Source organism: Synechococcus sp. CS-1333 (genome assembly GCF_025128015.1).
Classification (GTDB): domain Bacteria; phylum Cyanobacteriota; class Cyanobacteriia; order PCC-6307; family Cyanobiaceae; genus MW101C3.
This window is the reverse complement of sequence record NZ_JAHLYO010000017.1, coordinates 1-56,876: the sequence shown is the minus strand read 5'-3', so window position 1 is coordinate 56,876 and position 56,876 is coordinate 1. Positions and strand designations below refer to the sequence as shown.

General features: G+C 68.2%; 50 protein-coding genes (1 of these 50 running past the window's edge). 35 read left to right on the top strand and 15 right to left on the bottom strand.

Annotated elements, in window-relative coordinates; translation table 11 throughout:
• Positions 1–1,514, top strand: partial view of an AarF/ABC1/UbiB kinase family protein gene (locus tag KQ303_RS08055; protein ID WP_259729891.1) — the 3' portion only. The gene continues 166 nt to the left of window position 1, outside the view; the window shows 1,514 of its 1,680 coding nt (coding positions 167–1,680); its start codon lies beyond the left edge, outside the window; the stop codon is at positions 1,512–1,514.
• A 499-nt stretch (positions 1,515–2,013) separates the two neighbouring features.
• On the opposite strand, the gene eno is transcribed toward KQ303_RS08055, so the two are convergent.
• Positions 2,014–3,309: a phosphopyruvate hydratase gene (eno, locus tag KQ303_RS08050; RefSeq protein ID WP_094512066.1), complete on the bottom strand. Its 1,296-nt coding sequence runs from the start codon at positions 3,307–3,309 to the stop codon at positions 2,014–2,016.
• 147 nt (positions 3,310–3,456) lie between these two features.
• Here eno and gloA point away from each other — a divergent pair, with 147 nt between their 5' ends.
• The 8 genes from gloA to rplL all read left to right on the top strand — a co-directional run bounded on the left by gloA (position 3,457) and on the right by rplL (position 10,771).
• Positions 3,457–3,867 carry a lactoylglutathione lyase gene (gene gloA / locus KQ303_RS08045; protein WP_094512063.1) on the top strand — a complete coding sequence of 137 codons (411 nt, stop codon included), beginning with the start codon at positions 3,457–3,459 and terminating at the stop codon, positions 3,865–3,867.
• Positions 3,854–6,892: an ATP-dependent Clp protease ATP-binding subunit gene (locus KQ303_RS08040; RefSeq protein WP_259729890.1), complete on the top strand. Its 3,039-nt coding sequence runs from the start codon at positions 3,854–3,856 to the stop codon at positions 6,890–6,892. Before gloA ends, KQ303_RS08040 begins: the two co-directional genes overlap by 14 nt.
• Positions 6,893–6,939: 47 nt before the next feature.
• Positions 6,940–7,188 carry a preprotein translocase subunit SecE gene (gene secE, locus KQ303_RS08035; protein WP_198948268.1) on the top strand — a complete coding sequence of 83 codons (249 nt, stop codon included), beginning with the start codon at positions 6,940–6,942 and terminating at the stop codon, positions 7,186–7,188.
• A 135-nt stretch (positions 7,189–7,323) separates the two neighbouring features.
• The gene (gene nusG / locus KQ303_RS08030) at positions 7,324–7,950 is read left to right on the top strand and encodes a transcription termination/antitermination protein NusG (protein WP_369803010.1); all 627 of its coding nucleotides are present in this window, start codon (positions 7,324–7,326) and stop codon (positions 7,948–7,950) included.
• 185 nt (positions 7,951–8,135) lie between these two features.
• Complete coding sequence (rplK, locus tag KQ303_RS08025) at positions 8,136–8,561, top strand: 50S ribosomal protein L11 (protein WP_094512052.1); 426 nt, start codon at positions 8,136–8,138, stop codon at positions 8,559–8,561.
• 147 nt (positions 8,562–8,708) lie between these two features.
• Positions 8,709–9,416 carry a 50S ribosomal protein L1 gene (gene rplA, locus KQ303_RS08020; RefSeq protein ID WP_259729889.1) on the top strand — a complete coding sequence of 236 codons (708 nt, stop codon included), beginning with the start codon at positions 8,709–8,711 and terminating at the stop codon, positions 9,414–9,416.
• A 376-nt stretch (positions 9,417–9,792) separates the two neighbouring features.
• Positions 9,793–10,320 carry a 50S ribosomal protein L10 gene (gene rplJ, locus KQ303_RS08015; RefSeq protein WP_094512046.1) on the top strand — a complete coding sequence of 176 codons (528 nt, stop codon included), beginning with the start codon at positions 9,793–9,795 and terminating at the stop codon, positions 10,318–10,320.
• A gap of 67 nt (positions 10,321–10,387) precedes the next feature.
• Entirely contained in the window at positions 10,388–10,771 is a 384-nt protein-coding gene (gene rplL / locus KQ303_RS08010; protein WP_094512042.1) for a 50S ribosomal protein L7/L12, read from the top strand.
• 467 nt (positions 10,772–11,238) lie between these two features.
• On the opposite strand, the gene KQ303_RS08005 is transcribed toward rplL, so the two are convergent.
• Positions 11,239–11,937 carry a DUF3747 domain-containing protein gene (locus KQ303_RS08005; RefSeq protein WP_094512039.1) on the bottom strand — a complete coding sequence of 233 codons (699 nt, stop codon included), beginning with the start codon at positions 11,935–11,937 and terminating at the stop codon, positions 11,239–11,241.
• A gap of 62 nt (positions 11,938–11,999) precedes the next feature.
• Here KQ303_RS08005 and KQ303_RS08000 point away from each other — a divergent pair, with 62 nt between their 5' ends.
• From KQ303_RS08000 to KQ303_RS07975, 6 genes are all read left to right on the top strand, one after another.
• Positions 12,000–12,785: a ribonuclease H gene (locus KQ303_RS08000; protein WP_259729888.1), complete on the top strand. Its 786-nt coding sequence runs from the start codon at positions 12,000–12,002 to the stop codon at positions 12,783–12,785.
• An 11-nt stretch (positions 12,786–12,796) separates the two neighbouring features.
• Positions 12,797–13,975, top strand: coding sequence for a quinone-dependent dihydroorotate dehydrogenase (locus KQ303_RS07995; RefSeq protein WP_233132907.1), 1,179 nt, complete (start codon positions 12,797–12,799; stop codon positions 13,973–13,975).
• Positions 13,976–14,075: 100 nt separating this feature from the next.
• Positions 14,076–15,023 carry a hypothetical protein gene (locus tag KQ303_RS07990; RefSeq protein ID WP_259729887.1) on the top strand — a complete coding sequence of 316 codons (948 nt, stop codon included), beginning with the start codon at positions 14,076–14,078 and terminating at the stop codon, positions 15,021–15,023.
• Positions 15,020–15,730 carry a PilN domain-containing protein gene (locus KQ303_RS07985; RefSeq protein ID WP_259729886.1) on the top strand — a complete coding sequence of 237 codons (711 nt, stop codon included), beginning with the start codon at positions 15,020–15,022 and terminating at the stop codon, positions 15,728–15,730. Before KQ303_RS07990 ends, KQ303_RS07985 begins: the two co-directional genes overlap by 4 nt.
• Positions 15,727–16,479, top strand: coding sequence for a hypothetical protein (locus tag KQ303_RS07980; protein WP_259729885.1), 753 nt, complete (start codon positions 15,727–15,729; stop codon positions 16,477–16,479). Before KQ303_RS07985 ends, KQ303_RS07980 begins: the two co-directional genes overlap by 4 nt.
• Positions 16,480–16,636: 157 nt before the next feature.
• The gene (locus KQ303_RS07975) at positions 16,637–18,895 is read left to right on the top strand and encodes a type II secretion system protein GspD (protein ID WP_259729884.1); all 2,259 of its coding nucleotides are present in this window, start codon (positions 16,637–16,639) and stop codon (positions 18,893–18,895) included.
• An 18-nt stretch (positions 18,896–18,913) separates the two neighbouring features.
• Here the strand turns inward: KQ303_RS07975 and KQ303_RS07970 are convergent, their stop codons facing one another.
• The 4 genes from KQ303_RS07970 to KQ303_RS07955 form a co-directional block, all read right to left on the bottom strand.
• On the bottom strand, positions 18,914–19,750 hold the full coding sequence (locus tag KQ303_RS07970) for a pentapeptide repeat-containing protein (protein ID WP_259729883.1): 837 nt from the start codon (positions 19,748–19,750) through the stop codon (positions 18,914–18,916).
• A gap of 61 nt (positions 19,751–19,811) precedes the next feature.
• A complete protein-coding gene (locus KQ303_RS07965) occupies positions 19,812–21,629 on the bottom strand; it encodes a DUF3488 and transglutaminase-like domain-containing protein (RefSeq protein WP_259729882.1) in 1,818 nt (605 codons plus the stop codon).
• Complete coding sequence (locus KQ303_RS07960) at positions 21,626–22,603, bottom strand: hypothetical protein (protein ID WP_259729881.1); 978 nt, start codon at positions 22,601–22,603, stop codon at positions 21,626–21,628. Before KQ303_RS07960 ends, KQ303_RS07965 begins: the two co-directional genes overlap by 4 nt.
• Positions 22,590–23,528 (bottom strand): MoxR family ATPase, encoded by a 939-nt coding sequence (locus KQ303_RS07955; RefSeq protein ID WP_259729880.1) that lies wholly within the window; start codon positions 23,526–23,528, stop codon positions 22,590–22,592. Before KQ303_RS07955 ends, KQ303_RS07960 begins: the two co-directional genes overlap by 14 nt.
• Positions 23,529–23,580: 52 nt before the next feature.
• Between KQ303_RS07955 and KQ303_RS07950 the strand changes: the two genes are divergently transcribed.
• Positions 23,581–24,732: a histidinol-phosphate transaminase gene (locus tag KQ303_RS07950; protein ID WP_259729879.1), complete on the top strand. Its 1,152-nt coding sequence runs from the start codon at positions 23,581–23,583 to the stop codon at positions 24,730–24,732.
• Here the strand turns inward: KQ303_RS07950 and KQ303_RS07945 are convergent.
• Positions 24,701–25,798 (bottom strand): UDP-N-acetylglucosamine--N-acetylmuramyl-(pentapeptide) pyrophosphoryl-undecaprenol N-acetylglucosamine transferase, encoded by a 1,098-nt coding sequence (locus KQ303_RS07945; protein ID WP_259729878.1) that lies wholly within the window; start codon positions 25,796–25,798, stop codon positions 24,701–24,703. The genes KQ303_RS07950 and KQ303_RS07945 overlap by 32 nt on opposite strands.
• Positions 25,799–25,968: 170 nt before the next feature.
• Here KQ303_RS07945 and KQ303_RS07940 point away from each other — a divergent pair, with 170 nt between their 5' ends.
• Together KQ303_RS07940 and KQ303_RS07935 are read left to right on the top strand one after the other, a co-directional pair.
• On the top strand, positions 25,969–26,697 hold the full coding sequence (locus tag KQ303_RS07940) for a hypothetical protein (protein WP_259729877.1): 729 nt from the start codon (positions 25,969–25,971) through the stop codon (positions 26,695–26,697).
• Between the two features lie 103 nt (positions 26,698–26,800).
• Positions 26,801–27,244, top strand: coding sequence for a hypothetical protein (locus tag KQ303_RS07935; RefSeq protein WP_259729876.1), 444 nt, complete (start codon positions 26,801–26,803; stop codon positions 27,242–27,244).
• A 63-nt stretch (positions 27,245–27,307) separates the two neighbouring features.
• Here the strand turns inward: KQ303_RS07935 and KQ303_RS07930 are convergent, their stop codons facing one another.
• Complete coding sequence (locus KQ303_RS07930) at positions 27,308–28,513, bottom strand: phosphoglycerate kinase (RefSeq protein WP_255141363.1); 1,206 nt, start codon at positions 28,511–28,513, stop codon at positions 27,308–27,310.
• A gap of 142 nt (positions 28,514–28,655) precedes the next feature.
• Between KQ303_RS07930 and KQ303_RS07925 the strand changes: the two genes are divergently transcribed.
• The 3 genes from KQ303_RS07925 to KQ303_RS07915 are packed head-to-tail and all read left to right on the top strand — an operon-like array spanning position 28,656 to position 31,014.
• On the top strand, positions 28,656–29,036 hold the full coding sequence (locus KQ303_RS07925) for a universal stress protein (protein ID WP_094512006.1): 381 nt from the start codon (positions 28,656–28,658) through the stop codon (positions 29,034–29,036).
• On the top strand, positions 29,036–30,010 hold the full coding sequence (gene ylqF, locus KQ303_RS07920) for a ribosome biogenesis GTPase YlqF (RefSeq protein WP_399233225.1): 975 nt from the start codon (positions 29,036–29,038) through the stop codon (positions 30,008–30,010). Before KQ303_RS07925 ends, ylqF begins: the two co-directional genes overlap by 1 nt.
• Positions 30,007–31,014, top strand: a complete 1,008-nt coding sequence (locus tag KQ303_RS07915; RefSeq protein WP_255100166.1) for an RluA family pseudouridine synthase — start codon at positions 30,007–30,009, stop codon at positions 31,012–31,014. The genes ylqF and KQ303_RS07915 overlap by 4 nt, the downstream gene beginning before the upstream one ends.
• Here the strand turns inward: KQ303_RS07915 and KQ303_RS07910 are convergent.
• Positions 31,011–32,351, bottom strand: a complete 1,341-nt coding sequence (locus tag KQ303_RS07910) for a ClC family H(+)/Cl(-) exchange transporter (RefSeq protein WP_259729875.1) — start codon at positions 32,349–32,351, stop codon at positions 31,011–31,013. The genes KQ303_RS07915 and KQ303_RS07910 overlap by 4 nt on opposite strands.
• 1 nt (position 32,352) lies before the next feature.
• Positions 32,353–33,975 (bottom strand): ABC transporter ATP-binding protein, encoded by a 1,623-nt coding sequence (locus tag KQ303_RS07905; protein WP_259729874.1) that lies wholly within the window; start codon positions 33,973–33,975, stop codon positions 32,353–32,355.
• Positions 33,976–34,084: 109 nt separating this feature from the next.
• Here KQ303_RS07905 and KQ303_RS07900 point away from each other — a divergent pair, with 109 nt between their 5' ends.
• From KQ303_RS07900 to grrM, 9 genes are all read left to right on the top strand, one after another.
• A complete protein-coding gene (locus KQ303_RS07900; RefSeq protein ID WP_259729873.1) occupies positions 34,085–36,469 on the top strand; it encodes a bifunctional (p)ppGpp synthetase/guanosine-3',5'-bis(diphosphate) 3'-pyrophosphohydrolase in 2,385 nt (794 codons plus the stop codon).
• A gap of 258 nt (positions 36,470–36,727) precedes the next feature.
• Positions 36,728–38,218: a YdiU family protein gene (locus KQ303_RS07895; protein ID WP_259729872.1), complete on the top strand. Its 1,491-nt coding sequence runs from the start codon at positions 36,728–36,730 to the stop codon at positions 38,216–38,218.
• Positions 38,219–38,308: 90 nt separating this feature from the next.
• Complete coding sequence (locus KQ303_RS07890) at positions 38,309–38,497, top strand: hypothetical protein (RefSeq protein WP_094511969.1); 189 nt, start codon at positions 38,309–38,311, stop codon at positions 38,495–38,497.
• Between the two features lie 53 nt (positions 38,498–38,550).
• Positions 38,551–39,927 (top strand): tRNA uridine-5-carboxymethylaminomethyl(34) synthesis GTPase MnmE, encoded by a 1,377-nt coding sequence (gene mnmE, locus KQ303_RS07885; protein ID WP_259729871.1) that lies wholly within the window; start codon positions 38,551–38,553, stop codon positions 39,925–39,927.
• Between the two features lie 43 nt (positions 39,928–39,970).
• Positions 39,971–40,996, top strand: a complete 1,026-nt coding sequence (locus tag KQ303_RS07880; RefSeq protein WP_259729870.1) for a TerB family tellurite resistance protein — start codon at positions 39,971–39,973, stop codon at positions 40,994–40,996.
• A 58-nt stretch (positions 40,997–41,054) separates the two neighbouring features.
• Positions 41,055–41,930 (top strand): carboxylating nicotinate-nucleotide diphosphorylase, encoded by an 876-nt coding sequence (nadC, locus tag KQ303_RS07875; protein ID WP_259729869.1) that lies wholly within the window; start codon positions 41,055–41,057, stop codon positions 41,928–41,930.
• Positions 41,931–42,056: 126 nt separating this feature from the next.
• Positions 42,057–43,004, top strand: coding sequence for an extracellular substrate binding-like orphan protein GrrP (grrP, locus tag KQ303_RS07870; protein ID WP_259729868.1), 948 nt, complete (start codon positions 42,057–42,059; stop codon positions 43,002–43,004).
• A gap of 57 nt (positions 43,005–43,061) precedes the next feature.
• Positions 43,062–43,508 (top strand): GrrA/OscA1 family cyclophane-containing rSAM-modified RiPP, encoded by a 447-nt coding sequence (gene grrA / locus KQ303_RS07865; protein WP_259729867.1) that lies wholly within the window; start codon positions 43,062–43,064, stop codon positions 43,506–43,508.
• A 4-nt stretch (positions 43,509–43,512) separates the two neighbouring features.
• Complete coding sequence (grrM, locus tag KQ303_RS07860; protein ID WP_259729866.1) at positions 43,513–44,661, top strand: cyclophane-forming radical SAM/SPASM peptide maturase GrrM/OscB; 1,149 nt, start codon at positions 43,513–43,515, stop codon at positions 44,659–44,661.
• A gap of 37 nt (positions 44,662–44,698) precedes the next feature.
• On the opposite strand, the gene KQ303_RS07855 is transcribed toward grrM, so the two are convergent.
• Together KQ303_RS07855 and KQ303_RS07850 are read right to left on the bottom strand one after the other, a co-directional pair.
• Positions 44,699–45,748: a hypothetical protein gene (locus tag KQ303_RS07855; RefSeq protein WP_259729865.1), complete on the bottom strand. Its 1,050-nt coding sequence runs from the start codon at positions 45,746–45,748 to the stop codon at positions 44,699–44,701.
• 25 nt (positions 45,749–45,773) lie between these two features.
• Entirely contained in the window at positions 45,774–46,523 is a 750-nt protein-coding gene (locus KQ303_RS07850; RefSeq protein ID WP_259729864.1) for a methyltransferase domain-containing protein, read from the bottom strand.
• Positions 46,524–46,748: 225 nt separating this feature from the next.
• Here KQ303_RS07850 and argS point away from each other — a divergent pair, with 225 nt between their 5' ends.
• Positions 46,749–48,605, top strand: a complete 1,857-nt coding sequence (argS, locus tag KQ303_RS07845; RefSeq protein WP_259729863.1) for an arginine--tRNA ligase — start codon at positions 46,749–46,751, stop codon at positions 48,603–48,605.
• Between the two features lie 4 nt (positions 48,606–48,609).
• Here argS and speG read toward each other — a convergent pair whose 3' ends face one another.
• Both speG and KQ303_RS07835 read right to left on the bottom strand, forming a co-directional pair.
• Positions 48,610–49,134, bottom strand: coding sequence for a spermidine N1-acetyltransferase (gene speG / locus KQ303_RS07840; RefSeq protein ID WP_259729862.1), 525 nt, complete (start codon positions 49,132–49,134; stop codon positions 48,610–48,612).
• 45 nt (positions 49,135–49,179) lie between these two features.
• A complete protein-coding gene (locus tag KQ303_RS07835) occupies positions 49,180–50,940 on the bottom strand; it encodes a 4Fe-4S binding protein (RefSeq protein ID WP_259729861.1) in 1,761 nt (586 codons plus the stop codon).
• A gap of 491 nt (positions 50,941–51,431) precedes the next feature.
• Here KQ303_RS07835 and KQ303_RS07830 point away from each other — a divergent pair, with 491 nt between their 5' ends.
• Positions 51,432–52,592, top strand: a complete 1,161-nt coding sequence (locus KQ303_RS07830; RefSeq protein ID WP_259729860.1) for a histidinol-phosphate transaminase — start codon at positions 51,432–51,434, stop codon at positions 52,590–52,592.
• Positions 52,593–52,602: 10 nt separating this feature from the next.
• Here the strand turns inward: KQ303_RS07830 and KQ303_RS07825 are convergent, their stop codons facing one another.
• Positions 52,603–53,106 carry a cupin domain-containing protein gene (locus KQ303_RS07825; RefSeq protein ID WP_259729859.1) on the bottom strand — a complete coding sequence of 168 codons (504 nt, stop codon included), beginning with the start codon at positions 53,104–53,106 and terminating at the stop codon, positions 52,603–52,605.
• Between the two features lie 102 nt (positions 53,107–53,208).
• Between KQ303_RS07825 and KQ303_RS07820 the strand changes: the two genes are divergently transcribed.
• From KQ303_RS07820 to KQ303_RS07810, 3 genes are all read left to right on the top strand, one after another.
• On the top strand, positions 53,209–53,901 hold the full coding sequence (locus tag KQ303_RS07820) for a response regulator transcription factor (RefSeq protein ID WP_259729858.1): 693 nt from the start codon (positions 53,209–53,211) through the stop codon (positions 53,899–53,901).
• 123 nt (positions 53,902–54,024) lie between these two features.
• Positions 54,025–56,460, top strand: a complete 2,436-nt coding sequence (locus tag KQ303_RS07815) for a glycoside hydrolase family 9 protein (protein ID WP_259729857.1) — start codon at positions 54,025–54,027, stop codon at positions 56,458–56,460.
• Positions 56,461–56,591: 131 nt separating this feature from the next.
• On the top strand, positions 56,592–56,876 hold a 285-nt coding region (locus tag KQ303_RS07810; protein WP_259729856.1), incomplete at its 3' end, for a GDP-mannose 4,6-dehydratase.

Genomic DNA, 56,876 nt, shown 5'->3' with positions numbered 1-56,876 from the left:
CCCGCTGGCTCACCAACGAGCTGCTCAGCCTGGGATCGGCCTTCATCAAACTGGGCCAGCTGCTCTCCGCCCGCCCCGATGTGCTGCCCGCCGGCTGGGTGGAGGAGTTGGCGCATCTGCAAGACCGGGTGCCCGCTTTCCCCTTCGCCACTGTGCAGCGGCTGCTGGAGGAGGAACTGGGCGAGCGCTGCAACGAGATCATCGATCTGGCGGAGCTGCCGCTCGGCTCCGCCAGCCTGGCCCAGGTGCACCGCGCCAGTCTGCGCAGCGGTCGCCAGGTGGTGTTCAAGATCCAGCGGCCTGGGCTGGAGCGGCTGTTCCGGCTCGATCTGGAGGTGATGCAGCAGGTGGCGGCGGTGCTGCAGCGCCATCCCCGCTGGGGCCAGGGCCGTGACTGGGTCTCGATCGCTCAGGAATGCCGGCGTGTATTACTGCGTGAACTCGACTTTCGCCTCGAGGCCGAACATGCCGCCCGCTTCCGCCAGCAGTTTCTGGATGATCCCGGCATCCGTATTCCGGCGGTGATCTGGGAACTGAGCACCCGCCGGGTGCTCAGCCTCGATTATCTCCCCGGCATCAAGATCAACGACCGCGCCGCGTTGGTGGAGGCGGGCATCGACCCTGCGGCGGTGGCGGAAAAGGGAGCGGCCAGTTATCTCCAGCAGCTGGTGCGTTTCGGCTTTTTCCACGCCGATCCCCATCCCGGCAACCTGGCGGTGGCCAGCGATGGCGCCCTCATCTACTACGACTTCGGCATGATGGGCCAGCTCTCCTCGCGCCTGCGCGGGCGGCTGGGCCGCATGGTGCGGGCCGCTGCCGCCCGCGACGCCGGCGCCCTCGTGGAAGAGATGCAGGGGGCGGGTGTGATCGCCGCCGGCATCGACGCCGGCCCGGTGCGGCGCCTGGTGAGGGTGATGCTCACCGAGGCGCTGACGCCGCCTTTCTCCGCCAATGTGCTGGAGAAGCTCTCCGGCGACCTCTACGACCTGGTGTACGGCCAGCCGTTCCGCCTGCCGGCGGAGCTGATCTTCGTGATGCGCGCCCTCTCCACCTTCGAGGGGGTCGGCCGAAGCCTCGACCCCACCTTTAGCTTGGTGGCCATTGCCCGCCCTTACCTCCTCCCCCTGATGACCTCCGGCGGCACTGGACCCAACGATTTCCTCGGCGAACTGGGTCGCCAGGCCGGCGAGCTCAGCAGCCGCGCGCTGGGTCTGCCCCGCCGCCTGGAAGACAGCCTTTCGCGTCTGGAGCAGGGAGATCTCCAGGTGCAGATGCGTGCCGGCGAAACCGACCGCATCCTGCGCCGCCTCGCCACCGCCCAGCAGGCGGCAGGTCAGTCGTTCTTGCTCGGAGGCCTGGCGGTGTCTGCGGCCCTGCTGGCCGCCAGCGCCAGGCCGGCCCTGGTGGCGGTGCCGTTGGTGGCGGCGTTGCCTGTCACGCTCAGCTGGCTGAAGCTGCAGGGCCGCCTGCGTCGCGATGGACGCCTGGAAAAGCTTCCCGGCGCAGGCGGGTAGATGAACGGCGCACCCGGTGATGAAGGTATCGGTGAAGATGCCTCAATCGGCACCCTGCTTTCTTGATCGTTCGGAAGGATTTGGGGCTCAGCGACAGAGCCGCTGCTCCTCTGTACGAAAGGTGGATCTACGTTCCAGTTGAGGTTGAGCCTGTTTGCCGCACTTCGTGTTTGCCGCACTTGGTGGACAGGTTCATCTTTTGAGAAGGCCGGTTTCAAGCGGGCATGCAGGAGTCGGAAGGCTGTGCGTAGTCAGGCTCTTGCTTTCTGTCATGAAGTGATTAATTGTGCCTGGTGCAGGGCTCGTTGACACTCAACATGAACATCGTGTTCACGTCTTGTGTCTTAGGCAAGGCATTGCAATCTCGATGTGTGGACCCTGTCGCTCCAGCCGTTCTGTCGAATCCGATGAAGCGGAAGTCGTGACACAGCCAGGGCGAGGCCGAACATCCGGCTTGATCGTCAAGACGATTGAGACGCCGCTCCCTCTCTGTTCGCGCTCAGCCCCGGCCGCGCGGGCCCCGGTCTTCAGCGCCGGCGTAGATCGCCTGGCTGCCCAGTTCGTCTTCGATGCGCAGCAGGCGGTTGTATTTCGCCACGCGCTCGCTGCGGCTGAGTGAACCGGTCTTGATCTGGCCGGCACGGGTGGCCACCGCCAGGTCGGCGATGGTGGTGTCTTCGGTTTCGCCGCTGCGGTGGCTGATCACGCTTGTGTAACCCGCCCGACCCGCCAGGTCGATCGCCTGCAGGGTTTCGGTGAGCGAACCGATCTGGTTCACCTTGATCAGGATCGAATTGGCGATGCCCTGCTCGATGCCCCGTTGCAGGCGGGTGGTGTTGGTCACGAACAGGTCGTCGCCCACCAGCTGCACGCGCCCTCCCAGTCGCTGGGTGAGCAGGGCCCAGCCCTCCCAGTCGTCTTCGGCGAGGCCATCCTCGATCGACACGATCGGATAGCGGCTCACCAGTTTTTCGAGCTGATCCACCATCTCGGTGGCGCTGTAGCTGCCGCCGCCGAAGGCATAGAGCCCGTTCTTGTAGAACTCCGTGCTGGCCACATCCAGGGCCAGGGAAATCTGCTCACCCGGCTTGTAGCCGGCCTTCTCGATCGCCTGCACCAGCAGGGCGCCGGCGGCGTCGTTGCTTTCCAGATCCGGCGCGAAGCCACCTTCGTCGCCCACCGCCGTGGACAGCCCCTGGGCGCTCAGCAGGCCCTTGAGCGTGTGGAACACCTCAGCACCCATGCGCAGCGCCTCGCGGAAGCTGGGGGCACCGTGCGGCACCAGCATGAATTCCTGGAAATCCATGTTGTTGGCGGCGTGGGCACCGCCGTTGATCACGTTCATCAGCGGCACCGGCAGCAGCGTGGCCATCGGGCCACCCAGATAGCGGTAAAGCGGCAGGCCCACACCGTTGGCCGCCGCCCGTGCCACCGCCAGGCTCACGGCCAGCACCGCATTGGCCCCCAGGGCCGATTTGTTGTCGCTGCCATCGAGTTCGGCCATGGCGCCATCCACCGTGACCTGCTCCAGGGCGCTCAACCCACAGAGCGCCGGTGCGATCTTCTCTTCGATGTTGGTGACGGCCTGCAGCACGCCCTTGCCGAAGTAGCGGCTGCCGCCATCACGCAGTTCATGGGCTTCATGGGCACCGGTGCTGGCCCCGCTGGGCACGATCGCGTGGCCCTCGGCGCCGCCTTCGAGCCGCACCTCCGCTTCCACGGTGGGGGTGCCGCGGGAATCGAGCACCTCACGGGCAACGATGGAGTCGATCACGAGGTCGAGGGTGTCGATCACGATGGCCTCGGGGCAAACGGGTACGCGTGCGGATCTTATGGGGCACCCCCTCCCCCCGCGGCGTGCTGGTTGGCACAGCACTGGCTCCTGGCTAGGTTCACCGCGCGGTGGCACACGGCCAGAATGGGGCGATCCCGCTCCCCGTTGATGCGTCTGCTGCACACCATGCTCCGGGTGGGCGATCTGGAGCGCTCCCTCGCCTTCTATACCGAGGTGCTGGGCATGCGACTCCTGCGCCGGCGTGAGTACCCCGCCGGCCGCTTCACCCTGGCCTTCGTGGGCTACGGCGACGAGAGCGACACCACGGCGCTCGAGCTCACCCACAACTGGGACACCAGCAGCTACGAGATCGGCACCGGCTACGGCCACATCGCCATCGGTGTCGAAGACATTTACGGCACCTGCGCCGCCATCGCCGGCAAAGGGGGCCGCGTTGTGCGCGAGCCGGGGCCGATGCAGCACGGCAGCACCGTGATCGCCTTCGTGGAAGACCCTGACGGCTACAAGGTGGAGCTGATCCAGCGGCCCGCTGCTGCGGGGGCGGATGCAGCCGCCTGAGCGTTACCCCGACACCACCGCTGCCGCCGCCGCTGCCTCGCCGCCGGCCAGCCTCACGGCCGACCCCGACCGCTTCAGCGAGGCGGCCTGGGAGCTGCTGCTGGCCGGCCAGGATCAGGCCCGCCGCTGGCGCCATGGCCAGCTGGATGTGGAACACCTGCTGCAGGTGCTCTTCCAGGACCCGCGCTATGCCCCCTGGATCGATCCGCTGCCGCTGGATGCCGATCGCCTGCTCGATCGCATCGAGGCTTTCTGCGCCGACCAGCCGGGTGCCGCCGGGGAGGAGCTGTTCGTCGGCGACGCCCTCGAGGATCTGCTGGAGGCGGCCGATCGACGCCGTGCCGGCTGGGGCTCTCGCCTGATCGACGTGCCCCATCTTCTGCTGGCCCTGCTGGACGAGCCCCGCATCGGCGGCAGCCTGCTGGCCGCTGAGGGCCTGAGCGAGGAACGCCTGCTGCGCCTGTTGCGGCCTGAGGCTGGCAGTGGAGCCCGCCGCCTGGCCGTCCCATCCGCAGGCGTGGCGGTCGCTGATGCCGCGTCTGCCCGCGCCGCAGCGGCTGAGGCGGAGCGGGAAGACGACGGGGAGCGGGAGGCTGACGACTGGATCGACACCGCCCCCCCGCTGCCCTCCCCCTACCAGGGCGCTAGCCGCACTGGGACCCAGGCTGCCGGTGTGGCCGCTCGCACCGCTGCCCCCGCCGCTCCGCCGGCCACGCGCCCCATGGGCTCTGGCTCCGTCCGGGCGATCCCTGCGGCTGTCCCGGCCACCGGCCCCGCCCCCGGTGCAGCTCCCGAGGCCGACGGCGGTTCCGATGGTCTGCGGCTGGAGGTCGAGCCCTCTGCTCTCGAGCAGTACGGCCGCGACCTCACTGCCGCCGCCCGCGCCGGCCTGCTGGATCCGGTGATCGGCCGCGACACCGAAATCCGCCGCCTGATCCAGGTGCTCTCGCGTCGCGGCAAGAACAACCCGGTGCTGATCGGTGAGCCGGGCGTGGGCAAGACCGCCATCGCCGAGCTGCTGGCCCAGCGGATCGTGGCCGGCGAGGTGCCCGATTCGCTCAAGGGGATCCGCCTGGTCGGTCTCGATCTCGGTGCCCTGATTGCCGGCGCCAAGTTCCGCGGGCAGTTCGAGGAACGGCTGCGCAGCGTGCTGGCGGAAGTGAGCGACCCCGATGCGGGCGTGGTGCTGTTCATTGACGAGCTGCACACCGTGGTGAGCACCGACCGCTCCAGCGCCGACGCCGGCAGCATCCTCAAACCAGCCCTCGCCCGCGGCGACCTGCGCTGCATCGGCGCCACCACTCCCGAGGACTACCGCCGCACGGTGGAGAAGGATCCGGCCCTCAACCGCCGCTTCCAGCAGGTGGTGATCCGGGAGCCCAACCTGGAAGTGAGCCTGCAGATCCTGCGCGGCCTGAAGGAGCGCTACGAGCTGCACCACGGCGTCACCATCACCGACGGCGCCCTGGTGGCGGCCACCCGTCTCGCCGATCGTTACATCGCCGATCGCTGCCTCCCGGACAAGGCGATCGACCTGATCGACGAGGCCGCTGCTCAGCTGCGCATGGAGGTCACCTCCAAGCCCCAGGTGGTGGAGCTGGCCGAGGCTGAGCTGCGCCGCGTGGAGCTGGCCCTGCTGGCAGCCGAGGCCGCCCCGCTGGCCGAACGACTGCAGCGCCAGGAGGAGCGTCGCCTCGCCCTGGCCCGGTTGCAGGAGCTGCAGCACCGCTGGCAGGCGGAGCGGGAGCGGCTGGCCGAGCTGCGCGAGTTGCTCCAGCAGGACGAAGACCTGCGCCACGCCATCGCCGAAGCCGAGCGCGACGGTGATCTGGAGGAGGCGGCCCGTCTGCAGTACGACCAGCTCCACGGCGTGCAGCAGCGGCGCAACGCCCTCGAGGACGAGCTGCAGAGCGCCCAGCAGGGCGGGCTGGCTCTGCTGCGGGAGCAGGTGGAGGAGGGCGACATCGCCGATGTGGTGGCCCGCTGGACCGGCATCCCCATGCAGCGGCTGCTGGCCGGCGAACGCCAGAAGCTGCTGGAGCTGGAGGCACGGCTGGGGGAACGGGTGATCGGCCAGCCCGAGGCCGTCGCGGCCGTGGCGGCGGCGATCCGCCGTGCCCGGGCCGGCATGCAGGATCCGCGTCGGCCGGTGGGCTCCTTCCTGTTCCTCGGCCCCACCGGTGTCGGCAAGACGGAACTGGCCAAGGCGCTGGCGGCAGCGCTCTTCGATGAGGAGGAGGCACTGGTGCGCCTCGATATGAGCGAGTTCATGGAGCGCAATGCCGTGGCTCGCCTGCTGGGGGCTCCGCCCGGCTATGTGGGCTACGAGGAGGGCGGCCAGCTCACCGAGGCGGTGCGGCGCCGGCCCTACGCCGTGTTGTTGCTGGATGAAGTGGAGAAGGCCCACCCTGAGGTGTTCAACCTGCTGCTGCAGGTGCTCGACGACGGGCGGCTCACCGATTCCCAGGGCCGCACCGTCGACTTCCGCAACACGGTGGTGGTGATGACCAGCAACCTGGCCAGCCGCGCCATCCTGGAGCGGGCCCGTGCCGGTGCCGCCGCTGGTGCCCCTGAGGCCTCGCCGCCGGATGTCCTGGCACTGGATGCCGCACTCGATGCGGCTGTGGAGCGGGCGCTGGCCTCCCAGTTCCGGCCCGAATTCCTCAACCGCATCGATGAGGTGATCCGCTTCCGCCCGCTGGCCGCCACCGACCTGGAGCGCATCGTGCGCCTGCAACTGGCCGATCTGGCCGCCCTGCTGGCGGAGCAGCGCCTGCAGCTGCAGGTGGAAGACGGGGTGGTGGCCTGCCTGGCGCTCCAGGGCTATGAGCCGGAGTACGGCGCGCGGCCGCTGCGGCGCCTGTTGCGGCGCAGCGTGGAGAATCCGCTGGCCACTGAGCTGCTGGCCGACCACTTCAGCGGCGCCTGGGGCGTGCGGGTGAGTCTGGCGGATGCGGCCGAGGGCGACCCGGCGGCCCGCTTTCGCTTCACGCCGCTGGCCGGGGCCGGCAGTGACGTCCGGTAGGGTGTCTGTTTGCCGGTTCGTGCGATCGCACCGGTGCGCAGGCCACCGTGGAATCCCCAACCCGCTCCACCACCACCGAAACCTTGCCTGAGGCAGAGCCCACGCCGCCGGCAGGGGCGGCAGCCACGGGCTTTTTCCCCTCGCTGCTGGAAGAGCTGCGCAAGGTGGTCTGGCCCAGCCGCCAGCAACTGTTCAGCGAATCGGTGGCGGTGATCCTGATGGTGGGCCTGTCGGCTGCCTCGATCGCCGCGATCGATCGCCTCTTCGGCTGGCTGTCCTCCCAGATCTTCCGCTGATCCTCCCGCCCCGCATTCCCCACGCCGCCTCGTCGTCCTTTCCTCAACCTCGTGTCAGAAGCCGAACTCGCCCCTGCTGATCTCGCTGCCGTCGATCTCACCGACGCTGACGCCCTGAGCGCTGCGGCGGTCGACCTGGCAGCCGTCGACCCGGTAGCTGTCGATCCGGCAGCCGCCGCTGAAGCCGAGGCCAAGCCGCAGGTGGCCCGCTGGTACGCAGTGCAGGTGGCCTCCAGCTGCGAGAAGAAGGTCAAGGCCACCCTGGAGCAGCGGGCGATCACCCTGGGCGTCAGTAACCGCATCCTCGAGATCGAGATCCCGCAGACGCCTGCCATCAAGCTCAAGAAAGACGGCAGCCGTCAGTCCACCGAGGAGAAGGTGTTCCCCGGTTACGTGCTGGTGCGCATGGTGCTCGACGAAGACACGATGATGGCGGTGCGGAGCACCCCGAACGTGATCAACTTCGTGGGGGCCGAAGAGCGCCGCGCCACCGGCCGTGCCCGTGGCCATATCAAGCCCCGGCCCCTCACCCGGCCCGAGGTGGAGCGCATCTTCAAGCGCGCCGCTGAGAAGAAGCCACTGGTGAAGGTCGACATCACCGAGGGGGATCAGATCCTCGTGACCGCTGGTCCGTTCAAGGATTTCCAGGGCGAGGTGATCGAAGTGTCGGGAGAGCGCAGCAAGCTCAAGGCTCTGCTCTCGATCTTCGGCCGGGAAACCCCGGTGGAGCTCGAGTTCTCCCAGATCAGCAAGCAGAGCTGATCACCAGCGGCCGCCTCCCTGCGGAGGGTGGCCCTGGGTGTGTTCACCGCCTGCGGCGGACACACCACACCGCCGCTCCCCGCGAACGGCGATCCGCACACCTCCCCTCGGGGAGATCCTGTCCAGCCCACCGGGGCGTACGCCCCCATCTCCCGCGAGGGAGTTTCCGTTCCCCAGACCAGCCGATGGCCAAGAAAGTCGTAGCCGTGATCAAGCTGGCCCTCAATGCCGGCAAAGCCAACCCTGCTCCGCCCGTGGGCCCCGCCCTCGGTCAGCACGGCGTCAACATCATGGCGTTCTGCAAGGAGTACAACGCCCGCACCCAGGACAAAGCCGGGTATGTGATCCCGGTGGAGATCTCGGTCTTTGAAGACCGCAGCTTCACCTTCATCACCAAGACCCCGCCGGCGTCGGTGCTGATCTCCAAGGCTGCCGGGATTCCCAAAGGTGCCGCCACTTCCGCCAAGGGAGATGCCGGTGCCATCAGCCGCGCCCAGCTCGAGGAGATCGCCAAGACCAAGCTCCCCGACCTCAACACCAGCAGTGTCGAGGCGGCCATGCGCATCATCGAAGGCACCGCCCGCAACATGGGCGTCGCCGTCCGCGACTGAAGGCCCCCGGCCTGATTTCGCCACTGGACGAGGCCCCTGCGCCGGATCCAGTTCCCTGCTCCTTTCCTTTTCACCCCACCCGGGGGAGACCCAGGGCCCGGGCCTCATGCGCCCGCTGGCTCCGTCGCCCGCACCCCAACTCCCACCATGCCGAACCCTTCCAAGCGTTACACCGCCCTGGCCGAAGCGGTCAAAGACCAGGCCTACGAGCCTCTCGAGGCCATCGAGCTCGTCAAGGCCAACGCCACAGCGAAATTCGACGAAACGATCGAGGCCCACGCCCGCCTCGGCATCGACCCCAAGTACACCGACCAGCAGCTCCGCACCACGGTCGCCCTGCCGAACGGCACGGGTCAGAGCATCCGCATTGCCGTGATCGCCCGTGGTGAGAAGGTCGCCGAAGCCAAGGCTGCCGGCGCCGACCTCGCCGGTGATGAGGATCTGGTCGAGTCGATCGCCGGCGGCCAGATCGACTTCGACCTGCTGATCGCCACCCCGGACATGATGCCCAAGGTGGCCAAGCTGGGCCGTGTGCTCGGTCCGCGCGGCTTGATGCCGAACCCCAAGGCCGGCACCGTGGCCACCGACCTCGCCGCCGCCATCAATGAATTCAAGGCCGGCAAACTGGAATTCCGCGCTGACCGCACCGGCATCGTGCACGTGCGCTTCGGCAAGGCCAGCTTCAGCACCGAGAAGCTGCTGGAGAACCTCAAGGCACTGCAGGAAGTGATCGACCGCCAGAAACCCAGCGGTGCCAAGGGTCGCTACTGGAAGAGCCTCTATCTCACCTCCACCATGGGGCCGTCGGTGCAGGTGGATGTCACCGTGCTGCAGGACATCAAGCGCGACAACTGAGCTCCGACTGCTGAGCGCCGAGGGCCCGGAAGCGGGCAGGTCGCCGGTGTAAGGTGATCAACTGGCTTGTCCAGAGGGCACGCGCCCAACCCAAGACAGCAGGTGAGCGATCGAGCTTCCCGGAAACCTTCCGGGAGTCCGTTTGTTCATAAGTCCTGCCGAGGTGCTCGCGGAAGGTTTGGCACTCCGGTTCCCGGTGGTGCGAATCGTCAGGCGGCCTCGTCGCGCCCCCGTTTGAAACGGGAGCGGGTCCGTCACTCCAAACGCCCCAGCGGTGCTGGCCTTTGCGGGCCGCCACCTTCAAGGAGCGGCACTTCGAGTGAGGGGCTTCAGGGGCCGCGGGCCCGGCTTGTTCCCACCGATTCGTTCCACTCCTATGGGCCGCAAACTGGAGAGCAAGCAACAGATCGTCGAAGAGCTCAAAGGGCTCCTCGGTGCATCGGAAATGGCACTGGTCCTTGATTTCAAGGGCCTGTCGATCAAGGAGATGTCCGACCTGCGCACCCGCCTGCGGGCCAGCAACGGCATCTGCAAGGTGACCAAAAACACCTTGATGCGCCGAGCGATCGATGGAAACAGTGCCTGGTCGGAACTTGATTCCCTGCTCACCGGCACCAACGCGTTCGTCCTGATCAAGGGCGACGTCGGCACTGCCGTCAAGGCCGTTCAGTCCTTCCAGAAGGACACGAAGAAGTCGGAAGTGAAAGGAGGCCTTTTCGAAGGCAAGCTCCTGTCCCAGAACGACGTCAAGGCCATCGGTGAGCTGCCCTCCAAGGAGGTGCTGCTGGCGCAGATCGCAGGTGCGATCAACGCCGTGGCCACCAAGCTGGCTGTGGGCATCAACGAAGTTCCGTCCGGTCTTGCCCGAGCGCTCAAGCAGCACGCCGATTCCGGCGAAGGCTGACCGCCGACTGCGGCGATTCCTGGAGTCGTCGCTCCCCATTCACCCGATCTGTTGCTGAATCTCAACCATGTCCGCCACCACTGACTCCATCCTCGAGTCGCTCAAAACCCTCTCCCTGCTGGAAGCTTCCGAGCTCGTCAAGCAGATCGAAGAAGCCTTCGGCGTGTCCGCCGCCGCTTCCGCCGGCGCCGTGATGATGGCGGCTCCTGCCGCTGCCGCTGAGGCCGTCGAAGAGCAAACCGAATTCGATGCCGTGCTCGACGGCTTCGACGCTGCTTCCAAGATCAAGGTGCTCAAGGCCGTCCGTGAAGTCACGGGCCTCGGCCTCGGCGAAGCCAAGGCTCTCGTCGAAGCGGCTCCCAAGGCCATCAAGGAAGGCGTCTCCAAAGACGAAGCCGAAGCCATCAAGAAGGCCATCGAAGAAGTGGGCGGCAAGGTCACCGTCAAGTGATCTCCGGGGGTGGCCGTTCGGCTGCCCCACCCCGCTTGCTTCCGGCCTTTTCTCCCTGGCCCGATCGGCCTCAACGGCTCGGCTGGCCTTCGGGCTCCCTCCCGGGTTCCGTCTTCTTACCCATTTCATCTTGAAGCCAGCCCCCGAGGCTGGCTTTTTTGTGGGCGTGATCTGCTGGCCCCCTCGGCTGGAGCGGCTTGCTTGGCCTGCCGTCCTGAAGCAGCTTGGCCTCCCCAGCCGCCGCGGAACCGTCAAGACAAAAAAAAGCCCCGCCGAGGGCAGGGCTTTAGAGGTGGGACGTTTCAGGGAGTCTGTCCTTGTTTCGACCCTTGAAGGTCGTCCCTCACCCCTCACACCCCCGAACATTAACGCTGCTGAAAAGGGGGGAGTGGGGGAATGGGTCGCTGGTTCAACTGTCACCACGGCTGTTGCTGCTCCTTTCGTGGCCGCCCCCATCCCCTCGGTGTTCACTCCTCGAACGGCACCACCTGCAGGGCGATCGGTCCCTCGGTTTCTTCGTAGGAGGGCCTGCTGTCGTCCCTGCGGCCCAGCAGTGGGCGTTGGCGGCCGGCCACGAGCGAGCCCCTTGCCTGAGCGGCCCGTGCCAGCAGGTCCTCCAGCGGCGTGCCGTTGGCGAAATACACGTGGCTGAGGGTCTGGTTGCCGAAGGCGCGGCGGTTGAGCTGCCAGTCGGGCTCCAGGGTGATTGCCACAAAGGCGTCCCGATCGCGCAGCGGCACGGTGCCGCGCCCCACGACCAGGGTGGTGGTTTCCGTGGGGCTCATCGCCTGCAGCTGAAGCTCCTGGCCCACCTGCCGCAGCCGCAGGCGGTAGCGGCTGGCCAGATCCTGGTCGGCGACCCGCAGCGAGTAGCCGTTGCTGTCGAGATAACGGCTGCAGATGCCGGTGAAATCGAAGCGGTTGAGGGAGGGATCCACCAGGCCATCCGGCCGCTGTTCCCAGCACAGCGGCCGTGGTGCCAGTTGCTCGAGCACCAGCAGCGACCAGTCGGCCGAGCCCACCGGCTTGGCCAGCACCGCAAAGCGGGAGGCATCCACAGGCACGCTGTTGAACACGCCCTGGGCCAGGGCCACGGAACTGTTCACGGCAGGGGCGGCGGCCATCGCCAGACCGAGCCCCGCCAGGGCCAGGTAAGTTCGCTTCATGATCGTGTGCGTCCTGGCCAGAGGGGGATCCAATGTTTACCGAACTTTTCGCCTGACGCCCAGTGGGTGCTGAGCCGGTGCGGGTGGTGGCAGCGGCCTGTGATGGGGCCTGCAGTGGCAACCCGGGCCCAGGGGGCTGGGGCGCACTGCTGCGTTTCGAAGACGGCAGCATGATCGAACTGGGTGGCGCGGATCCGGCCACCACGAACAACCGCATGGAATTGACGGCGGCCCTGGCGGTGCTGGAGCGCCTGCGCGAGCTGCCACGCCACCCGGATCTGCGCCTGCGCACCGACAGCCGCTACCTCATCGATGGCCTGCAGCGCTGGATGGCCGGCTGGAAGCGCAAGGGTTGGCGCACCGCCTCGGGCAGCCCGGTGCTCAACAAAGACCTCTGGGAAGCGCTGGATCGGGCCCGGCTGCCGGATGTGCCGCTCGTGCACGTGCGCGGCCACAGCGGCGACCCCGACAACGACCGCTGCGACGTGATCGCCGTGGCCTTTTCCCGAGGCGGCAGACCTGCTCTGGCCGGGCGCGCTGCCGCAGGCGCCGCTCCTCTTGTCGCTTCTGTTCCTCCACCGGCGGCCTCTGCACCCGCGGCCGGCGACCCCCTTGCTGCCGGCACCCCTGCTGACGACCCTGCGCCACCGGCACTGACCGCCTTGCTCAGCCGCCTGGAACTGGCGGACCGGTTGGCGGACGGCGGGTTTACCCTCTCGGCAGCCGAGCTGGCCCAGCTGGTGGATCTTCCCCTCGCCCGTTTGGCCGAGCGTCCCGGCGACTGGGTCTGGCGCGATTGGCACGTCCGCTCGCTCGACCAATGTCGCTGGCGCCTGGAGCGTCGTTGATGGAACCCCCCATGGCATCGGCCCCGCCCCTGTCCAGCACCGAAGCGCTCTACCGGCGCTGGGTCGGTCCGTTGCTCGCCCGCGATGACGGGGCCGACGCCGAACAGCTCACCCAGCTCACTCTCACCGCCTTGGGGCTGGCCTCCCGGCGCCGGCACTGGCCACTGGTGTCGGGCAGCCTGGCGGGCCTGGGGGCGGAATTGCAGCGGCCGGATCTGCGCCTCGAGCAGACCCTGTTCGGTTGCCGCTTCGCCAATCCGCTGGGCCTGGCGGCCGGCTTTGACAAGAACGCGGTGGCGGCTGGCATCTGGCACCTGTTCGGCTTCGGTTTCGCCGAGCTCGGCACGATCACCTGGCACGGCCAGCCCGGCAATCCGCGGCCCCGGCTGTTCCGCCTCTCGCAGGAGCGGGCCGCCCTCAACCGGATGGGTTTCAACAACAACGGCGCTGTGGCCGCCAAACGCACCCTGGAAGAGCAGCACCTGCCGCCGGCCGGGCAACGTCCGGCCGTGCTTGGCCTCAACCTGGGCAAATCCAGGATCACCTCGCTCGAGCGCGCCCCCGACGACTACGCCTCCACGCTGGAGCTGCTGGCCCCGCTGGCCGATTACGCGGTGATCAACGTGAGCTCTCCCAACACCCCGGGGCTGCGGGACCTGCAGGACGCCACCCAGCTGCGACGGCTGGTGGAGCGGTTGCGCCGTCTGCCAGGTTGCCCGCCCCTGCTGGTGAAGATCGCTCCTGATCTGGAAGACGACGCCATCGACACGATCGCGCGGTTGGCTTATCAGGAGGGGCTGGCTGGCGTGATCGCCGTGAACACCAGCTTGAACCGTCTGGGCCTGGAGAAGCGCCGCCTCGCGCAGACCGGACGCACCCTGGAGGAGGAGGCCGGTGGCCTGAGTGGCGCCCCCCTGCGTGGCCGTGCGCTGGAGGTGCTGCGCCGGCTGCGGGCCACGGCTGGACCAGCCTTGCCACTGGTGGGGGTGGGTGGCATCGACTCGCCTGAATCCGCCTGGGAGCGCATCACGGCGGGGGCGTCGTTGATTCAGCTGTACACCGGTTGGATCTACGCCGGGCCTGCACTTGTGCCAACCATCCTTGAAGGCCTCCAGCAGCAACTCGACCGCCACGGCTGCCGCCATATCGGCGAAGCGGTGGGCAGCGGTTTGCCTTACCTGAGCGCCTAGCGAGCGATTCGGTGCATCGGCGGAAGTCTGCCGATACGATTCGCGAATCTTTTCGTCGCCGATCTTGGTTCTCGCTGGCTTGCAAGAACGGCTGCGGCCTTTGACGGCCCGTCTGTTCCCTCCCCGCCTCCTGCTTGTGCTGGAAGACGAGCAAGTCACCTTGATGCATTTGAAGGGAGCCACCTACCCGCCCACAGGCACTTTGCTGCGCACTGTGCCGTTGCCACGCGGCACCTGCAGCGGTGGCCAACCTCAGCAGAAAGCGGCCCTTGGGGACCTGATCGGTGATCTGGTGGTGGAGCTCAACTTGATGGGGGCGGAGGTGGTGGCGGCCTTGCCCGCCGCTGCCTGCACGCTCCGGGTGGTGGAGTGGCCCTATGACGACTGGCCTGAGCAGCCCGACCTGGCGCTGCGGGAGTTGAACCCGGATCTGGGGCTCCCATTCCCAATGACCCAGACCTACATCACTCTTGGGCCTCTCCCCTCGCGGGATCCATCCCGCCCCCCCACCTCGCTGGTGGCCATCGGCCAGCGCGCCATGATCCAGGCCTGGGTGGAGGTGTTCTCCATCGCCGCCTTGGATCTTGTCTGCCTTGAGCCCGCCCAGGTTGTGACGCTGCGGGCGTTGGATCCTCTGATTGCTGCGGCTCCTGCCGGCGAACTGATGGTGTTGCTCGAGCTCCGTGGGGACAGTGCCGATCTGTTGCTGGTTCGTGATGGCATCCCCGAATTCAGCCGGCGGGTCACGGCAGGCGCCATGTCGATCGAAAGGGAGGTGCGTACCTGTCTGGCGTTCTGGCAGCGCCGGGATCCGAGCATGACGTCCGTGCGGGTGCTGGTTTACGGCCCCGCTCAAGACTGCGCGAAGGTTTCCGATACGCTCTCGCCGACGCCGTCGTGGAGCGTGGAAATCGTCGACCCCCTGCAGCAACGGTGGCTGAGCATTGTCGGCACCGAGAGCGATCCTGATCCTTCCGCTGCCGACGCGGTCGGTGGAGCGTCCCTGGTGCGGATGTGCGGCCTGGCTGCCGGAGACCTGTCCCGATGAGCGCCTCCTTACCCCCCGTTGACCTGCTGCGCGAACGCCGGGTTGAACTGGGCCTGCCAGCGGATGGGCCGCCACCTCTTGACGCTCGGCGGCTACTGCTGATCGGCGCCGCCGTCGGTGGTGGCCTTGTGGTGGCGATGCTGGCCGTTTCGCTGCTGCTGCGGATTCAGCAGCAGATGATCTCTCAGGAATTGGAGCGTCTGGCACCGGTGCGGGGGCAGGTGGCCCAGCTGGAGCAGGAACTGGCCGCCGAGAAGGCCGCCAATGACAAAACCCGCGCCAGCAACGCGTCCCTGGCCGGCGGACTGGTCACACTGCGCTCCGGTTCAGCGCTGATGACGGATGTGAGCCAGCGCACCCCTCGCGGCCTGCAGCTGACCCAACTCACGGTGGAGAAGCAGGCCCTCTTGATCAAAGGCCGCAGCGCTGATCCGGGTGCCTTTGAGCGCATCAATGCTCTGGTGCTCCAACTCCAGGGCTCACCCCTGCTGGATCCGAGCCAGATCACCCTGGCCAGAGCAAGCCGGCCCTCAGCTGGTGGGTCAGGGTCGAGCCCAGAGGCCAATCTGGTGGCCTTCGAAATTTCTGCGGGCTTCCGCGCTACGGCCGAATCACTCAACCAGCGCCTGGCCCTGCTGCAGAGCCTCGGCGCTGAAGGCCTCGCCTTGCGGCTGCAGAAGCTCCGCCGTGAGGGAGTGCTGCCATGACGAACCTCCAGGAAGGCATCAAACCGCCATCCCCTGCCTTGCGGATCGGACTGCTGGCGGGTCTCCCGATCGCCGCCGGTGCCCTGCTCTCAGGACTGGTGTTCTTCGGCGGGGTCTGGCAGCCCTGGAGCAGCCTGCGCCAAAACCAGGTCCAGCTTGATGAATTGCGCGAGATGGAGCGCCGTCTTCCCTTGCTGCGCGTTCAGCGGCTGCGCCAGATCGAGGACACCGAAAAAATCCGCAAGCAGCAGAGCAACCTGTTGCAGCTCATCGCCGGCAGCGGCGATTTCGATACCTTCATGGCGCAGCTCAACCGGGAAGCGAGTGCTTCCGGTATCCAGCTGGATGTGTTTGAACCCGTTGCCCCGCCTGCCGCACCGGCGGCTGCCGAGGGCGCCCCTCCCGCACCGGGCCAACCGGCCCAAGGAAAGGCGGCCGCCGACCCCAAGGCTCCGCCGCCCCCGCCCCAGGACCCATTGGAAGCCAGTGGCCTGGTGAAAGCGACGACCTTGCTCAGTGCCCGCGGGCGTTATCCCAACCTGCTTGATTTCCTGCGCCGGTTGGAGCGTCTGGGGCTGCTGGTTGTGCAGAGCGATCTGAACGTGGCGCTTCGAGAGGCAAGTGCCCCTGCTGCTGCTGATTCTCCTCCACTTGCTGATCTCAAGCTCAATCTCTCTCTCTATCGAGAGGGAGATCCAGCGCCCAAGCCGCCTAAGCCGCCCGAGCCCGCTCAGCCCACGACGCCCTGATTTCCCCATTCATGCCCATCGCGTCGCACACGTTCACTTCTACACATAAGATCCCCCAACGATGAAATTTGCGGAGAACCGGTCAGTGCGACGAGTTGGAAGTCTGGCTCTTTCGGCAGCCTTTCCAGTGCTGACCCTTTTGCCGGTTGCCGAAGCCATGGCAGCGCCCGGCCAGGTGGGTCCATTTCAGCCAGGGACTCCTGCCGCCGGAACGAACCCTCCCGCCAGCCAGTCCGGCTCAGTGGAGCTGAAGATCCGCCGCCTGCCCGATTCGGTGGAGTTTGTGATCGAAGGCACCGGTGCAGCTCCGCAGCTGCAGCAGTTCACCAACAACCGGGGCTGGGAGGGGCAAATCCTCCTCACCGGGCCAAACAGCCTGCGGCGCGGCCCCCAGAGGGTGAGCCTGCCGGATCTGGGCTTCGAGTCGGTGAGCCTTGAAGGCGAAGGCACCCGCTACTTCCTGCAGGTGTCTCCAAGTCGTGGGGGATCCATGCCCCGCCCGGTGGTGAGCGCAGACGGCCGCAACCTGATCCTCACCTTCCCCGCTCCCCGCCAGAGTTCCACCCAGACCGGCCGGCTTGACCTCAATACACCGGGCCGGGTGGATCAGCCGCGCTTTGCGCCACCGCTGCAACCCAGGGCGGTGGCACCGCCGGTGGGCGACATGGCCGTTGGCAGCATGCTCCTGCGCAACCGCAGCTTCGTGAATCTGCGGGGTCCGAGTGTGACCATGACCCTCCGCAATGCCCCGGCGAAGGACGCGCTGATGGCCGTGGCCCAAATGGGTGGTTATGGCTTCGTCTACGTTGACGACTCGCCTGCCCCTGGCGCGACCCCCGCTCCACCTGACACGGCCATCAACACCAGGCGCGTGTCGATCGCCTTCCGTAATGAGCCCTATTCCAGAGCCGTGAACGCGATCCTGTTGGCCTCTGGCCTGCAGGGAAAGTTGGAAGGCAATCTGATCGTTGCTGGCCCCAGCGCGCTGAGCAAAACCTTCGGATCTCAGCTCTCCAAGGTCTACCGGCTCAATCAGGCGTCAGCCAACTCTGCTGCTGACTACCTGGCGAGCCTCGGGGCCACGATCAACAAGACGTTCACCACCACATCCACCTCCAGCGAGGTGGCTTCCACAGGCACACCAGCGAACAACACGGCCGCTTCCACCGCCACGACTGCCACCACCACGCAGATCAACTCCTTCGGCGCCAGCCAGGGGCCGCTGGTGGGGCTGATCGGCACCACCGACACCAGGCTCGGCACCATCACCCTGGTGGGGGAAAGCTCTCTGGTGGCGATCGCTGAGGCCTATCTCAAGCAGCTGGATCTGCGCCAGCGGCAGGTGGCCCTTGCTGTGCGCATCCTTGATATCAACCTGGAGAACTCCCAGGATATCGCCAACAGCTTTGCGTTCCGCTGGGGCAATAATTTCATCGTCAATGACAATGGCCAGCTTCTGGGTGCCTTCGGGTCGCGGCTCCCGCCCACGGCTGGTGATTTCCGGCGTGGTGTTCCCAACGATCTGACAGTTGAACTCACGCCTGCCCAAGGCACAACACCGGGAACCGTTACGACCGGCGGCACCAATCTGCCAGGGCTGGTGGCCACCGGTGCGGCAGCATTGAATGGCGGTCGGTCGGTCGGCGCTTCCCTCACCGATGGCTTCCGCCGGAATCCCGGCCAGAACTTCCCGCAAGACAGTTTCTTCGACTTTGTTCAGGCCCAGATCGTTTCGCGCAACACCAAGCTGATCGCAAGTCCCACGTTGATCCTGCAAGAAAATCCCTCCCGCCTGCGCGATGGCGGCGCAGGCGCGGGAGAAAGCGGCAACTCCAACCAGGGCCTTGATTCCTACACGATTGATTCGCCCATTGCCCGCAGCCGTGCCAACGAATCGGTCGTGCGGGTGGGCACCAATGTGATCACCAATGTTGAGGTGGAGCAGCAGGAAAATGGTGGTACCCAATGCACGTTGGAACTCTCGACAGCCGGTCTGGTGCTGGGCGCCCGCGTCGAGAAAATCGATGACAACGGCTTCGTGACCTTCTCGCTTTCCCCCAGCATTTCCGCCGTCACCGACTCGGTGCCGGGCCCACCCTCCTGCACCAGCCAGGTGAGCATTCTCAGCGTGCGGCGGCTGGACACCGGCGCTCTGCGGGTTCGCGACGGCCAGACCCTGATCCTCACCGGTGTGATTTCCGATGTGGATATCGCCGAGGTAACAAAATGGCCCATTCTTGGTGATCTTCCCTTGGTCGGCCAGTTCTTCCGCGGCTCCTCCAACCGACGTGAAAAGCGTGAGTTGGTGATCATGGTGACGCCGCGAATCATCTCCGACAATGACGGCGCCACCTTCGGCTATGGCTTCCAGCCCTCTACGCCGGAATCCCGCCAATTCATGAGCAACCCGCAGTGAAATCGCAGCGGTGAGAGCTCAGAACGCCAGGGGGATGAACGCCTTGGCGGCCAACGGCAACAGGAACTGAACCACACCCATTGCCCCGCCCACAACCTGGCTGCCGAAGGCATTGCCTCCGTCTTTTCCTTGCCGGGGATCTTTTTTCAGCTTGGCGGAGGCCTCCAGCAACTGCTCGGACGTGGCCAGATCCCCGCTGGTGGCGTAGAGCTGAGCCGCATAGCTGAAATCGGCGGCGGCCTGCTCGGTCTTGGCTTGCTCTCCGCGCACGATTCCGCGTGCCACCCAGCTGATCGCCGCCTCCTGGTCGCGCTGAATGGCCGCGTCGAAGAAGCGTTCTGCCTCCGGCAGGCGCCCTGCTTTGGCCGCTGCGACGCCGGCATTGTGCAGCTCGGCGTGTCCCTGAAGGGCGGGATCGATGCCCCGGGCCCCCTGCCAGTGGGTCGTGGCCAGGCTGCCCGTGTCGACCTGGGCGCCACTGAGGTCGGCCTCCCGCAGGTCGGTGCCTTCCAGCGTGGCCCCCCTCAGATCGGCTCCCCTGAGCGAGGCCCCCTGGAGGCTGGTGAAGCTGAGATTCGCCCCGCCGAACTTGGCGCCATCCAGACGGGCGCCACTCAGGTTGGCGCGCTGCAGCTGGGCGTTGCGCAGATCCGCGTCGCGCAGGTCTGCCCGCACCAGATCGGCGTCCTGCAGCTCGCAGCGCTTGCAGGAACGCGTGTCCAGCAGACGCACGACGGCATCAAATGAGGAGGCGCCGGCTGGGGGCATCAGCCCGAAGGCCGTCAGTGAACCCAGCAGCAGCACAGCCAGCCTTGGCTGGAGACCGCCCATCATCCGCTGCTCGCATGGATCCATGTGTTCTATCGAGCAGCACGGCTTACTGGACTGGAACGGGGCCGGATCCTGTCCCGGATGCTCATGCCTGTGAGCTCGAGGCGGCGGGCAAGGCTCCGAGCTGTTGCCGCAGCTGGCGCAGGCGCTTTCTGGAGGCCTGGCGCTGGTCCTGCGGCAGCGCTGGCCCGAACCGCTGCCGCAGGTAGGTGCAGGCCAGTTCATCCAGTGCGGAAGCGAGATCAGGGCGCTGCTGTCCGGCTCGGCGGCAGAAGCTGCCGAGGTCTTCGCCGGGGCGTGGTTCGAACCCCAGCAGCCGCAGGCGCTGGAGACAGTGATCGAGCTCGCGTCGCAGGCTATCGGTGTCGCGCCGCCGCTGGCTCCAGTGCATCAAGGGCAGCACGAGGCCGAGGCAGAGGGCCAGTGCTGCCACCAGCAAGGCGCCCAGCCATTCATGCCGCTTGCCCAACAGCCGCTCAATCAGCGCCATCTGGTCCTGGCGGTTGAAGCTCATCACCCACCCGGTCCAGCGCAGATCGATGCCGCGCCACTGGAGCAGGGCCCAGCCCAGTGGGCTGAACTGGCGGGGGGTTTGCCCGGCAGAGATCGGCTGGCCGGCGGTGATTCGGAGCGGCGAAACCCAGGCGGTGGGATCCACCAGGACCCAGCCCTGGTCTGCCAGCCAGACTTCGCTCCAGGCATGGGCATCGCTCTGACGCACATCCAGGTAACCGCCGCCGCCCACCTGGGGCACCCAATCTCCCCCCTGGTAGCCGAGCACGATGCGGGCAGGCACGCCGGCGGCACGCATCAGGGCCGTGAAGCCGGAAGCGAAGTGCTCACAGAAGCCCGTCCGGGTGTCGAAGAGGAAGGCGTCCACCGGATCAGGGCCCGGCAGCAAGCCTGGCTGGGTGGTGTAGCGAAACGGCTGTGAGCGGAACCAGCGTTGGGCTACAGCGACCCGATCAGCAGGCGGAAGGGTGTCCTTCCACTCACGGCCGAGGGCCTGTAGGCGGGGGTTGATGCCGACCGGCAGCTCCAGGGCGGCTTCCCTGGGCGGCTGAAGCTTCCAGGCTGCGGGCGCGCTCAGGTTGGTGAAGCCATAGGCGCGCCGTTCGATCGGTGGCCGGTTGTTGAGCAGCACGCCATCGGGGCTGATGCGCAGCTCCGGATCCAGCGGTTGGCCTTGGCCGCTCCAGGGGAGCACCGGCAGCAGCATGGGCTCGGCCAGCCAGAACTGTTCGCGGCTGCCGGTGGGTGGCGCGCCGGCAGTCTGTGGGAGTAAGGCATTGAGGTTGTCTTCGTCGGGCAGCCGTTCCCAGCGCTGGCCATCGAAGCTGTGCAGCGTGAGCACCCGCCAGTACCGGGACTCCGGCGGTGGCGGTTCTTCGTTCGTGAAGCTGATCCGGGCCGCTGGCGTGTCCACCGCCACCAGATCGGCGATGCTGCCGGTGTCGAGCTGATCAGAGAGGCCGGTACGGGCAGTCTGTCCCATGGGCACCGTCCAGAGCGGACCGACCCGCGGCACCAGCAGAAACAGCACCAGCACCAGGGGCAGGGCGGCGCCGAGCAGGCGCAGGCTGCGGGCCAGCAGGGTCCGCAGCTGCACAGCACTGCCGAGTTCCAGCGACAGCAGGCTGCTGAGCGCCAGCAGCGTGGTGAGCAGCTGGATCAGGCTGGGCCCCAGACCGGGCAGCAGGGCCGCCATCACGCCGGTGATCACCAGAATCAGCAGCGAGGCGCGTCGCAACTCGCTGCGGGAGTGCGCCTCGCGCAGCTTGAGGGCGGTCAGCGTGATCAGGCAGATCGCCCCCCAGCTCAGCGGCATGCCGGTGTCGATCGCTGGCAGCAAGGCGGCCAGTAGGCCGAGCGCCACCCATTGCAGCCGCCGGTGCCCGCTCACGGAAGCAGGGCCAGGGCCGCCAGGCACTGGTCGCGATGGCGGCTGCCGCTGCCCGGAGCGATCGTGGTGCCGCCCAGGATCAGGCCGTAGCTGTCACCGGCAGCACTGAGCGCCCAGATGCGGGCACTGAGGTGTTCGAGCGCCTGCTCCTTCGGCACGTCCGGTTGGGGGCTAAGGAGGGGCTCCGACGGCGGGGAGCCGCCGAACACCTTGGAGTGGGCGCCCCGGCCCCGCGCCATGGATTTCCAGAACAGCCGGCTGACCCCTTCCTCGGCCCTGTGTGGCCGCAGATCGACCCAGTGGTCATGGCCCAGGGCGCTGGGGCGGCCGCTCACGTTCAGCCGGTTCCCCTCTGCATCAGCAAAGGTTTCGGCCACCGGCCCTTCGCGGCGGGCTGGGTAAACGAGCTGGGCGGTGGGCGGTTCCCACAGGCTCCAGCAGCGGAACAGACCGAGGGGAGCACTGGAGCTGATACGCAGTCGGCCGGGCCGTTGCAACCCCCGCTGCTGCGGTTGCCAGGGAATTGACAACTCGGACCGGCCCGGCTGGATCTCCTGATCGCGGCTCTGGGTGCTGCTGTCCTGCAGCAGCGCAGAGCCCAGGATGAAGCCGATGCGCAGCTGATCGCGATGACACTGGCTGTGCACGACCACCGGGTAGTTGAGTGGGGCATCGGCGAAACCTGGCGGGGGATCGCTGCAGCTCAGTTCGAGGCCTTGCAGATTGAAGGCGGTGAGATGCATCGCCAACAGGAAGAGCCCCAGCAGCAGATAAGACATCATCAGCGTGCCGTTGCTTTGCAGCTGGATGCCCACCACCTGCAGCAGCACGACGGCCATCAACCAAAGGGCGCCGAATCCAGTGGGCAGGATGTAGATGCTTCGGGCGCCAAGGCGCAGCTGGTGCCCGGCGTGAGGCCGGAACAGGCCATTGCGCTTCGCCTTGGGGACAGCTGGGTGGTCAGCGGAGACCATCGACGCCCGCCAGTAAGCGGTGGCTCCAACTGCCGGAGGCACAGGCACCGACACCGTTGGTGGCGATCGGCTCGCCGTTGTCCATGCGGTGTTCGCAGACGCTGGGAAGTACGGCCTGCACATCGGCGGGAATCACGAAATCGCGCCCCTCCAGCAACGACCACGCCCGGGCTGCCGCCAACAGCGACTGGGCGGCGCGCGGAGAGAGCGGCGAAGCACCGAAGCTGTCCTGGCGGCTGAGCTGCACCAGATCGAGCACATAAGCGAGCAGAGAAGGCTCGGCATGCTGGGCCGCCGCCTGCTGTTGCAGGGCGAGCAGATCGGCGGCTGTCAGCAGGGCCGGCAGCTGGTCGGGCCGCATCGCCTGGCCGCTGAGCAGGGCCAACTCCGCTTCCCGCTCGGGGAATCCAAGGGTGAGCCGCATCAGGAAACGATCCAGCTGGGACTCCGGCAGCGGGGCGGTGCCGGTTTGATCGAGGCCGTTCTGGGTGGCGATCACGAAGAAGGGCGAGGGCAGCTCATGGCTGGTGCCATCAACGCTGACCCGGCCACTGGCCATCGCCTCCAACAGCGCACTCTGAGTGCGTGGGCTGGCCCGATTGATCTCATCGGCCAGAAGCACCTGGCTGAACAGGGGGCCAGGCTGGAAGCTGAAGTTGCCACTGGCCGTATCGAGCACACCGATGCCGGTGAGATCGGCAGGGAGCAGATCGCTGGTGAAGTGCACCCGCTTGAATTCCAGCCCAAGACAACGGGCAAGAGCTTCGGCGAGGGTGGTTTTGCCCATGCCGGGCAGATCTTCGATCAGCAGGTGGCCGCGTGCCAGCAGGCAGGCCACGGCCAAGCGGATCTGCTGGTCTTTGCCGAGCAGGACCTTGCTGACATGCTGGACGACCCGTTGCGGCGACACAGACTGGACCGTCACCAGCAGTTCCACCTATCAGATTAAAGGATTCTGAGTCTGGGAGCAGGGGACGATGACCAGTACGCCGGGCAGCCACGAGCTGGAGCTCCGGCACGGCGGCAATCTCGAGGCGGCGGCCAGCCGCCTCGGTTGCCAGCCGCATCAGGTGCTCGATGCCAGCGCCTCACTGGTGCCGTTCGGCCCCCCCGCCTCCCTGCGGCGGGCGTTGCGGGTCTGCCTGCAGGGAGGTGCCGCCGGCACGGCCCTGCGCGACTATCCCGACCGCAGCTATTCCCGGCTGCGGTCGGCGATCGCTGCCCACCACGGCATCGACCCGGCGGCGGTGCTGCCTGGCAATGGGGCTGCTGAACTGTTCACCTGGGCGGCCCGGGAGGCGGCGGAGGCGGGCCCCAGCCTGCTGCCCGAGCCCGGCTTCGCCGATTACCGACGCGCCCTGGCCTGCTGGGACGGGGCCATCGAACCTCTGCCGCTACCGCCGCCATTCCCTTCAACGCAGCTACCGGCAGGTCGCCATGGCGCACAGCCGGCCTGGGCCTGTCCGGCTCCGTTCCCCGCCCCTGCTGGCCCCGGCGCGGCGCTGTGGATCACCAATCCCCACAACCCCTCGGGCCAGCTGTGGGACCGCCGTTCGCTCGAGCTGCTGCTTGACCGCTTCGCGCTGGTGATCGTGGATGAGGCCTTTCTTCCCTTGGTGCCCGATGGCGAGCGGCACTCGTTGGTGCCGCTGGTGGCAGACCATCCCCAGCTGGTTGTGATTCGCAGCCTCACCAAGCTGATGGCGATCGCCGGGCTTCGGCTCGGCTACGCGGTAGCAGCTCCAGCACGTTTACAGCGCTGGCAGGAGTGGCGGGATCCCTGGCCGGTGAACGGCCTGGCCGCTGCCGTCGGCCCGCTTGTGATCGCCGATTGGCGCTGGCAGCAACGCGTGCAGCGCTGGGTGGCGCGGGAAGGCCCCTGGTTCCACCGTCAGCTGGACGGTCTGCCGGGCCTGAGCCCGCAGGCCGCGGCGGCCAACTTCCTGCTGATGAGGAGCGACCGGCCGCTGCTGGAGCTGCGCGAGCGTCTGGAGAGACGTCACCGCATCCTGCTGCGTGACTGCCGTTCGTTCGCGGGTCTGGGGGAGTGCTGGCTACGCATCGGCCTGCAGGACCGCCGCGGTAACCGCCGCATCCTCAGGGCGCTGCGTTGTGAGTGGCGGGAATGAGCGCCTCGAGCAGGTGGGCGAGTTGCCGGTCGGCATCGCGCACCGCCAGACGCTCCATGCCGCTGCGCAGTTCCAGGAGGGGATCGGCGGCCGGAGCACTGCCCCGCAGCCTTGGTCCGATCAGTCGCCAGAGCGTTCGGCCCAGGGCCGGATGCCCAGCAGCGTGCTGGTGCACGATCACGGCCGCGCCGGCGGCGGCGGCAGCTGCCGCATTGGCCTCCTGGTGCTGGTCGGCGGCCTGCGGGTAGGGCACCAGCAGGGCGGGTGTGCCGCAGACCGCCAGTTCGCTGAGGCTGCCAGCTCCAGCGCGGCTGATGGCCAGGTCGGTGTGCTGCAGCAGCCCCGGCAGCTCATCGCTGAACGTGCGCTCCACCAGTGCTGGGTGCTGCAACACTCCCACCTCCGGGTCGTTGCTACCGGTGAGATGCACCACCCGACAACCGGCGTTGAGCAAGGACGGCAGCAGCGGCCGCACCATGCGATTCAGCCCCAGCGCGCCCTGGCTGCCTCCCATCACAAGCAGCAGCGGACCCTCCCCTGCCGGCACCCAGGGTGGTACGGGCGTGGGCTCGAGAAAGGCGCGGCGCACGGGGGTGCCGGTGAGCAGCGGCGTGCTGCCAGGCAGGCGTTCCGCCGCCGCCGGCAGGCCGATCGCCACCCGGGTGCACCAGCGGCTGAGCAGACGGGTGACCCGCCCGGGGATCGCATTGGATTCGTGCAACACCACCGGAATGCCGCACCAACGGGCAGCCAGGATGGCGGGGGCGGCGATGTAGCCGCCAGTACTGAACACCACCTGGGTGCGCTCGCGGCGGATCACCCGCCGCACCTCACGGCTGGCGGCGATCAAGCGCAGGAGCTGCCAAAGCTTGCAGAGGCCCTGCCCCTGCAGCCCACCGGCGTGCACGGTGTGCAGCGGATAGCGGCTTGGCACCAGATCCGTCTCCAGCCGATCGGGCACCCCGAGCCAACTCACGGTCCAGGAGGCCGGCAGGGCCTCCGCCACCGCCAGAGCAGGGAAGAGGTGTCCACCGGTGCCGCTGGCGGCGATCAACAGGTGGGTCATCAGCCTTCAAGGACGGGCGGGAGTGCCCTCTCCGGGCGCGCCTAACTTAAAAGCACCCCGACGACCGCCATATGCCCATGCCGTTGCACCGCCTGTCGCTGCCCTCCCTGTCATTGCACCGCCTGTCGTTCACTCGCCGTTCGCTCCCGCGCCCGCACAGGCCACACGCCTTGCTCTCGGCCCTGATGTTGGCAGCCGCCTGCTGGGCGCCGACGGCGATGGCGGCCGCTCCCGGCACCGATCTGCTGCGCAGCTTGGAGACCGCCCTCAACAGCGGCTCCGCCGGCAGCGTGGCTGCCTTGCTCAAGGCTGGCGACGGCATCGATCCGGCTGACCTGGAAGCCCGTTACCGCAGCCTCCGCACGCGCTTCCCTGATGCCCGCTGGCAGATCACCCCGGGGGACAGCCTCAAGGACGGCCGCAGCACTGTGCGCATCAGTGTGAGTGGCACCAGCCAGGTGGGCGCCTTCCTCTATCGCCTGCAGGCGGAGCAGCTGCTGGCCCTCAGCATCCGGGATGGACGGCTCGATGGTCAGGAGCTGATTTCCGAGAACGCCACCCTGCGCAGCGGCAGCACTGACCTGCCAGTCAGTGTGCTGATCCCTGATGCGGTGCTCACCGGCCAGCGGTATGACGTGGACGTGGTGTTCGATGACCCGCTTGACGGGGCGGTGGCCGCCGGTGGCATTGTCGCCGTGAGCGAGGAGCAGATCCGCTCCTTCCAGAGCCCCGACCTTGAACTCACGGCGCTCGGTGGCGGTGGGGTATTCAAAGTGGTGCAGGCGCCCCAGCAGCCCGGCAGCCAGACCTGGGCCGTGCTGCTCGTGCATCCCGATGGCATCGTGAGCACCACCAAGCGGGTGCGGGTGGTGGGCAACCGGGACGCGCTCACGCCCTGAGCGCGTCCGCCAGCCACATCCGGTCATCTTCGGTGGCTGCTGAGTGTGCGTTTAGACAGAGATCGGCGACAGCATGAGGGCGCCTGAGCACATGATCTTCCTGATGTCCTCCACCCGTTTGCAACGACTGTTGCTACCCCCCGTCGTCGCCACCCTGGCGGTGATCGTCCATCTGGCCGCCGGCCAGGCCCAGGCCGTTCCTGCCGACGGATCCGGCGCTGGTCGCAGGGCCTGGCTCGAGTCGGTCGAGAAGCTCACCCCTAGCCAGAAGCAGGAACTGTTCAGCTTCCAGCGAAGCCTGTCCCTGAAAACCCATGCCGAGCAGATTTCCATCCTGCAGAGCAGCGAGCGTTGCGTCAGCGCCGCGACCGACTTGGACGACTTGCAATCGTGCCGCCGCAAGGCGATGGCAAGCCGTCGCGCCCTGATGACCAAAAACCGCGATCAGGCAAAAGCCTTCAACCAAAAGCTCGGCCTTCCCATGCCGGAGCTGAACGGGGAAGACAAAGGTGGCCGCCGCGGCCGGGGCAGCAGGCAGGCGCTCTGATCTGAGCCAGCGTGGGGGCAGTAGCCGCCCCAGCCTCTCCTGCGTCGCCCCGGTGACCTGAGATCAGGCCTCGTCGAGGGCAGCCACGCCGGGCAGCACCTTGCCTTCCAGCAGTTCAAGGCTGGCGCCACCACCGGTGGAGATGTGGCTCATGCGCTCGGCCACGCCCACCTTCTCGACAGCCGCCACTGAATCACCGCCGCCGATGATCGTGCAGCAGCCCTTGCCGCTCAGATCGGCCAGGGTGTGGGCGATGCCGTTGGTGCCGGCAGCGAACTTGTCGAACTCGAACACGCCCATGGGGCCATTCCAGATCACGGTCTTGCAGTCGGCCAGGGCCTCCTGGAAGGTCTTGATCGAATCGGGGCCGATGTCGAGGCCCATCCAGCCGTCGGGGATGGCGTCGATCGCGGTGGTCTGGCTGTTGGCGTCGGGGGAGAAGGCATCGGCCAGCACCACATCGGTGGGCAGCAGCAGCTGCACGCCCTTGGCGGCCGCCTTGGCCTCCAGCTCCTTGGCGAGCTCAAGTTTGTCGTCTTCCACCAGGCTCTTGCCCACCGCCAGACCGCGTGCCTTGTAGAAGGTGAAGATCATGCCGCCGCCGATCAGCACCTTGTCGCACTTGTCGATCAGGGCTTCGAGCACGCCGATCTTGCTGCTCACCTTGGAGCCGCCCACGATCGCCGCCAGCGGCCGCTGAGGCTCATCGATGGCGCCCTGCAGGTACTGCAGTTCCTTCTCCATCAGATGGCCGGCCACGCTGGGGCTCAGGTACTTGGTGACGCCTTCGGTGGAGGCGTGGGCCCTGTGGGCGGCGCCGAAGGCGTCGTTCACATAGACGTCTGCCAGGGCGGCCAGCTTTGCGGCGAAGGCGTCGTCGTTCTTCTCTTCCTCGGCGAAGAAACGCACGTTCTCCAACAGCACCACATCGCCGTCGGCCATGGCGGCCACCTTGGCTTCGGCATCAGGGCCGATGCAGCTGTCGGTCTTGACCACGGGTTTGCCGAGCAGCTCGGCGAGGCGGGCCGCCACCGGGGTGAGGCGCATCGTTTCGTTCACCTGGCCTTTGGGACGGCCGAAGTGGGCGGCCAGGATCACCCGGGCTCCCTTGGTGGTGAGGTCGTTGATCGTGGGCAGGGCGGCCCGGATGCGCGTGTCGTCGGTGATGGCACCGTCACCGTCGAGGGGCACGTTGAAGTCGACCCTCACCAGAACGCGCTTGCCGCTCAGTTCATCGGCGGAGAGGCTGGCCAGGGAGCGCTTCGTCATGGATTCAAGATGTAAGGAAAGATGCGCGACATTAACCCGTGGCCCTGCCCGTGTTGAAGGGGGTGGTTGTCTCGGGCACAGCGGGCGCTAGGACAAGGTCAGCAACCTGCCTGCCCCTTCTGTTCCGTCGGGGATGTGACCGATGTTCTCCACCATCCTGTTCCCCATCGACCAGAGCCGTCAGACCATGGAGACGGCTGCCTTCACGCTGCGCCTGGCCCAGCAGCACAACGGGCGGCTGGTGGTGCTCTCTGTGGTGGAACCGGAAGGTGCCATGCACGATGCGGCCGCCGTTGCCAGCCTGCTGGAGCAGGCCCGCAGCCACTTCGAGCAGGCGGGGGTGGCCTGCGAAGTGATCGAGCGGGAAGGCCATCCCGCCTTCGTGATCGGCGACGTGGCCGATGAGATCAACGCCGATGTGATCGTGATGAGCACCCGCGGCCTCACGCTCGCAGCCGATGAGCCCAGCACCGCCGCCCGGGTGATCCAGTTGGCTCCCTGTCCGGTGCTGGTGGTGCCCTGATGCAGCCCGCCATTCAGTGGTATCCCGGCCACATCGCCAAGGCGGAGCGCCAGCTGAAGGCCCAGCTCGCCAAGGTGGATCTGGTGATCGAGGTGCGTGATGCCCGTATCCCCCGCGCTACCAGCCACCCGCGTCTGAAGCGCTGGATGGAGGGCAAGCACCGCCTGCTGGTGATCAACCGCCGCGACATGGTGAATGAAACGGCCCGCCTGTCGTGGGACCGCTGGCTGCGCGAGCAAGGCGAAGTGCCCTGGTGGTGTGACGCCAAGACCGGCACGGGCGTGAAGCAGCTGCAGGAGGCGGCGATCCGGGCGGGCGAGCAACTCAATGCCCGCCGCGCCGGCCGCGGCATGCGCCCGAGGCCGGTGCGGGCCCTGGTGCTCGGGTTCCCCAACGTGGGCAAGTCGGCGCTGATCAACCGGCTGGTGCGCCAGAAGGTGGTGGAGAGTGCCCGGCGGGCCGGGGTCACCCGCACGCTGCGCTGGGTCCGGCTGGGCCAGGCGCTGGATCTGCTCGATGCCCCCGGCGTGCTTCCTCCCCGCCTGGAAGACCAGCGCGCTGCCCTGCTGCTGGCCCTCTGCGACGACATCGGCCAGGCCGCCTACGACGGAGAGGGGGTGGCGGTGGCCTTCCTGCACCTGCTCGATGCGCTGGCCTCGGTGCCGGAGGCCGGGCTGCCGGCGCAGCTGCTGGAGAAGCGCTACGGCGTGGCACTGCCGCGGCGTCAGGGGCGGCGCCATGCCGATGGCGAGCACGACGACGCCTCGGACGGGGATCGCGAGCGTGATGGAGCTGAGCCCTTGGAGTCGTTGCCGGATGGGCTGGCCTGGCTGGAGGCCGCTGCCGCCCGCCACACCAGCGGCGACACCGCGCGCATGGCCCAGCGCCTGCTCGATGATTTCCGCCGCGCCGTGCTCGGCCCGATCGCCCTGGAGCGCCCGCCCCAGAAGCCCGCCGCCGCTGTGGAGGCATGAGCGCGTTCGGGGCAGGTGAAGGGGAGTTGATCACGCTCCACTACCCCCGGCCCCTGCCGATGCGGCTCGATCGCTGGCTGGTGGCCCAGCGGCCGGAGCAGAGCCGTGCCCGCATTCAGAAATTCATCGATGCCGGCCTGGTGCGGGTGAACGGCAGCCCGGGCCGCGCCAAGACACCGCTGCGGCCTGGAGATTGCGTGGAGCTGTGGATGCCGCCGCCGGAACCGCTCCCCTACCTGATCCCGCAGCCGATCCCGCTCGACATCCTCTACGAGGACAGCCACCTGATCGTGCTCAACAAGCCTGCCGGGCTCACGGTGCACCCGGCCCCCGGCAACAAGGACGGCACCCTGGTGAACGGCCTGCTGCACCACTGCCCCGACCTGCCGGGCATCGGCGGCGAGCGGCGGCCGGGCATCGTGCACCGCCTCGACAAGGACACCACCGGCTGCATCGTGGTGGCGAAGAGTCAGCAGGCCCTGGTGAACCTGCAACGCCAGATCCAGCAGCGCGTGGCCTCCCGCGACTACCTGGGTGTGGTGCACGGGGCGCCCCAGGCGGAGTCCGGCACGATCGAGGCCGCCATCGGCCGCCACCCGATCGACCGCAAGAAGTACGCCGTGGTGGCCGACGATAAGGGCCGGCTGGCCCGCACCCACTGGCGCCTGATCGAGCGGCTGGGCGATTACTCCCTGCTGCGCTTCAAGCTCGACACCGGCCGCACCCACCAGATCCGTGTGCACGGCGCCCACATCGGCCACCCGATCGTGGGGGATGCCACCTACAGCCGCTGCCGGCGTCTGCCGATCGAGCTGCCGGGCCAGGCCCTGCATGCGGTGGCCCTGGGCCTCGACCACCCGATCAGCGGCGAGCGGCTGAGCTTCGAGGCGCCGCTGCCGCCCGCCTTCACGGCGCTGCTCGCGGTGCTGCGCCGCCGTCAGCCCGCGCACCAGGCCCAGCCGGCAGCCGCCACCGGCGACAGCCCCGCAGACCCGTTGCCCTAGCCGGGGCCCGCGTCTGCGGAACTCCGGCGCCGCCGCTCCCGCAGCGATTCGTCGCGCATCAGCTCGTACATGGTGTTGTGCTCAAACAGATCGGCCACGGCGATCGCCGTGCTCACGGCGAAGCCGATCGGCAGCAGCAGGGCGTAATCCTTGCTGAGCTCGAAGGTGAGCAGGATCGCCGTGAGCGGCGTGCGGGTGAGGGCCCCCAGGAAGGCGCCGCCGCCGGCGAACAGCAGCGTGGATGGGGCGTAATCGAACAGCACCTGACACACCTGCTGCACCAATGTGCCCAGCGAGGCTCCCACCACCAGCGCCGGTGCCAGGAAGCCTCCGGGGGCGTCGGCCGCCACAGCCAGGGCAGTGCCGGCCGCCTGCACGATCAATGCCACCAGGGCATTCAGCGGCGTGCTCAACCCGAGCAGGGCGCTGAAGCCGAGCCGATCGGGATTGTCGAAGCTGGGATTGAGCAGGGAGGAGGCCAGGCCGATCCCCAGCCCTACCAGACCCAGCTGCAGCCACAGCGACAGATGCAGACGGAAGAACCCCCGGCGCAGGCGCACGATGCCCCGTTGGTAGAGCATCGCCAGCGCGCCGGCGGTCGCGCCCAGAAGCATCAGCAGGGGGATGTCCACCAGGCGGAAATCGGTGAGGCGCGAGGGGTCCTCGATCACCGGCAGCAGCTGCCGTAACCACAGCGGCCCGCTTTCATGGCCATCGAACAGCCGGGTCCAGGTGATCGTGGCGAAGATGGCGAAGGCGACGACGGCATTGCTGCGCACCGTGCTGCCTTTGAACATCTCCTCGAGCGTGTAGGCCAGGCCGCCGAGCGGCGCGTGAAAGATCGCCGCCAGGCCAGCGCCACTGCCGATCGCCACGGCCAGCCTGCGTTCCCGCGGTGGGGCCTGCAGGCCGTCGGCGGTGGCGCGGCCCACCACGGCGCCGATCTGGATCGAGGGGCCCTCCGGCCCCACCGGCAGGCCGCTGCCGATGGCGATGCCGCTGGCCAGCAGCTTGACGATCGCCAACCGCCAGGTCATCGGGATCGGCACCCCCTCCAGCCAGAGCATCACCTGCACGATTCCCGATCCCTTCGCCTCCGGCTCGAAGGCGCTGATCAGGCCACCGGCCACCGCGCCGCCCAGGCCGCCCATCAGCGGCAGCACGATCCAGCGGGGCAGCACGGCCGCCAGCTGCAGCCGCAGGCTGTTCAGCAGCTGGGTTTCGCCGCTGTACAACCGGATCGCCACGGCCACGCCGATGCCGATGGCGTTCACCAGCAGCAGCAGGCGCAGCAGACGCCTGACGGCCTGGCGGCGCTCCGGGGCTGTCAGCGCCATGTCAGGTCAGGGCCGGCAGGCGTGGACTGGCCGCCACCAGCTGCCGGGTGATCGCCGCCTGGGGTGCTGCCAGCAGCTGATCGCCAGGCCCTTCCTCCACGATCCGGCCGCCGTCGAGCACGATCACCCGCTGGCAGAAGCCGCCGGCCAGGGCCAGGTCATGGGTGATGAAGATCAGCCCCAGCCCCAGCCGCTGCTGCAGGGCGCGCAGCAGGGCGAGCACCTCGGCCTGCACTTCCGCATCCAGCATGCTCACGCTCTCGTCGCAGAGCAGCACGCTCGGCTCCAGCACCAGCGCCCGGGCGATCGCCACCCGCTGCTGCTGGCCGCCGGAGAGCTGCCGCGGCAGCCGGTTTTCGAAGGCCTCGGCCGGGCTCAGCCCCACCGCTTCCAGCCCGGCGCGGGCCCTGGCGCGTGCCTCCGGCCGGCTGGCCAGGCCATGGATGCGCAGCGGGTCGGCCACCGCCGCACCCACCGTCATCACGGGGTTAAGGCAGGCCAATGGATCCTGGAACACCATCTGCAGGCGCCGCCGCTGGCGGCGCAGCTCCGGCCCCCGCAGTTGCAGCAGGTCGCGGCCCTGCAGCCGCACGGCGCCACCGCGCACGGGCGCCAACCCCATCAGGGCGCGGCAGAAGGTGCTCTTGCCGCAGCCTGAGGCCCCCACCACCCCCACCGTTTCGCCTTCACGCAGCTCCAGGCTCACCCCATCCACCGCCTTGAGCCAGCGCTGCCGGAAGGGGAGCGAGGGCAGCGGGTGCCAGGAGCGCAGTTCCTCCACCGCCAGCAGGGGTGGGCCGCTGGCCGGTGGGGGCGTGAGGCCGCCTTCGCGCCGCCGCGCCGCCGCCACTAGCCGCTGGGACAGGGGGGCCTGCGGCCGGGTGAGCAGGGTATGGGCGGGAGCCTCCTCCACCAGCCGCCCGGCTTCGAGCACGGCGATCCGGTCGCACCAGCGCCCGGCCATCGCCAGGTCGTGGCTGATCAGCAACAGGGCGCTGCCGGTTTCGCGGCAGAGGCCCGTGAGTTCGGCCATCACCTGGCCCGCCACCGCCACATCGAGGCTGGTGGTGGGTTCATCGGCGATCACCAGTGCCGGCTCCAGGGCCATCGCCAGGGCGATCGCCAGCCGCTGGCGCATGCCACCGCTGAATTCATGGGGATAGCTGCCGTAGCGCTCCGGGTTGATGCCCACCCGCTCCAGCAGCTCCTGGGCCCGGCGCCGCACCTGGCGACGGCCCCAGAGCGGCCGGTGGGCGGTGAGCGTGTCGCCCAGGTGATCGCCGATGCGCAGCAGTGGGTTGAGCCGGGTCATCGGGTCCTGGAACACCAGGCCGACGGCTTCGCCCCGCAGGCGCTGCAGGGCGGCACGGCGCAGACGGCGCGGGTCCTGGCCGCACAGCAGCAGCTCGCCGCTGCATTGGCTTCCTGCCGGCAGCAGTTGCACCACGGCGCGGGCCACCGTGCTCTTGCCGCATCCGGAAGGCCCCACCAGCGCCAGACGGTCCCCAGGGTCGAGGCGCAGATCCAGGCCATCGAGGGTGGCAGGACCCTCCGGGGCGCCCGGGTAGCGCACCGTCAGCTGGTGGATCTGGAGCACTGGAGCGCTGGACCGGGAGCTGGCCATGGTGTGAGCGGATCGTGACCGGGCAGCGGGCCCAGCATGGGGGATCCGCGCCCGATCTGCTCATTCCGCGTGGCGCCTGCCTACTCTTAACGCCAGAGGAAACCTGTAGATGCTCGAAGCGGCGGCAGGAACCCGAATCGCCCCGATCGAGGTCAACGGACTCCCCGCTGTTCCTGACCGCTCGAAGGAGGCCGGGGCCGCTGGAGGCGCTCTTTCCCCTGCGGCCAGCACCACACAGCGCCGCCTGCGCGACGCCGAGGCTTACGGCGTCGTCCTGCCCGACTGGCTGCGCACCTGCCTGGAGCGGGTGCGGACCAGCGACGACCAGCCCGTTGCCGCCGTGCCCCCCAGCCATGGCGAATCGCTGCTCGCCAACGCCTTCGATTTCGCCTTCCAGCTGCACGACGGCCAGGTGCGGGCCACCGGCGAGCCCTACATCATTCATCCGATCGCGGTGGCCGATCTGCTGCGCGACATCGGCGCCGGCCCCGGTGTGATTGCCGCCGGCTTCCTGCACGACGTGGTGGAGGACACGGAGGTGAGCCCGGAGGAGCTGGAAGCCCAGTTCGGCGCTGAGGTGCGGGCGCTGGTGGAAGGGGTCACCAAGCTGGGCGGCATTCATTTCACTGACCGCACCGAAGCCCAGGCGGAGAACCTGCGCCGCATGTTCCTGGCGATGGCCAGTGACATCCGCGTGGTGCTGGTGAAGCTGGCCGACCGGCTGCACAACATGCGCACGATCGGCGCCCTGCGGCCCGAGAAGCAGCAACGCATCGCCCGGGAAACCCGCGAGATCTATGCCCCGCTCGCCAATCGTCTCGGCATCGGGCGGTTCAAGTGGGAACTGGAAGATCTCGCCTTCAAGATCCTTGAACCTGCCGCCTATCAGGAGATCAAGGAGCAGGTGGCCAGCAAGCGCAGCGACCGCGAGGATCGCCTGGCGGTGACCGTGGCGCTGCTGCGCAAACGGCTGGCGGCGGTGGGGCTCACCAACTGCGATGTGAGTGGCCGGCCGAAGCATCTTTATGGCATCTGGAGCAAGATGCAGCTCCAGCAGAAGGCCTTCCACGAGATCTTCGACGTGGCGGCGCTGCGCATCCTCACGCCGAATCTGGAGAGCTGTTATCGCGCCCTGGCCGTGGTGCATGACACCTTCCGCCCGATTCCCGGCCGCTTCAAGGACTACATCGGCCTGCCCAAGCCCAATGGTTATCAGTCGTTGCACACGGCTGTGATCGGCCGGCACCGGCCCATTGAAGTGCAGATCCGCACCACAGAGATGCACCAGGTGGCGGAGTACGGCATCGCCGCCCACTGGAAATACAAGGAGGGCGGCTCACCTGCGGATGGCGGCACCACGGAACGCTTCAACTGGCTGCGGCAGCTCGTTGACTGGCAGCAGGACGGCGGCGGTGACGACAGCAGCGATTACCTCGCCTCGATCAAGGAGGACCTCTTCGATGAGGAGGTGTTCGTGTTCACACCGCATGGCGATGTGGTGGGGCTGCGCAAGGGCGCCACGGCGGTTGATTTTGCTTTCCGTATTCACTCGGAAGTGGGCAATCACTGCCAGGGCGTACGCATCAACGACCGCCTCTGCCCCCTCGCCACCCAGCTGAGGAATGGCGACTTCGTGCAGATCATCACGGCGAAATCTGCCCACCCGAGCCTCGACTGGCTCAACTTCGTGGCCACACCCACGGCCCGCAATCGCATCCGCCAGTGGTACAAGCGCAGCCACCGCGATGAGAACATCCTGCGTGGCCGCGATCTGCTGGAGCGGGAGCTGGGCCGCGACGGTTTCGAGGCGCTGCTGAGCGGCGAGGCGATGGCCAAGGTGGCCCGCCGCTGCAACCTGGTGGGCACTGAAGACCTGCTGGCGGCGCTCGGCTTCGGCGGCGTCACCCTGCATCAGGTAGTGAACCGCCTGCGCGAGGAGATTCGCCTCGCCACCGAAGCGGCGGCACCGGCGCTCACCAATGAGCAGGTGGCCGCCGCCGTTTCGGCTGGCCGGCCGGAAGCGCCCGTGGCGTCACCGGCCTCGGGCAGCCCGATTCTGGGGGTGGAAGGGCTGGAATACCGGCTTGGTGGCTGCTGCGGCCCACTGCCTGGGGAGCCGATCGTGGGCGCGGTGGCGCTGGGCAACCACGGCATCACGATTCACCGGCAGGACTGCGGCAATGTGGCCCAGGTGCCGGTGGAGCGGCGGTTGCCGGTGCGCTGGAACCCGATCGGTGAAGCGCAGCAGCGGCGCTATCCGGTGCGGCTGCGCATCGAGGTGCTCGATCGGGTCGGGGTGCTGAAGGACATCCTCACCCGCCTGGCTGATCACCGCATCAACGTGAGCGATGCGCGGGTGCGCACCAGCGTGGGCAAACCGGCCACGATCGATCTGAAGGTGGAATTCGTGAGCGCCGCCCAGATGGGCACCACCATGGATCAGATCCGCTCGATGGCGGATGTGCTGGATCTCTGCCGCACCGGCAACGGCTGACCACACCTGTGCGTTGGATCGAGGGGCATGAGCGATTGCTGCAGCCCCGTGATGTAGTGGGCGATCAGGTGCAGTTCTTCGCTGCGGATGGGCCGGATTTCAAGGTGGGGCTTCATGGGGATCGGCGCAGCCGCGGCTTCGGGGATGGTGCGCCACACACGGTGAAGCCCTCTCCGGCTGCGCGATTCTGCAGCAGCTGTACCGGGCGACCCGGCGGCAGACCACTCGTTGCGCCACGCGCAGTTTCGCCTGCTGCCCATGTCCGCCAGCCCCAATCCCCTGCTCGCCTTGCCCTTCGAGCCCTCGATCGAGGCGCTGGGTGAGGCCTACTGGGATGTGGTGGAGGCGGCCGCCTTCCCCCAGAGCCGCCTGCGCTTTCGCAACGATCCGCTGCTGCAGCAGCTCGGGGTGGATCCGGCCACGGTGAGCGACGCTGATCTGGAGGCGGCCTACGGGCGCTTCGAAGGGCGCACGCCGCTGCTGGCCCTGCGCTACCACGGCTATCAGTTCGGCACCTACAACCCGTTTCTCGGCGATGGGCGCGGCTTCCTCTACGGCCAGCTGCGCGATCGCCACGGTGCCCTGCAGGACCTCGGCACCAAGGGGTCCGGCACCACGCCCTGGAGCCGTGGCGGGGATGGCCGCCTCACGCTCAAGGGCGGCGTGCGCGAGGTGATCGCCTCCGAAGCCCTGCACCGCCTCGGTGTCACCACCAGCCGCACACTCAGCCTGGTGGAAACGGGCGAGGGGCTGTGGCGCGGCGATGAGCCCTCCCCCACCCGCAGTGCGGTGATGGTGCGCGTGGCCCGCACCCACCTGCGCTTCGGCACCTGCGAGCGGCTGCTGCACCTGCGCCAGCCCGGCCAGCTCGAAAGGTTGTTGCGCCATGTGGTGGCCGTGTACTACCCCCACATCGCCGCCGCCCATCCCCCCGCTGCCGATGGCAGCGCCCTGGCGGCCCTGCTGGCGTTCTACGGCGAACTGGTGGAGCGGGTGGCGCGCCTGGCGGCCGAATGGATGGCGGCCGGCTTCATCCATGGCGTGCTCAACACCGACAACATGTCGCTGGTGGGCGAAAGCTTCGATTACGGCCCCTTCGCTTTCCTCGAAACCTGGGATCCGGGCTTCACCGCCGCCTACTTCGACCACAGCGGCCTGTACGCCTACGGCCAGCAGCCGCTGATCTGCCACCACAACCTGCGCCTGCTGCAGGAGCCCCTGGTGATGCTGCTGCCGCGCGCCGAGCTGGACGCGCGGCTGGAGCGGTTCGTGCCCACCTACGACCACCACTACCGCCACTGCCTGATGCGCCGCCTTGGTTTTGATGCCGGCGCCGTGGCGGCGGTGGTCGATCGCGGCGGCGATCTGGTTGACCCGGTGCCGCTGGCCCTGCAGCTGCTGGCCGCCTGGCCGGTGGCCTACGGCAGCTTCTTCGCCGCCCTCGCCGCCCGCATCGCCAGTGGCGGCCTGCCGGAAGAAGCCGAAGCCCTGGCGCCGTTCGTGCCTGGGGCCCCTGCGCCACCGCCCGATCGCTGGGCCGCCTGGCGGGAGGCCTGGTGGGGCTGGTCGTCGGCGCTGCCTCCAGAGCAGCAGCAGGGCATCGCCGCCACCCTGCGGTGCTGGAATCTGCCGGTCACGCCGGTGCGGGGCGAGATCGAGCGCCTCTGGCAGGCGATCGACACGGCGGACGACTGGGACCCCCTCCAGCAGTGGCTGGACGGCTGTGTGGCCTCTGCTGGCGTCCCCTGACCTCAGGTGTCTACGGGTGTTTGGCGCTACAGCTGCCCCAGCGGGGCTCTGTCTGAATTCAGTCACCGGTTTCCGTCTCGATGCCTCGCCATGACCTCCGAACAGGCCGCCCAGCTGATCGACGACACCCTCGACCTCGTGCATCAACGGCTCCAGACGCTCGAAGCTGACCGCCAGGGCCGCGAGCACAGGGCGCTGGCCGCCGAATTCCGTGAGTGGCGCCAGCCCAGTGGCGGCCACATCGACCTGATGCTCTGCCCCGGCTTCAGCCGCGGCTGAACGCCGGGCTCCGCCGCAGCCGAGACTGGAGCGTCCGTCGCCGCCGGGGCCGGTTGGATTGGGACGACACCATCGCTGCGATCGCCACGGCCGTGGCACCGGGTCTGGGGAGTGTGGCGATCGTCAGGATGTCCGGCCCGGCGGCGGAGTCGATCGGCCGCACCCTGTTCCGCGCCCCGGGGCAGCAGGTCTGGGACAGCCACCGCGTGCTCTATGGCCATGTGGTGGACCCGGCCAGCGGCGAACGGGTGGATGAGGCTCTGCTGCTGCTGATGAAGGCACCACGCAGCTTCACCCGCGAGGACGTGGTGGAACTGCACTGCCACGGCGGCCTGATCGCCGTGCAGCGCGTGCTGGCGCTGGTGCTGGCCCACGGCTGCCGCCGTGCCGCCGCCGGTGAATTCAGCCAGCGGGCCTTTCTGAACGGTCGCCTCGATCTCACCCGCGCCGAGGCGATCGGCGACCTGATCGCCGCCCGTAGCCAACGGGCCGCCCAGCTGGCGATGGCGGGCCTCGATGGCGGCCTGCAGCGCCGCATCACTGCCTTGCGGGAGCAGCTGCTCGACCAGCTGGCCGAGATGGAGGCACGGGTGGATTTCGAGGAGAACCTGCCGCCGCTCGATGCCGCCGCCGTGGTGGCGGCGCTCACGGCGGTGCGCCAGGCGCTCGAGGCTCTGGTGGCCGAGGCGCGCCAGGGGGAGTTGTTGCGTGATGGGCTGCGGGTGGCGATCGTGGGACGCCCCAACGTGGGCAAGTCGAGCCTGCTCAACCGGCTCAGCCGCCGGGAGCGCGCCATCGTGACCGACACCCCCGGCACCACCCGCGACCTGCTCGAAAGCGAGCTGGTGCTGGAGGGTGTGCCGCTCACCCTGCTCGACACAGCTGGCATTCGCCCTACCAGCGATGCGGTGGAACGCCTCGGCATCGCGCGCAGCCGTGCCGCCCTGGCCGCCGCCGATGCGGTGCTGCTGCTGTTCGATCTCACCACCGGCTGGAGCGACGACGACCAGGAGCTGCGCGACCTGGTGCCGGAAGGTGCGGTGCTGCTGCTGGTGGGCAACAAGGCCGATGGCGCCGGCCTTGCCACCGGTGCGGTGGCCCCGGCCGGCCCCGGGTTTCCGCTCGAGGTGGCCATCAGCGCCCGCACCGGCGAGGGCTGCGATGTGCTCGTGGAGACGCTGCTGCAGCGCTGCGGGGCCACCGAGCTGCAGGGCCTGCAGGTCGCGCTTAATGGCCGTCAGCGCGAGCTGGCCGCCGCCGCTGCCGCCGCCCTCGGCCGCAGCCTGGAGGCCGCCACGGCCCAGCTGCCGTGGGATTTCTGGACGATCGATCTGCGCGCCGCCGTGCGCAGCCTCGGTGAGATCACCGGCGAGGAGGTGAGCGAAGCCGTGCTCGATCGGGTGTTCGCGCGCTTCTGCATCGGCAAATGAAACGGGGCGGAGCACAGGAAAGAGGGCTGAGCACAATGGCCTCATGGCGTGGAGCTGTGCGGTGATCGATCCCAGGGCTCAGCTTCCGTTGGAGCAACGCCAGGCCATCGGCGCCGCCGCTCTGGCGGCCCTACTCACGGTGGCCCGCTGCAAGGGCGCGCCCACGGCCAAGGCCCTCGCCGCCATCCGGGGCGTGCGTGATCACCTGCTGCAGATCGACTGCGACCTGGAGGCGCTGGCGCCGATCAGCCCCGACCAGCTGGCTGAACGGGTGCGGGCCGTCACTGCCGATCCCCAGTGGCGCGAGCGCATCCTGCGCGGCATGACCCTGGTGGCCCTGCTCGACGGCACGCCCTCCCCTGCGCAGCAGCAGCTGCTGGAGCAGGCGGCGGCAGCCCTGGCGGTGGACCCGGCGCCGGTGCGCACCTTCGGCCAGGTGATGGAACAGCGGCTGGCCATGGTGCGCCTCGACATCGCCCGGCGCGGCTTCATCGCGTCGGCGGCGCGGGCCACCCTGGAGCAGGAGGGGCTGCGCGGTGCCCTGGGGGTGGCGCGGGTGCTGCTTCGGCAGGAGGACACGGCCATGGCGGAGCGCTACCGCGCCCTGCGCCACTACCCCGCCGGCAGCTTCGGCCTGGCCTATGCCGCCTTCATCGACCGCAACCGCTTCGGGTTCCCCGGAGAGCTGGGCGGCCCGCCGCCGCCGGTGATGCACCACGACTGCTGCCACGTGCTGGGCGGTTACGGCACCACTGCCGCCGAAGAGGGGGCTGTGCTCGGCTTCCAGGCGGGCTTCGAGCGGGTGGATCCGTTCTATGTGCTGATGTTCGCGCTGGCGGAGTTCGAGCTGGGCATCGGCGCCACCCCGTTCATCCCGGGTGAGCGTGAGGCGCTCGATGTGGAGCGCCTGTTCACCGGCATGGCCCACGGCGCCCAGGTGTCGGTGGATCTGATCGCCGCCATCGACCCCTGGGACCACTTCGCCGACCCGCTGGAGCTGGTGCGCCAGCGCTTCAACGTGCTGCCCCGCGGCCGGCAGCCCGAATGGCCGGCGTCGATCACGCGCTGAGCTGTCCTGCCTGCCGCTGCCTGCGGCTCCCTTCCTCCGCCTCCCCCCGCCTTTCCCGGTGACACCTCCGCCCCTGCTGCCTTTCAGCCCTGCTCTTGAACAGCAGCTGCGTGGCTGGCTGGCGGAGGATCTCGGCCGCGGCGATCTCACCGCGCCGGCCCTGACGGGCGCCTGGGGCCGAGCCCACTGGATCGCCAAGGCCGATGGGGTGTTCTGCGGCGGCGTGCTGGTGCAGCCCCTGTTCCGGCTGCTGGATGCGGGAGTGGTGGTGCGCGATCGGCTGGCGGAGGGGACGCCGGTGCGGGCCGGGCAAGTGTTGCTGGAGCTGGAGGGGGCAGCGCCGGCCCTGGTGGCGGGTGAACGCACGGCCCTCAACCTGGCCATGCGCCTGAGCGGCATCGCGACCGCCACCGCCCGGCTGGTGGCTGAGCTGGCTGGCAGCGGCGTGGCCCTGGCCGACACCCGCAAGACCACACCCGGCCTGCGGCTGCTGGAGAAGTACGCCGTGCGCTGCGGCGGCGGCTTGAACCACCGCTTCGGCCTCGATGACGCGGCCATGCTCAAGGAGAACCACCTGGCCTGGAGCGGCGGGGTGGGGCCGGCGATCGCGGCGGTGCGGGCGGCGGCGCCCTGGCCGGCGCGGCTGATCGTGGAGGCGGAAACCGCCGCCGAGGCCGAAGCCGCCGTGCGTGCCGGCGCCGATGCGGTGCTGCTCGATGAATTCGCCCCCGAGGCCCTGCAGGCGTTGGTGCCGCAGCTGCGGGCTCTGGCGGCGGTGCAGGGGCGGGCGGTGGTGCTGGAAGCGTCGGGGGTCCAACCTGAACAGCTGCGGGATTACGCCGCCACCGGTATCGATCTGATCTCCACCAGCGCGCCGGTCACCCGCAGCCGCTGGCTGGATCTGAGCATGCGCTACCTATCGAGCGGCGGCTGAGCGTGGCCACCACCCGGGCCTGGCATCGTGGACCTGGCGTTGTGACTTTATGGCGTTGGTTCCAGGCTGGTGGCGCGCCTGGCCCAGTGGCAGCAGAGTGATGCCGGGTTATCGATGCCGTGAGCCATGCCGTTCTGCCGCTTCTCGAGCCCGAGCCTTCGGCTCACCTCGGTGGTCCTTGCCTTGCTGGCGGCCGTGATGCCGGCTGCAGCGGCTCGTGCCGAGGGGGTGCTGCAGCGGGTGGCCGTCACCGGTGAGCTGGTGGTGGGGAGCGAACCGCTGCTGCCCCCCCTCAGCTTCCGAGACAGCAGTGGCCAGCCCGTCGGCTATGGGGTGGAGGTGGTGCGCCGGATCCAGGCAGAGCTGTCCGCAGCGCTGGGGCGGCCCATCACTGTGCGGTTCGAGTCGGTGAGCGATCCCGCCGAGCTGGTGCGTCGTGTGGGTAAGGGAGAACTGTCCCTCGCGTGCGGTGTGCCCTTCTCCTGGGCCCGCGATGCCCAGGTGGATTACACCCTGCCGATCGGGCTCTCCGGCATCCGCGTGCTGGCCCCGGCGGGCCGGATCGATGGCTCAGCGGCCTCGCTGCTGGGCCGCCGCATCGGTGCGGTGCCGGGTTCCCTCGGTGAGGCGGTGTTGAAGGGCATCCAACCCCAGGCACGCGCCGTTCCCTTCGCCGGGCTGGGGGAGGCGGTGGCCGCGCTGCAGGCCGGCCGGCTGGACGGCGTGATGGGGGACACCACTCTGCTGATGGGCAAGGCCAGCAGCCTCGGTGCCACCGGCCTGGTGGTCACGCCGGAGCTGCCCTATGAGCGCTACGCGGTGGGTTGCGTGGTGCCTGAAAACGATTCCGCCTTCCGCGACCTCACCAATCTGGCGATCGCCCGACTGCTGCAGGGCTATGTGGATGGCGATCCCGAGGCAGTGGCCAGCGTGGACCGCTGGGTGGGTCCGAAGGGGGTGCTGGGGGTGCCGTCTGAGCGCATTCGTACCTATTTCGAAACGGTGTTGCTGAATTACGAGGCGATCCGGCCCCAGGGTCCAGCGGCAGCGTCTTCCGCCCCGTCCGCGCCCTGAGTCACCCCGCCCACGCCCTCGCCCTCCGCTTCTTTCGTTCTCCAGGTTTCACTTCCGATGGCTTTCCTTCCGCGTCCCAGGCAGTTCGGCTTTCTGTTGTTCCTGGCGATCCTGCCGTTGATCCCGGCCGCTGAAGCGCTGGCGGCCGCTGGTGCCGCCAGCCCGAGCCGCGACGGCCCTGAACCGGACAGCCTCAGCGTGGAGGCCCGTCTGCGCCGCATCGCCGGGGCGGTTCGCGAGCTGGAAACCGGCGCGATCCATGACCAGGATCAGACCGTCGATGGCCAGGAGCCGGCAGCCGCCAAGGCCATCCCCGACGATGTGCTGGCCTACGTGTTTGTGAACGGGCCGCGGGTCGGTTGGCGCAATGGCGGCTTCTATAACGGTGGCTTCCGCAATGGCGGCTTCTGGAACGGCGGCTTCCGCAACGGAGGTGGCTGGTCAAACGGCGGCTTCGGCAATGGGGGGTTCCGCAATGGCGGCGGCTTCCGCAACTTCTGGTGAGCCGTTGACCTTCCCCGCGTTCGGTCCCCTGCGGCTGCTGGTGGTGCAGCCCACCCCGTTCTGCAACCTCGACTGCGACTACTGCTACCTGCCCAGCCGCGACGACCGCCGCCGGCTGCCGCTGGAGCTGCTGGAGCGCACGCTGGAGCGGGTGCTGGAGAGCCCCTTCGCCAACGACGACTTCACCCTGCTCTGGCATGCCGGCGAGCCGCTCACCATGCCGATCGCCTTCTACGACGAGGCCACCGCGCTGATCCGCTCCGTACTGGCGCGCCGGGACGGTCCGCCGCTGCGGATCGTGCAGTCGCTGCAGACCAACGCCATGACGATCGACGCCGCCTGGTGCGATTGCTTCGAGCGCAATGACATCCACGTGGGCGTGAGCCTGGATGGCCCCGCCTTCCTGCACGACGCCCACCGCCGCACCCGCACCGGCCTGCCCAGCCATGCCGCCAGCCTGCGGGGCATCGGCTGGCTGCAGCGCCGCGGCATCCCCTTCCAGGTGATCGCCGTGCTCACCGACGACGCCCTCGATCACGCCGACACCCTGTTCGACTTCTTCAACGGCCATGGCATGGACAATCTTGCCTTCAACATGGAGGAAACCGAGGGAGAGAATCTCAGCTCCACCCTGTCCCGCCCCCGCTCGGAGGCGCGCTACCAGGCGTTTCTGGAGCGTTTCTGGGAGCGGCTGCGAGCCGAGCCTGGCGCCCTGCGCCTGAGGGAGTTCGATGAGATCGCCGGCCTCGCCTGCGGCGATCAGCGTCTGGCACGCACCGACATGAACCACCCGTTCGCGATCGTGAACGTGGATGCGCGCGGCAACTTCTCCACCTTTGACCCCGAGCTGCTGTCGGTGGCCACCGCCGCCTACGGCGATTTCGCCTTCGGCAACGTGATCACCGACAGCCTGGAATCCGTGGTGGATAGCGCCAAGTTCCAGCAGGTGTACAGCGAGATCCGCTCCGGCGTGGAGCGCTGCCGGGCCGAGTGCGAGTACTTCGGCCTCTGCGGCGGAGGCGCCGGCAGCAACAAGTACTGGGAGCGCGGCACCTTCGACTGCAGCGAGACCCAGGCCTGCCGCTACCGCATCAAGCTCAGCGCCGATGTGGTGATGGCGGGCCTGGAGCGGGAACTGGAGCTCACCAGCTGAGCGGAGGCTTCAACCGCCCACTGGCGGAGCAGAGCCTTCAGCCCTCATAGGGCCAGAACTCCGGCTCGTCGAGCATGGGCCGCTCCAGCGGCAGCACGTGGAAGCGGCGGCGGATCTCCAGCAGGGGCTCGCTGGCGAGGGCGAGGTGATCGAGCCGGCTGAAATCACCGCTGCAGGCGGCCCCCCGACGCCAGGCTTCCGCCAGCAGCTCGGGCGCACCCGGCAGATCGAGGGCCCCCCGTTTGCCGTTGAGGCCGTTGTAGGGCTCGCCGTCGCCGCCGTAGGGCACGAACTGGCTGTCGTTGCCGTGCACGAACAGGCCCACCTCATGGATGAGGAAGTTGGCGAGCGAGGCCATCCAGTTCGCGTCGTCGTTGCGGAGCGCCAGCTTGAAGGCGCCCAGGGCGATCTCGCCTGGCCCCGTCGGTTCGTAACCGGTGATCACGTGGTTCATGTCATGGCTCATGTAGTAGGCGGGGTTCGGGGTGTCGCGGGCCGGCAGGGGCAGGCCGTTGCGCGCGTAGAACTGCACGAAGGCCCAGCCAAGGCTGCCGTGGGGGCAGTCGCGCAGCCCCTGCACCTGGGCGAAGAAGGCGTCGCCGGGAGCGCCGCCCTGATCCTTGCCAGGCTGCTTGCTGGGATCCGCCATCAGGGCGCCGTGGCGGGCGGACAGCTCGGGCATGAAGGCGGCGTAGCAGCGCACGAAGCTGGCGGTGGCTTCCGCGGCGGTGCGGTGGAAGAGGTCCTGCACGAGGCGCAGCTCAACGCCGTGGATGCCGATCGCGTCGCTGAAGGCCTCCAGCCGCTGCAGCTGGGCGGCGCTGCGGGGATGGCGGCAAAGCTCCAGCATCAACGCCAGCTGCAGGAAGCGGCGGCGGCTGTCGTCGTCTGGCAGCCGGGCCGCCAGCTCCTCGGGCGGCAGTGGGGCGGCGGCCGTGAGTTCGTCTGGGGTGAGCCCGAGCAGGTGCACCGCCAGGCTGCTGAGCAGCCGCGCCTGCTCGCTGGTGGCGCCGCCCTCCACGGCGACCAGATCGCGCAGCCCGCCCACCAAGGTGCGCGTCAGCGGGGGAGGGAAGGGTTGCAGCATCGACGGTGGGGCCGCACCCCGCCATTCAAGCGCTGCCCGCCGCCGACGGTCCGCTCTCCGCCGCCGTGATCCGCTCAAGTTGCAGGGCATCGGTGCAGCCGTCGTGGCCCTGGTTGTAGTGGCTGGAGCAGAAGGCGCCCCGCCAGCCCGGCGGCAGCTCGGCCAGCAGCGACACGGCGTAGGGATGGCGCTGGGCCACCCGCTCGATCGTGTGGGCGGGGTAGAGGCGCACCGCGTGGCGGCTGACGCGGCAGAGCTCGCTCAGGGCCCGACGGTGCCAGGCCAGATCGAAGCCGCCACTGCTGGAGAGGCCGCCATCGCGCAGGGGGGCATAGGCGAAGAGCAGATGGCCGCTGAGCACCAGATCGAAGCTTTGGTCCGGGAAGGGCAGCTCCGGCAGGGAGGCGTTGCGGTACTGCTGCGGATGGCGGCGGCGATCCTCCAGAAAGGCCTGCAGTGCCTGAATGTGCTCCTCGTGGCAGGCCTCCAGATCGAAATCCGGCCGCAGCGCATCGCTGCTGAGCAGGCCTGCCATGGTGCGCTCCAGATCGGCCAGGGCCCGCCGTTCGAGCTCCTGCTCCGGCAGGGCGTAGAGGGGATCCACCGCCACCACCTCCCCCACCAGGCCGCGCAGCCGCGCCGAGAGCGAACCGGGCCCGCCGGGGCAGTCGAGCACGCGGGCGTCGCGCCACTGCTCCAGGTCTCCTTTGAGGTTGAACATCGCCAGGGCCTGCTCCCCCAGACGCCCGTAGAACATCACGGAGGCAAGTTGCATGCGGTTTTGAGGCGGTGGGATTGTGCGGTGAACGGGGCGTTCACCTGCTCCGCCAGCGTGTTCCGCCATCCTGGCGGGCCACCCATGGCGCGGGCAGCCCCGTAGCGCTGCTCGCTCCATTTGTGCATGCTTCCAGAACCTGCCCGGCGGGTTGCCATCGGTCCAGAGGGGATGATCAGGGTGCCTCCCCCCTGCAGGGAGCGCCCTGCTTCTGCCCCGCTGCCCATGCTCCGCCTCGCCCAAGCCCTCGACAGCCAGCTGCGCGCGGCGATGCAGCGGGCCTTCCCCGTGGAAACCATGGGCGAGGAGATCTCAGAGATGTTCGGGGCAGGGGGCCTGCGGCTGGATCCGCAGCTGGCGCCGGCTACCAAGCCCGAATTCGGTGATTTTCAGGCGAACGGTGCCCTGTCCCTCGCCAAGCCGCTCCGCCAGGCGCCGCGGGCCATTGCCACGGCGATCGTTGAGCAGCTGGCGGCCGATCCGGCCTTCACCGCGCTCTGCCTGGAGCCGCAGATCGCCGGCCCAGGCTTCATCAACCTGACTCTGCGGCCGGAGCGGCTGGCCGTGGAGGTGGCAGGGCGGCTGAGGGATCCGCGTCTGGGGGTGCCCACGGTGGCCGAGCAGAGCGGCAACGGGGCGCCGGCGCCGGTGGTGGTGGATTTCTCCAGCCCCAACATCGCCAAGGAGATGCACGTGGGGCATCTGCGCTCCACGATCATCGGCGACGCGCTGGCGCGGGTGCTGGAGTTTCGCGGCCATCCGGTGCTGCGGCTCAACCACGTGGGCGACTGGGGCACCCAGTTCGGCATGCTGATCACCCACCTCAAGCAGGAGGCGCCCGAGGCGCTCACCACCGCCGATGCGGTGGACCTGGGCGATCTGGTGGCCTTCTACCGCCAGGCCAAGGCCCGCTTCGACAGCGATGAAGCCTTCCAGACCACTTCGCGTGAGGAGGTGGTGAAGCTGCAGAGCGGCGATCCGATCAGCCGCCGCGCCTGGCAGCTGCTGTGTGATCAGTCGCGCCGGGAATTCCAGCGCCTCTACGACGCCCTCGACATCCGCCTCGATGAGCGCGGCGAATCCTTTTACAACCCCTACCTGGAGGCGGTGGTGGCGGATCTGGCCGCCACCGGACTGCTGGTGAGCGATGGCGGCGCCCAGTGCGTGTTCCTCGAAGCGGAGGACGGCAGCGCCAGCAAGGCCCCGCCGGTGATCGTGCGCAAGAGCGACGGCGGTTTCAACTACGCCACCACCGATCTGGCTGCCATCCGCTATCGCTTTGCGGCACCCCCCGCCGGCGATGGGGCGCGGCGGGTGATCTACGTCACCGATGCGGGCCAGGCCAGCCATTTCGCCGGGGTGTTCCAGGTGGCCCGCCGTGCCGGTTGGATTCCCGAGGACGGGCGGCTGGAGCACGTGCCCTTCGGGCTGGTGCAGGGGGAAGACGGCAAGAAGCTCAAGACCCGCGCCGGTGACACGGTGCGACTCAAGGAGTTGCTGGAGGAGGCGGTGGAGCGCTGCGAGGCCGACCTGCGCCGCCGGCTGGCGGAGGAGGAACGCCAGGAAGAGGAGGACTTCATCACTGAGGTGGCCACCACCGTGGGCCTGGCGGCGGTGAAGTACGCCGACCTCAGCACCAACCGGATCACCAACTATCAGTTCAGCTTCGATCGCATGCTGGCCCTCAGCGGCAACACCGCCCCCTACCTGCTGTATGCGGTGGTGCGCATCGCCGGCATCGCCCGCAAGGGTGGTGCCGGGGCCGATACGGCCGCCGGTGCCGCAGATTCACCGTTGCCGGAGATGCTCAGTTTCAGCGAGCCGCAGGAGTGGGCGCTGGTGCGGGAGCTGCTCAAGTTCGACGGCGTGATCGCCGAAGTGGAGGAGGAACTGCTGCCGAACCGGCTGTGCAGTTATCTGTTCGAACTGAGCCAGATGTTCAACCGCTTCTACGATCAGGTGCCGGTGCTCAAGGCCGAAGAACCGGCGCGGAGTTCGCGGCTGGCGCTCTGCCGCCTCACGGCGGCCACCTTGAAGCTGGGGCTTGGCCTGCTCGGCATTCCCACCCTGGAGCGGATGTGAGCGGCTATTGGGCTCTGGCCAGGTAATCCTCCTGGAGGATGTACATGCGCTTCACATCGCGGTAGCGGCCTTCGATGAAAAATTCGCCCACCAGGTGGCCTTCCTCCGCAAAGCCGCATTCTTGATAGAGGTGCAGGGCCTTGGCGTTGTCAACGGCAACGGACAGGTAGATCTTGTGCAGGTTCAGGATGGTGAAGGAGTAGTCGAGGGCTTTGTGGATGCAGAAGCGTGCGAAGCCTTTGCCCTGGTGGGCAGGGGCCACGATGATCTGGAACTCAGCGCGGCGATGAATGTAATCAATCTCGATCAGTTCCACCAGGCCGACCAGTTCCTTGTCCTTGTTCTCGACGACAAAGCGACGCTCGGCATTGTCGTGGATATGGCGGCTGTACAGCTCCTCAAGTTCGTCGAATGATTCATAAGGTTCCTCGAACCAATAGGCCATCACGCTCCGATTGTTCACCTGGTCGTGAATGAATCGCAGGTCGCCACGCTCCAGGGCCCGCAGGGCCAGTTCCGTACTCGCCACCGAACACTCTGATCAGCCATGGCCAGACTAAGTCGGCCCGCTGGATCAGGCCGCCTGCTCACCGGTCGTGATGGCTGGCCTGCGCACGGTGTTCGATGCCCGATCGGAACCGGGCCCGAAGCTGTCGACCAGCTCCTGCCAGCTGGCCTCATCCAGCAGGAAGTCCCTGCGGATCCTGCTGAGATTGTCACGGACGTGGGGGTCTGCCAGGAGCTGCTGGAGATCGTCCAGTCGCGCCAACCGCAGCAGCTCGAGCATGGCCTCTCTGGCGGCGTCCTGGCGCAGGCTGCGAATTTCCCTCTGCTGGCCCGTGAGCTCCAGAATCCGCCGATCCTGCAGGGCCAGTTCCTGGATCGCGGCCCAGTGGTCGTCGTCGTCCAGTTTCAGGGATTGGCGCAGCTCCTCCAGTTGCACCAGGGCGGTGGCCTGCTCCAACCGACCCGAAACCAACAGCTCCGCCATCACCCCCTTGTAGAGGCTTCGCTTGGTCTGACTGATCTGGGCGGGCAGCACCTTGACCAGGGTGAACACTTCGGCGGCACTGAGCTCGTCGATCGAGCGGCCGTCCAGATAGGGCGAAAGGTCGGGAATCAGCTGCTCCAGCTGCCTGCGCAGGCTGGCACTGGTGCTTTCCCGCAGATAGGTGGCCCGTTCGCGATACCAGCCTCGGTGCACCCACATGCCGCTCACAATCAGAACGACGGAGCGGATCACCTGCCCGCCCGCCGGCCCCAGGAGACCGAGGGTGGGATCGGCAAACCAGAAGAAGATGTTCACGGCCAGGAACGAGGCCAGCAGCCGTGTGCGATGGATGGCGACCTCCTGGGCCCGCTCCCCGAAGTCCGGGGTCAGTTGCCGCTGCTGCAACTGCTGCAGCCACCGCTGCAGGGCCACCGAGATCCAGGCCGCGAGCACCAGCAGGACCGGAATCGCCACGAGGCGCGGCACGACGGGGATCCATGGGCCCGTCACCAGGGGGCTCCAGGCGTACTCGGTCACCTCGTTGTCGTAGGCCCACATGCCGCTGCGCAGGTAGTCGAGCCCGCCACGGGATTCCAGCTTGATGATCAGGAAGAAGGCGAGCACCAGCCCGGGATAGGACCCCCAGGCCCAGTTCAGGCCTCGTTTGCCCTTCAGCGACGACCAGTAGCTGCGCTCCGAGTCGATGTCGATGCAGGGGGTCTGGCAGGCCACGCAGGCACTCTGGACCTTGCCGGAGTCGCTCACCGTGCGGCACATCGACTGGGTCACCTTGGCGGTGGTCTCGATGTGGGCCGGACTGCCGAAGAAGCTGCGCGGGCCGGTGATGATCGTCTGGACGGGGCCCATGGGGCAGACGTACTGGCACCAGGCCTTGCCCCCATAGGCCCAGCCCACCACCAGGGCGGCGACCGCCGTGAACAGGAGCAGCAGACCCAGCCCGAGGGTGTTGCTGTTGACCAGCAGCAGGCGCAGACACAGCCCTGCGATGAACAGGCTCCACTGCAGCGCAACGTGATGGCGGCCCAGCCAGGATCCCGGCTCCACCTTCGCCACCGCGCGCCGGCCTCCCCGTCCGCCCACGGTGCGCTGCATCCCCAGAATCCGGAACAGCTGGGACACCAGGGCCAGCGGACAGACCCTGCGCCAGAGCTCATGGCTGAACACCACCAGCAGCAACAGGCAGCCGGGTACAACCATCCCCCAGAAAATCTGATTGCCTTCGAGGGAATGACAATCAGGACTGCCACCACAACGATTGACGTTAAATGGATAAAGATCGATGCCGGCAAGCAGGCTGACGATCAGGAAGATCCAGCCGGACAACAGCAGCCAACGGATGATCTGTGCCTGACGCTCAGGCCATGAACTGAAGATCTGCATGGCATGGAGAGAATCGCTGGCAACTTATTCACAAGCCCTCCGACTATTTCCCCGGTTGTGCCAATTGGCTGTTGAGCGGTTTCCAGACTGTCCCGGCTGGGCGGGGGGATCTGGCAGATCTGAGGTCCGCACTCGAACAACCCGACCGGAGTCATGATCCGGTCGCATCCGGTCAACAGAAACTGGCCGGATTCCGTTGCCTGCCGTGGCGTTGGCTTCGGCTGGGTGCTCTTCGGTGATCGCTCCCCTGGCAGGACCTGTCCCAGGCGGAAGCTGGAGGGGCATCGGTCCGGACCCAGCGGAGCCGTCCTGCATTCGGTTGGGAAGCATCCAGTCACATCGGGCCGAAACGGACGCTCCGGCCAGGCCGCCGAGGGTCGAGGCCAGCTGCCCATTTAGCTTGGGCTCCCCTACGGGATGGCCGCCGCCACGCCATGGTCCTTGATCGTTCCCATGCCCAGGCGCCTGTCACGGCATCGGCGGCCGGGAACGCTCCTAGGGCCCGCCCCGAGGTGGAAGCCCTGGTGGCCTACAGCGCTCCCCTCGAGGGCAGGCGCAACCTGTTGCGTCTCGACTTCAACGAAAACACCGTGGGGCCCAGCCCCCGGGTGGTGGAAGCGATCCGCGCCATTCCCGCCGATCACTACGCCATCTATCCCGAGTACGACGGTCTGCGGGAGGCGGTGGTGGCCTCGCTCGGCAGCACGGGCCTGAGCCCCGGCCACATCGGTCTGTTCAACGGCGTCGATGACGCGCTCCATGCCATCTTTCACGCCTTCGCGGCCCCGGGCGACCGTCTGCTCACCACCAGCCCCACCTTCGGCTACTACACCCCCTGTGCCCGCATGCAGGGGATGACCATCGAGGCGATCCCCTACCGGTCGCCCGACTTCGCTTTCCCCTTCAGCGAGATCCGTGCCGCCCTCGACACCGACCCACCGGCCAGGATCCTGTTGATCTGCAACCCCAACAACCCCACCGGTACCCGGTTGGCGCCGCAGCGGATCCTGGAGCTGGCGGCCGCTGCCCCAGACACGCTGGTGGTGGTGGATGAGCTCTACGAGGCCTTCACCGGCGACAGCGTGCTGCCACTGCTGCTGGACACAGCAGCAGGCACCGATCCCTTTGCGGCCTACCCGAACCTGCTGGTGCTGCGCTCGCTGGCGAAAACGGCCGGGCTCGCCGGGCTGCGCTTCGGGTTTGCGGTGGGTGCGCCGGCCCTGGTGGACCGGGTGAGCCGGGTCAGCGGCCCCTACGACGTCAACAGCTTTGCCGTGACCGCCGCCCATGCGGCCCTGGCTGATCAGGCCTACACCGACGCTTACGTGGCCGAGGTGCTGCGGGCGCGGGCCTGGTTGCTGGAGCAGCTGGTGGCCGCCAGGGTGCGCCATCACGCCGCCGGTGGCAACTACCTGCTGATCTGGCCGCGGCGGCCGGCGGCCGTGGTGGAGTCCGAACTGCGGGCGGCGGGCATCCTGGTGCGCTCGATGGCCGGCAAGCCGCTGATCGATGGCGCGCTGCGGGTGAGCCTGGGCACCACCGAGCAGATGGAGCAGTTCTGGGCGGCGTACCGGTGCATCGAGCCCCAGGGCTGAAGAGCGGCGTTCAGGGCGCCTTGCCGGCGGCCGGCTCGAGCACGGTGATCGGCTTGCCTTTCTCTCCGGCGTAGACCACCACGATCTCGGCTGGTTCGTTGCCGTTGTTGGTGCCGTAGTGGGGCTGATTCACCATCTCGATCAGCCCTTCACCCGCCTTCAGCTGCAGGCGAGCGCCCTCCTTGCTGGTCACCAGCAGCTGGCCGCGGATCAACATGCCGGCATTGATCACTGGGTGGGTGTGCATCGGCAGTTGCACCCCCGGTGGAATGGTGATGTGCAGCACGGTGATTTCCGGTTCGCCCTTGGGATAGGCGGGCAGCCGTGTGCCGTTCCAGGCCTCGCCGGCCTTCACCAGGGTGCGCACCTTCACCGCCGCCGGCTCCCCATCGGCGAGGGCGGGCGGCACGGGTAGCAGCAGGCTGCCGCCCAGCAGCAACAGGGCCAGCCAGGGCCGACAGCCGCTCAGCGGACGCTTGTTCTGAACCTGCAGGGCCATCGGGGCGGCGGGCATCTCTCGCTGGGCAGTCTGGGGGCTGGTTCGCTGGCGTGCAGGCCCGCCCATCGCCCGCCCATCCCCATAGCCTGCCCTTGCTCTGCTCCCGTTGCGGCCGCTTTGGATTTCACCGCCGATCTCCCCGTTGTGCAGATCCGGCGAACGGTGATGCGCCGGGCGCTGCTCTCCACGGCAATCCCACCGCGGGTGGCCCTGGCGATGGGCCAGGAGCCGCTGCTGCTGCGCTACACGATCGGCCTGTTCGGCTATGGCCTGATCGGCTGTGCGGTGACCGATGCCGAGAGCTGCCTCCAGCGGCTGGCGCAACAGCCGCACGGGCTGCTGGTGTGCTCCGACAGCCTCGAAAGCGGTGACGTGCTCAGCCTCACCGCCACCGCCAAGGAGCGGTACCCCGCCTTGAAGGTGATCGTGATCAGCACGGGGGGCCATCCCGAGCCGGCACTGGTGCGGGCCGCCTGGATCGATGGGCTGGTGGCGGAATGCGACATGACCTTCCACAGCGGGGCGCTGCAGGCGGCGGTGCTGGCGGCGCTGGGTGGCTGCCACTTCCGCAGCGCCTCGATGCGTGATCAACCGATGCCAGAGCCGATCAGTGAACTCAGCCCGCGGGATTACCAGATCCTGGAGGGCCTCGCCGATGGGCTCACCGACCGGGAGATCGCCGAGCGGCTGATGATCAGCCCGAACACGGCGAAGTCGTACACCAAGCGGCTGCTGCAGAACATGGGGGCGCGCAACCGTCTGCAGGCCCTGGTGATCGCGCTGCGGCAGGGGCTGATCCGGCTGCGCTGATGGCTGCAGCCCGCACGGCTGCCGTGGCGACCACCCTCAGCGGAGCCGCCAACCACCCTCCGATGGGGGTCGCCCCGGCGGGGACATCCGGCGTAGGACCGTTGCAGCGATTTGTTTTGCGCGATGTCCAGCGTCGATCCACTCACAGGTATGGGCTTCAATTACGCCGAGGCGCTGCAGAAGAACTTCCTCTTTTACGAGGCGCAGCGCTCCGGCAACCTTGACGAAGCCAGAAAGCGGATCGACTGGCGCGGTGACTCCGGCCTGCGCGACGGCGCCGACGGGGTGTACTTCGGTGGGCAAACCGCCGCCAACCTCCAGGCCGGGCTGACGCTGAATCTCACCGGCGGCTATCACGATGCCGGCGATCACTCCAAGTTCAGCCTGCCGCTCGCTTCCACCCTGGCCACCCTCTCCTGGGGCGGGATCGAGTTCTCCGATGGCTATGCCCTCTCGGGGCAAACCGACGAACTGCTCGATGCGGTGCGTTGGGGCACGGATTACCTGCTCAAGGCCCACGCCGTTGATGCGGCGGGAGCGACGCGCTTCTTCGTGGCGCAGGTGGGCAATGTGGAGGCCGACCACGCCTTGTGGAGCTCGCCGGAGAGCCAGACCATTGCCCGTCCGGCCATGGCGGTGACACCGAGCAAGCCCGGCTCCGATGTGGCGGCCGGCTCAGCCGCAGCGCTGGCTTCCGCCTCGGTGCTGTTCCGCCAGAACGGCGAAGCCGCCTACGCCGATGTGCTGCTGACCCGCGCCATTTCGCTGTACGACTTCGCCGATCGTTACCGGGGCCGCTACTCCGATTCGATTCCGGAGGTACGCAATTACTACAACTCCTGGAGTGGGTTCAACGATGAGCTGGCCTATGGCGCGGCCTGGCTGTCGCGGGCGGTCACGGCGGCGGGCGGCAGTGGCACGGCCTACCGCGACAAGGCCCTGTCGATCTATACCAGCAACATCGGCGGCCTTTCGCGGGGCTGGACCGGCAACTGGGACGATGCGTCTTATGCCACGGCGGTGATCCTGGCGGAGGACACGGGCTCGACCCGCGTGCAGCAGGACGTGGAGCTCTGGTTGAACAACTGGGTGAACGGCGGCAACGGCGTGACGATCAGTGCCGGCGGCCTGCGCCATATCAGCCAGTGGGGCTCGCTGCGTTATGCCGCCAACACGGCCTTCCTGGCGGATGTGTATGCCGACAACGTGCGGGACCCGGGTGGGTCCTTCAGCCGGCTGTCGCAGGGGACCGTGGATTACATCCTTGGTGCCAATCCGCGCCGGTCGAGCTATCTGGTGGGCTTTGGGGCCAATTCACCCCGGCAGCCCCATCACCGGGCCGCCTCGGGCGTGGGCTGGGATGGGTTCCGCAACGGCCTGCCCAACGCCCACATCCTCTACGGCGCCCTGGTGGGTGGCCCTACCAGTTCCGACGACTTCTCCTATCAGGACCGCCGCGACGACTTCGTCGCCAATGAGGTGGCGATCGACTACAACGCTGGCCTGGCCGGCGCCTTCGCCCGCAGCGTGGAGCGTCGCGGCGGGCAGGCGTTCACCGATGCCCAGCTCGACGCGCTGCCGGGCATTTACGTGCGAACCAGCGGCGGCGGAACGCCGGTGCCACCCACCCCGACACCAACTCCAACCCCGACTCCTACGCCAACGCCAACACCAACCCCAACGCCCACCCCGACACCCACTCCAACGCCAATACCCACGCCTGTGCCGGGCTCTCCCTTGCCCCAGACCCTCAACGGCATTCCGCTCACCTCCAACCCGAACCTGGCGGTGTCCGTGGGCGGATCGATCTGGACGGGTGGCATGACGGTGCAACTCACGCTCACCAACACCGGCACGGTGCCGCTGAACAGCTGGAACTTCAGCTTCGAGAGCCCGCACCGTCCCACCAGCACACCCTGGGGGGTGCGGATCAGCAGCACGGCGCTGGCGGGCGGCCTGTTTCGCCACACCGTGACCGGTGATGCCTGGGCCAGCACGATTCAGCCGGGCCGCAGCGTGAACGTGGGCTTCAACGCCAGCCAGGGAAGGCCCCTGGGCAACAGTGGCGCGCTCACGGCGACGGCGCTGTTCGGTGATGGTGGCCGGGTTGGCTTCAGCAGTGTCAACCCCAGTTTCAAGACAGGCGGTGCCGCCGCCGATGTGATCAGCACCAGCGCCGCTGTTGATGCGCTCACCGGCCTGGCTGGCGCGGACACGTTCCGCATCACCAGCCTGCGCGATTCGTTGCTGAACGCCAGTGATCAGATCACAGATCTGGCCATCGGCAGCGATCGCATCGATGGCCCCCGGGAGGTGTCGGCCGCCGATCTGCGTGAGCTGGGCAGCGTTGCTGACCTCAGCGCCACGGCACTGGCGGCGGTGCTGACCCCCACAGCGTTCGCTGCCAACGGTGCCGCCACCTTCAGCCTTGGCGCCAGCGGCGGCAGCCGCACCTTCCTGGCGCTCAATGATGGGCTGGCTGGCTTCCAATCCGCCAACGACGCCATCGTGGAGATCACCGGCTTCACCGGCTCGCTCACGGCCCTGGCGATCGTGTGATCGGCGCGGCCGGAGCAGTTGTCACGTCGATGTCGGCTGCTTGGCGTAGTTCGTCAATCAGAAACGACGTTGAACTTCTCCGGTGCCCCCAGCCGCCAAGACCGCTCTGATCACAGGCATCACCGGCCAGGATGGCTCGTACCTCACCCAGCTGCCAGAGCCATGTGGCAGTGAGCTTTGAGGCGCCGGAGTACACCGCCAACAGCGATGCCCTGGGCACGCTGCGCATCCTGGAAGCGGTGCGGATGCTGGGGCTCACGCCGAAAACCCGCATTTACCAGGCCAGCACCAGTGAGCTGTATGGGCTGGTGCAGGAGATACCGCAGAAGGAAACCACACCCTTCTATCCGCGCAGCCCCTATGGGGTGGCGAAGCTCTATGCCTATTGGATCACGGTGAACTACCGCGAGGCCTAC

Bases quoted from the DNA above. Each gene is read 5' to 3' on its own strand.
- KQ303_RS07925 (WP_094512006.1), top strand. From the start codon at position 28,656: ATGTTCTCCACCATCCTGTTCCCCATCGACCAGAGCCGTCAGACCATG.
- KQ303_RS07975 (WP_259729884.1), top strand. From the start codon at position 16,637: ATGGCAGCGCCCGGCCAGGTGGGTCCATTTCAGCCAGGGACTCCTGCC.
- KQ303_RS07850 (WP_259729864.1), bottom strand. From the start codon at position 46,523: ATGCAACTTGCCTCCGTGATGTTCTACGGGCGTCTGGGGGAGCAGGCC.
- KQ303_RS08005 (WP_094512039.1), bottom strand. From the start codon at position 11,937: ATGAAGCGAACTTACCTGGCCCTGGCGGGGCTCGGTCTGGCGATGGCC.
- KQ303_RS07970 (WP_259729883.1), bottom strand. From the start codon at position 19,750: ATGGATCCATGCGAGCAGCGGATGATGGGCGGTCTCCAGCCAAGGCTG.
- KQ303_RS07895 (WP_259729872.1), top strand. From the start codon at position 36,728: ATGTCCGCCAGCCCCAATCCCCTGCTCGCCTTGCCCTTCGAGCCCTCG.
- KQ303_RS07930 (WP_255141363.1), bottom strand. From the start codon at position 28,513: ATGACGAAGCGCTCCCTGGCCAGCCTCTCCGCCGATGAACTGAGCGGC.
- grrA (WP_259729867.1), top strand. From the start codon at position 43,062: ATGGCTTTCCTTCCGCGTCCCAGGCAGTTCGGCTTTCTGTTGTTCCTG.
- argS (WP_259729863.1), top strand. From the start codon at position 46,749: ATGCTCCGCCTCGCCCAAGCCCTCGACAGCCAGCTGCGCGCGGCGATG.
- KQ303_RS07935 (WP_259729876.1), top strand. From the start codon at position 26,801: ATGTCCTCCACCCGTTTGCAACGACTGTTGCTACCCCCCGTCGTCGCC.
- KQ303_RS07960 (WP_259729881.1), bottom strand. From the start codon at position 22,603: ATGGTCTCCGCTGACCACCCAGCTGTCCCCAAGGCGAAGCGCAATGGC.
- KQ303_RS07995 (WP_233132907.1), top strand. From the start codon at position 12,797: ATGGCATCGGCCCCGCCCCTGTCCAGCACCGAAGCGCTCTACCGGCGC.
- gloA (WP_094512063.1), top strand. From the start codon at position 3,457: ATGCGTCTGCTGCACACCATGCTCCGGGTGGGCGATCTGGAGCGCTCC.
- KQ303_RS07880 (WP_259729870.1), top strand. From the start codon at position 39,971: ATGGCGTGGAGCTGTGCGGTGATCGATCCCAGGGCTCAGCTTCCGTTG.
- rplJ (WP_094512046.1), top strand. From the start codon at position 9,793: ATGGGCCGCAAACTGGAGAGCAAGCAACAGATCGTCGAAGAGCTCAAA.
- KQ303_RS07915 (WP_255100166.1), top strand. From the start codon at position 30,007: ATGAGCGCGTTCGGGGCAGGTGAAGGGGAGTTGATCACGCTCCACTAC.
- ylqF (WP_399233225.1), top strand. From the start codon at position 29,036: ATGCAGCCCGCCATTCAGTGGTATCCCGGCCACATCGCCAAGGCGGAG.
- KQ303_RS07855 (WP_259729865.1), bottom strand. From the start codon at position 45,748: ATGCTGCAACCCTTCCCTCCCCCGCTGACGCGCACCTTGGTGGGCGGG.
- KQ303_RS07825 (WP_259729859.1), bottom strand. From the start codon at position 53,106: ATGCCCGCCGCCCCGATGGCCCTGCAGGTTCAGAACAAGCGTCCGCTG.
- KQ303_RS07905 (WP_259729874.1), bottom strand. From the start codon at position 33,975: ATGGCCAGCTCCCGGTCCAGCGCTCCAGTGCTCCAGATCCACCAGCTG.
- KQ303_RS07985 (WP_259729886.1), top strand. From the start codon at position 15,020: ATGAGCGCCTCCTTACCCCCCGTTGACCTGCTGCGCGAACGCCGGGTT.
- KQ303_RS07910 (WP_259729875.1), bottom strand. From the start codon at position 32,351: ATGGCGCTGACAGCCCCGGAGCGCCGCCAGGCCGTCAGGCGTCTGCTG.
- rplA (WP_259729889.1), top strand. From the start codon at position 8,709: ATGCCGAACCCTTCCAAGCGTTACACCGCCCTGGCCGAAGCGGTCAAA.
- KQ303_RS07945 (WP_259729878.1), bottom strand. From the start codon at position 25,798: ATGACCCACCTGTTGATCGCCGCCAGCGGCACCGGTGGACACCTCTTC.
- rplL (WP_094512042.1), top strand. From the start codon at position 10,388: ATGTCCGCCACCACTGACTCCATCCTCGAGTCGCTCAAAACCCTCTCC.
- KQ303_RS08040 (WP_259729890.1), top strand. From the start codon at position 3,854: ATGCAGCCGCCTGAGCGTTACCCCGACACCACCGCTGCCGCCGCCGCT.
- rplK (WP_094512052.1), top strand. From the start codon at position 8,136: ATGGCCAAGAAAGTCGTAGCCGTGATCAAGCTGGCCCTCAATGCCGGC.
- KQ303_RS07890 (WP_094511969.1), top strand. From the start codon at position 38,309: ATGACCTCCGAACAGGCCGCCCAGCTGATCGACGACACCCTCGACCTC.
- KQ303_RS07900 (WP_259729873.1), top strand. From the start codon at position 34,085: ATGCTCGAAGCGGCGGCAGGAACCCGAATCGCCCCGATCGAGGTCAAC.
- KQ303_RS07830 (WP_259729860.1), top strand. From the start codon at position 51,432: ATGGTCCTTGATCGTTCCCATGCCCAGGCGCCTGTCACGGCATCGGCG.
- KQ303_RS07815 (WP_259729857.1), top strand. From the start codon at position 54,025: ATGTCCAGCGTCGATCCACTCACAGGTATGGGCTTCAATTACGCCGAG.
- KQ303_RS07950 (WP_259729879.1), top strand. From the start codon at position 23,581: ATGACCAGTACGCCGGGCAGCCACGAGCTGGAGCTCCGGCACGGCGGC.
- grrP (WP_259729868.1), top strand. From the start codon at position 42,057: ATGCCGTTCTGCCGCTTCTCGAGCCCGAGCCTTCGGCTCACCTCGGTG.
- KQ303_RS07980 (WP_259729885.1), top strand. From the start codon at position 15,727: ATGACGAACCTCCAGGAAGGCATCAAACCGCCATCCCCTGCCTTGCGG.